Origin of the sequence: Undibacterium sp. TC4M20W (assembly GCF_049340245.1) — a bacterium.
In the GTDB taxonomy this organism is placed as follows: Bacteria; Pseudomonadota; Gammaproteobacteria; order Burkholderiales; family Burkholderiaceae_D; genus Undibacterium.
Genome location: NZ_JBMPPI010000022.1, coordinates 1 through 55,428 on the forward strand (window position 1 = coordinate 1; position 55,428 = coordinate 55,428).

62 protein-coding genes (1 of these 62 only partly in view) are annotated in these 55,428 nt (G+C 50.9%); 30 read left to right on the forward strand and 32 right to left on the reverse strand.

Annotation, left to right across the window (positions count from 1 at the left end; genetic code table 11):
• Positions 1–473 (forward strand): transposase (locus tag ACO0LL_RS21690; RefSeq protein WP_422952897.1); only part of this gene is annotated, 473 nt, incomplete at its 5' end.
• A gap of 67 nt (positions 474–540) precedes the next feature.
• Here the strand turns inward: ACO0LL_RS21690 and ACO0LL_RS21695 are convergent.
• The 3 genes from ACO0LL_RS21695 to ACO0LL_RS21705 all read right to left on the reverse strand — a co-directional run bounded on the left by ACO0LL_RS21695 (position 541) and on the right by ACO0LL_RS21705 (position 3,480).
• The gene (locus tag ACO0LL_RS21695) at positions 541–1,290 is read right to left on the reverse strand and encodes a hypothetical protein (RefSeq protein WP_422952898.1); all 750 of its coding nucleotides are present in this window, start codon (positions 1,288–1,290) and stop codon (positions 541–543) included.
• A 338-nt stretch (positions 1,291–1,628) separates the two neighbouring features.
• A complete protein-coding gene (locus ACO0LL_RS21700; RefSeq protein ID WP_422952899.1) occupies positions 1,629–2,267 on the reverse strand; it encodes a hypothetical protein in 639 nt (212 codons plus the stop codon).
• Between the two features lie 547 nt (positions 2,268–2,814).
• Complete coding sequence (locus tag ACO0LL_RS21705) at positions 2,815–3,480, reverse strand: TetR/AcrR family transcriptional regulator (protein WP_422952900.1); 666 nt, start codon at positions 3,478–3,480, stop codon at positions 2,815–2,817.
• Between the two features lie 60 nt (positions 3,481–3,540).
• Here ACO0LL_RS21705 and ACO0LL_RS21710 point away from each other — a divergent pair, with 60 nt between their 5' ends.
• The gene (locus tag ACO0LL_RS21710) at positions 3,541–4,344 is read left to right on the forward strand and encodes an inositol monophosphatase family protein (protein WP_422952901.1); all 804 of its coding nucleotides are present in this window, start codon (positions 3,541–3,543) and stop codon (positions 4,342–4,344) included.
• 33 nt (positions 4,345–4,377) lie between these two features.
• Positions 4,378–5,085 carry an NAD(P)H-binding protein gene (locus tag ACO0LL_RS21715; protein ID WP_422952903.1) on the forward strand — a complete coding sequence of 236 codons (708 nt, stop codon included), beginning with the start codon at positions 4,378–4,380 and terminating at the stop codon, positions 5,083–5,085.
• Here ACO0LL_RS21715 and ACO0LL_RS21720 read toward each other — a convergent pair.
• Entirely contained in the window at positions 5,077–6,009 is a 933-nt protein-coding gene (locus tag ACO0LL_RS21720; RefSeq protein WP_422952904.1) for a LysR substrate-binding domain-containing protein, read from the reverse strand. The genes ACO0LL_RS21715 and ACO0LL_RS21720 overlap by 9 nt on opposite strands.
• A 206-nt stretch (positions 6,010–6,215) precedes the next feature.
• On the opposite strand from ACO0LL_RS21720, the gene ACO0LL_RS21725 reads away from it, so the two are divergent.
• The 5 genes from ACO0LL_RS21725 to ACO0LL_RS21745 all read left to right on the forward strand — a co-directional run bounded on the left by ACO0LL_RS21725 (position 6,216) and on the right by ACO0LL_RS21745 (position 11,542).
• A complete protein-coding gene (locus ACO0LL_RS21725; protein WP_422952905.1) occupies positions 6,216–7,358 on the forward strand; it encodes an epoxide hydrolase family protein in 1,143 nt (380 codons plus the stop codon).
• Positions 7,359–7,479: 121 nt separating this feature from the next.
• Positions 7,480–9,417 (forward strand): peptidase M61, encoded by a 1,938-nt coding sequence (locus ACO0LL_RS21730; RefSeq protein WP_422952906.1) that lies wholly within the window; start codon positions 7,480–7,482, stop codon positions 9,415–9,417.
• A gap of 229 nt (positions 9,418–9,646) precedes the next feature.
• Positions 9,647–9,781, forward strand: coding sequence for a hypothetical protein (locus ACO0LL_RS21735; protein WP_422952907.1), 135 nt, complete (start codon positions 9,647–9,649; stop codon positions 9,779–9,781).
• 113 nt (positions 9,782–9,894) lie between these two features.
• A complete protein-coding gene (locus ACO0LL_RS21740) occupies positions 9,895–10,458 on the forward strand; it encodes a TetR/AcrR family transcriptional regulator (protein ID WP_422952908.1) in 564 nt (187 codons plus the stop codon).
• 55 nt (positions 10,459–10,513) lie between these two features.
• The gene (locus tag ACO0LL_RS21745) at positions 10,514–11,542 is read left to right on the forward strand and encodes an NAD-dependent epimerase/dehydratase family protein (RefSeq protein WP_422952909.1); all 1,029 of its coding nucleotides are present in this window, start codon (positions 10,514–10,516) and stop codon (positions 11,540–11,542) included.
• A gap of 43 nt (positions 11,543–11,585) precedes the next feature.
• Here the strand turns inward: ACO0LL_RS21745 and ACO0LL_RS21750 are convergent, their stop codons facing one another.
• Positions 11,586–12,452 carry a LysR family transcriptional regulator gene (locus tag ACO0LL_RS21750; RefSeq protein ID WP_422952910.1) on the reverse strand — a complete coding sequence of 289 codons (867 nt, stop codon included), beginning with the start codon at positions 12,450–12,452 and terminating at the stop codon, positions 11,586–11,588.
• A gap of 113 nt (positions 12,453–12,565) precedes the next feature.
• Between ACO0LL_RS21750 and ACO0LL_RS21755 the strand changes: the two genes are divergently transcribed.
• Positions 12,566–13,105: a hypothetical protein gene (locus tag ACO0LL_RS21755; protein ID WP_422952911.1), complete on the forward strand. Its 540-nt coding sequence runs from the start codon at positions 12,566–12,568 to the stop codon at positions 13,103–13,105.
• 231 nt (positions 13,106–13,336) lie between these two features.
• On the opposite strand, the gene ACO0LL_RS21760 is transcribed toward ACO0LL_RS21755, so the two are convergent.
• Positions 13,337–13,720 (reverse strand): winged helix-turn-helix transcriptional regulator, encoded by a 384-nt coding sequence (locus tag ACO0LL_RS21760; RefSeq protein WP_422952912.1) that lies wholly within the window; start codon positions 13,718–13,720, stop codon positions 13,337–13,339.
• Positions 13,721–14,204: 484 nt separating this feature from the next.
• Between ACO0LL_RS21760 and ACO0LL_RS21765 the strand changes: the two genes are divergently transcribed.
• The 5 genes from ACO0LL_RS21765 (at position 14,205) to ACO0LL_RS21785 (ending at position 20,001) form a co-directional block, all read left to right on the forward strand.
• Entirely contained in the window at positions 14,205–16,097 is a 1,893-nt protein-coding gene (locus ACO0LL_RS21765) for a DUF1800 family protein (protein WP_422952913.1), read from the forward strand.
• An 11-nt stretch (positions 16,098–16,108) separates the two neighbouring features.
• Positions 16,109–17,524 carry a DUF1501 domain-containing protein gene (locus tag ACO0LL_RS21770; protein WP_422952914.1) on the forward strand — a complete coding sequence of 472 codons (1,416 nt, stop codon included), beginning with the start codon at positions 16,109–16,111 and terminating at the stop codon, positions 17,522–17,524.
• Positions 17,525–17,691: 167 nt separating this feature from the next.
• Positions 17,692–17,979 (forward strand): hypothetical protein, encoded by a 288-nt coding sequence (locus tag ACO0LL_RS21775; RefSeq protein ID WP_422952915.1) that lies wholly within the window; start codon positions 17,692–17,694, stop codon positions 17,977–17,979.
• A 164-nt stretch (positions 17,980–18,143) separates the two neighbouring features.
• Positions 18,144–19,022: a hypothetical protein gene (locus tag ACO0LL_RS21780; protein ID WP_422952916.1), complete on the forward strand. Its 879-nt coding sequence runs from the start codon at positions 18,144–18,146 to the stop codon at positions 19,020–19,022.
• 73 nt (positions 19,023–19,095) lie between these two features.
• Positions 19,096–20,001: an N-acyl homoserine lactonase family protein gene (locus ACO0LL_RS21785; protein ID WP_422952917.1), complete on the forward strand. Its 906-nt coding sequence runs from the start codon at positions 19,096–19,098 to the stop codon at positions 19,999–20,001.
• A 38-nt stretch (positions 20,002–20,039) separates the two neighbouring features.
• On the opposite strand, the gene ACO0LL_RS21790 is transcribed toward ACO0LL_RS21785, so the two are convergent.
• On the reverse strand, positions 20,040–20,396 hold the full coding sequence (locus ACO0LL_RS21790) for a LysR substrate-binding domain-containing protein (protein ID WP_422952918.1): 357 nt from the start codon (positions 20,394–20,396) through the stop codon (positions 20,040–20,042).
• A gap of 35 nt (positions 20,397–20,431) precedes the next feature.
• On the opposite strand from ACO0LL_RS21790, the gene ACO0LL_RS21795 reads away from it, so the two are divergent.
• On the forward strand, positions 20,432–20,833 hold the full coding sequence (locus ACO0LL_RS21795; RefSeq protein ID WP_422952994.1) for a YceI family protein: 402 nt from the start codon (positions 20,432–20,434) through the stop codon (positions 20,831–20,833).
• 112 nt (positions 20,834–20,945) lie between these two features.
• Here ACO0LL_RS21795 and ACO0LL_RS21800 read toward each other — a convergent pair whose 3' ends face one another.
• Entirely contained in the window at positions 20,946–23,042 is a 2,097-nt protein-coding gene (locus ACO0LL_RS21800; RefSeq protein WP_422952919.1) for a hypothetical protein, read from the reverse strand.
• A 286-nt stretch (positions 23,043–23,328) separates the two neighbouring features.
• On the opposite strand from ACO0LL_RS21800, the gene ACO0LL_RS21805 reads away from it, so the two are divergent.
• Positions 23,329–24,375, forward strand: a complete 1,047-nt coding sequence (locus ACO0LL_RS21805; RefSeq protein WP_422952920.1) for a YiiG family protein — start codon at positions 23,329–23,331, stop codon at positions 24,373–24,375.
• Between the two features lie 216 nt (positions 24,376–24,591).
• Here the strand turns inward: ACO0LL_RS21805 and ACO0LL_RS21810 are convergent, their stop codons facing one another.
• Positions 24,592–25,680: a hypothetical protein gene (locus tag ACO0LL_RS21810; protein ID WP_422952921.1), complete on the reverse strand. Its 1,089-nt coding sequence runs from the start codon at positions 25,678–25,680 to the stop codon at positions 24,592–24,594.
• A 92-nt stretch (positions 25,681–25,772) separates the two neighbouring features.
• Here ACO0LL_RS21810 and ACO0LL_RS21815 point away from each other — a divergent pair, with 92 nt between their 5' ends.
• Positions 25,773–26,306 carry a hypothetical protein gene (locus tag ACO0LL_RS21815; protein ID WP_422952922.1) on the forward strand — a complete coding sequence of 178 codons (534 nt, stop codon included), beginning with the start codon at positions 25,773–25,775 and terminating at the stop codon, positions 26,304–26,306.
• On the opposite strand, the gene ACO0LL_RS21820 is transcribed toward ACO0LL_RS21815, so the two are convergent.
• Positions 26,298–26,570 (reverse strand): hypothetical protein, encoded by a 273-nt coding sequence (locus tag ACO0LL_RS21820; protein WP_422952923.1) that lies wholly within the window; start codon positions 26,568–26,570, stop codon positions 26,298–26,300. The genes ACO0LL_RS21815 and ACO0LL_RS21820 overlap by 9 nt on opposite strands.
• Positions 26,571–26,794: 224 nt before the next feature.
• Here ACO0LL_RS21820 and ACO0LL_RS21825 point away from each other — a divergent pair, with 224 nt between their 5' ends.
• Positions 26,795–27,622 (forward strand): AraC family transcriptional regulator, encoded by an 828-nt coding sequence (locus ACO0LL_RS21825; protein ID WP_422952924.1) that lies wholly within the window; start codon positions 26,795–26,797, stop codon positions 27,620–27,622.
• A gap of 83 nt (positions 27,623–27,705) precedes the next feature.
• Positions 27,706–28,098, forward strand: coding sequence for a cupin domain-containing protein (locus ACO0LL_RS21830; RefSeq protein WP_422952925.1), 393 nt, complete (start codon positions 27,706–27,708; stop codon positions 28,096–28,098).
• A 406-nt stretch (positions 28,099–28,504) separates the two neighbouring features.
• Here the strand turns inward: ACO0LL_RS21830 and ACO0LL_RS21835 are convergent, their stop codons facing one another.
• Both ACO0LL_RS21835 and ACO0LL_RS21840 read right to left on the reverse strand, forming a co-directional pair.
• Entirely contained in the window at positions 28,505–28,816 is a 312-nt protein-coding gene (locus ACO0LL_RS21835) for a hypothetical protein (protein ID WP_422952926.1), read from the reverse strand.
• A gap of 15 nt (positions 28,817–28,831) precedes the next feature.
• Complete coding sequence (locus tag ACO0LL_RS21840) at positions 28,832–29,392, reverse strand: DUF6210 family protein (RefSeq protein ID WP_422952927.1); 561 nt, start codon at positions 29,390–29,392, stop codon at positions 28,832–28,834.
• A 229-nt stretch (positions 29,393–29,621) separates the two neighbouring features.
• On the opposite strand from ACO0LL_RS21840, the gene ACO0LL_RS21845 reads away from it, so the two are divergent.
• From ACO0LL_RS21845 to ACO0LL_RS21860, 4 genes are all read left to right on the forward strand, one after another.
• The gene (locus ACO0LL_RS21845; RefSeq protein WP_422952928.1) at positions 29,622–30,299 is read left to right on the forward strand and encodes a GntR family transcriptional regulator; all 678 of its coding nucleotides are present in this window, start codon (positions 29,622–29,624) and stop codon (positions 30,297–30,299) included.
• A 47-nt stretch (positions 30,300–30,346) separates the two neighbouring features.
• A complete protein-coding gene (locus tag ACO0LL_RS21850; RefSeq protein WP_422952929.1) occupies positions 30,347–30,865 on the forward strand; it encodes an isochorismatase family protein in 519 nt (172 codons plus the stop codon).
• Between the two features lie 22 nt (positions 30,866–30,887).
• Complete coding sequence (locus ACO0LL_RS21855; protein ID WP_422952930.1) at positions 30,888–32,030, forward strand: trans-sulfuration enzyme family protein; 1,143 nt, start codon at positions 30,888–30,890, stop codon at positions 32,028–32,030.
• A 90-nt stretch (positions 32,031–32,120) separates the two neighbouring features.
• Complete coding sequence (locus tag ACO0LL_RS21860) at positions 32,121–32,609, forward strand: hypothetical protein (protein ID WP_422952931.1); 489 nt, start codon at positions 32,121–32,123, stop codon at positions 32,607–32,609.
• Here ACO0LL_RS21860 and ACO0LL_RS21865 read toward each other — a convergent pair.
• Positions 32,583–32,864, reverse strand: a complete 282-nt coding sequence (locus ACO0LL_RS21865) for a hypothetical protein (protein WP_422952932.1) — start codon at positions 32,862–32,864, stop codon at positions 32,583–32,585. The genes ACO0LL_RS21860 and ACO0LL_RS21865 overlap by 27 nt on opposite strands.
• Before the next feature lie 195 nt (positions 32,865–33,059).
• Between ACO0LL_RS21865 and ACO0LL_RS21870 the strand changes: the two genes are divergently transcribed.
• A complete protein-coding gene (locus ACO0LL_RS21870; RefSeq protein WP_422952933.1) occupies positions 33,060–33,281 on the forward strand; it encodes a hypothetical protein in 222 nt (73 codons plus the stop codon).
• Positions 33,282–33,406: 125 nt separating this feature from the next.
• Here ACO0LL_RS21870 and ACO0LL_RS21875 read toward each other — a convergent pair whose 3' ends face one another.
• The 5 genes from ACO0LL_RS21875 to ACO0LL_RS21895 form a co-directional block, all read right to left on the reverse strand.
• Entirely contained in the window at positions 33,407–33,907 is a 501-nt protein-coding gene (locus tag ACO0LL_RS21875; protein ID WP_422952934.1) for a tetratricopeptide repeat protein, read from the reverse strand.
• A 98-nt stretch (positions 33,908–34,005) separates the two neighbouring features.
• Positions 34,006–34,182: a hypothetical protein gene (locus ACO0LL_RS21880; protein WP_422952935.1), complete on the reverse strand. Its 177-nt coding sequence runs from the start codon at positions 34,180–34,182 to the stop codon at positions 34,006–34,008.
• Between the two features lie 187 nt (positions 34,183–34,369).
• Entirely contained in the window at positions 34,370–34,987 is a 618-nt protein-coding gene (locus tag ACO0LL_RS21885; protein WP_422952936.1) for a hypothetical protein, read from the reverse strand.
• Positions 34,988–35,331: 344 nt separating this feature from the next.
• Entirely contained in the window at positions 35,332–35,625 is a 294-nt protein-coding gene (locus tag ACO0LL_RS21890; RefSeq protein WP_422952937.1) for a hypothetical protein, read from the reverse strand.
• Positions 35,626–35,689: 64 nt separating this feature from the next.
• On the reverse strand, positions 35,690–36,286 hold the full coding sequence (locus ACO0LL_RS21895) for a DJ-1/PfpI family protein (protein ID WP_422952938.1): 597 nt from the start codon (positions 36,284–36,286) through the stop codon (positions 35,690–35,692).
• 87 nt (positions 36,287–36,373) lie between these two features.
• Between ACO0LL_RS21895 and ACO0LL_RS21900 the strand changes: the two genes are divergently transcribed.
• Positions 36,374–37,708, forward strand: coding sequence for a PLP-dependent aminotransferase family protein (locus ACO0LL_RS21900; protein ID WP_422952939.1), 1,335 nt, complete (start codon positions 36,374–36,376; stop codon positions 37,706–37,708).
• 10 nt (positions 37,709–37,718) lie between these two features.
• On the opposite strand, the gene ACO0LL_RS21905 is transcribed toward ACO0LL_RS21900, so the two are convergent.
• The 5 genes from ACO0LL_RS21905 to ACO0LL_RS21925 all read right to left on the reverse strand — a co-directional run bounded on the left by ACO0LL_RS21905 (position 37,719) and on the right by ACO0LL_RS21925 (position 42,347).
• Entirely contained in the window at positions 37,719–38,285 is a 567-nt protein-coding gene (locus tag ACO0LL_RS21905) for a hypothetical protein (protein ID WP_422952940.1), read from the reverse strand.
• A 236-nt stretch (positions 38,286–38,521) separates the two neighbouring features.
• Positions 38,522–39,436, reverse strand: a complete 915-nt coding sequence (locus ACO0LL_RS21910) for a hypothetical protein (RefSeq protein WP_422952941.1) — start codon at positions 39,434–39,436, stop codon at positions 38,522–38,524.
• A 251-nt stretch (positions 39,437–39,687) separates the two neighbouring features.
• Entirely contained in the window at positions 39,688–40,896 is a 1,209-nt protein-coding gene (locus ACO0LL_RS21915; protein WP_422952942.1) for an aminotransferase class V-fold PLP-dependent enzyme, read from the reverse strand.
• Positions 40,893–41,357 carry a RidA family protein gene (locus tag ACO0LL_RS21920; RefSeq protein WP_422952943.1) on the reverse strand — a complete coding sequence of 155 codons (465 nt, stop codon included), beginning with the start codon at positions 41,355–41,357 and terminating at the stop codon, positions 40,893–40,895. The genes ACO0LL_RS21915 and ACO0LL_RS21920 overlap by 4 nt, the downstream gene beginning before the upstream one ends.
• A 9-nt stretch (positions 41,358–41,366) precedes the next feature.
• Entirely contained in the window at positions 41,367–42,347 is a 981-nt protein-coding gene (locus ACO0LL_RS21925) for a quinone oxidoreductase family protein (RefSeq protein ID WP_422952944.1), read from the reverse strand.
• 98 nt (positions 42,348–42,445) lie between these two features.
• On the opposite strand from ACO0LL_RS21925, the gene ACO0LL_RS21930 reads away from it, so the two are divergent.
• The 4 genes from ACO0LL_RS21930 to ACO0LL_RS21945 all read left to right on the forward strand — a co-directional run bounded on the left by ACO0LL_RS21930 (position 42,446) and on the right by ACO0LL_RS21945 (position 45,535).
• Positions 42,446–43,369 (forward strand): LysR family transcriptional regulator, encoded by a 924-nt coding sequence (locus ACO0LL_RS21930; RefSeq protein ID WP_422952945.1) that lies wholly within the window; start codon positions 42,446–42,448, stop codon positions 43,367–43,369.
• 254 nt (positions 43,370–43,623) lie between these two features.
• Positions 43,624–44,307 carry a DUF3106 domain-containing protein gene (locus tag ACO0LL_RS21935; RefSeq protein WP_422952946.1) on the forward strand — a complete coding sequence of 228 codons (684 nt, stop codon included), beginning with the start codon at positions 43,624–43,626 and terminating at the stop codon, positions 44,305–44,307.
• A 157-nt stretch (positions 44,308–44,464) separates the two neighbouring features.
• Positions 44,465–44,974 carry a hypothetical protein gene (locus ACO0LL_RS21940; RefSeq protein WP_422952947.1) on the forward strand — a complete coding sequence of 170 codons (510 nt, stop codon included), beginning with the start codon at positions 44,465–44,467 and terminating at the stop codon, positions 44,972–44,974.
• Between the two features lie 123 nt (positions 44,975–45,097).
• Positions 45,098–45,535 (forward strand): ExbD/TolR family protein, encoded by a 438-nt coding sequence (locus ACO0LL_RS21945; protein WP_422952948.1) that lies wholly within the window; start codon positions 45,098–45,100, stop codon positions 45,533–45,535.
• Positions 45,536–45,563: 28 nt separating this feature from the next.
• Here ACO0LL_RS21945 and ACO0LL_RS21950 read toward each other — a convergent pair whose 3' ends face one another.
• The 5 genes from ACO0LL_RS21950 to ACO0LL_RS21970 all read right to left on the reverse strand — a co-directional run bounded on the left by ACO0LL_RS21950 (position 45,564) and on the right by ACO0LL_RS21970 (position 51,574).
• Positions 45,564–46,004 carry a hypothetical protein gene (locus ACO0LL_RS21950; protein WP_422952949.1) on the reverse strand — a complete coding sequence of 147 codons (441 nt, stop codon included), beginning with the start codon at positions 46,002–46,004 and terminating at the stop codon, positions 45,564–45,566.
• Positions 46,005–46,268: 264 nt separating this feature from the next.
• On the reverse strand, positions 46,269–47,279 hold the full coding sequence (locus tag ACO0LL_RS21955) for a tetratricopeptide repeat protein (RefSeq protein ID WP_422952950.1): 1,011 nt from the start codon (positions 47,277–47,279) through the stop codon (positions 46,269–46,271).
• 208 nt (positions 47,280–47,487) lie between these two features.
• Entirely contained in the window at positions 47,488–49,629 is a 2,142-nt protein-coding gene (locus ACO0LL_RS21960; RefSeq protein WP_422952951.1) for a UvrD-helicase domain-containing protein, read from the reverse strand.
• Positions 49,630–50,072: 443 nt separating this feature from the next.
• The gene (locus ACO0LL_RS21965; protein WP_422952952.1) at positions 50,073–50,855 is read right to left on the reverse strand and encodes an ATP-grasp domain-containing protein; all 783 of its coding nucleotides are present in this window, start codon (positions 50,853–50,855) and stop codon (positions 50,073–50,075) included.
• A gap of 266 nt (positions 50,856–51,121) precedes the next feature.
• Positions 51,122–51,574, reverse strand: a complete 453-nt coding sequence (locus ACO0LL_RS21970; protein WP_422952953.1) for a cache domain-containing protein — start codon at positions 51,572–51,574, stop codon at positions 51,122–51,124.
• Positions 51,575–51,791: 217 nt separating this feature from the next.
• Between ACO0LL_RS21970 and ACO0LL_RS21975 the strand changes: the two genes are divergently transcribed.
• On the forward strand, positions 51,792–52,409 hold the full coding sequence (locus ACO0LL_RS21975) for a glutathione S-transferase family protein (RefSeq protein ID WP_422952954.1): 618 nt from the start codon (positions 51,792–51,794) through the stop codon (positions 52,407–52,409).
• A 7-nt stretch (positions 52,410–52,416) separates the two neighbouring features.
• On the opposite strand, the gene ACO0LL_RS21980 is transcribed toward ACO0LL_RS21975, so the two are convergent.
• From ACO0LL_RS21980 to ACO0LL_RS21995, 4 genes are all read right to left on the reverse strand, one after another.
• Positions 52,417–52,893, reverse strand: coding sequence for an Lrp/AsnC family transcriptional regulator (locus tag ACO0LL_RS21980; protein WP_422952955.1), 477 nt, complete (start codon positions 52,891–52,893; stop codon positions 52,417–52,419).
• 35 nt (positions 52,894–52,928) lie between these two features.
• Entirely contained in the window at positions 52,929–53,594 is a 666-nt protein-coding gene (locus ACO0LL_RS21985) for a hypothetical protein (protein ID WP_422952956.1), read from the reverse strand.
• A 198-nt stretch (positions 53,595–53,792) separates the two neighbouring features.
• Positions 53,793–54,731 (reverse strand): TIGR02285 family protein, encoded by a 939-nt coding sequence (locus ACO0LL_RS21990; RefSeq protein WP_422952957.1) that lies wholly within the window; start codon positions 54,729–54,731, stop codon positions 53,793–53,795.
• Positions 54,732–54,902: 171 nt separating this feature from the next.
• A protein-coding gene (locus ACO0LL_RS21995; protein WP_422952958.1) for an oxidoreductase crosses the window boundary here: on the reverse strand, positions 54,903–55,428 show its 3' portion. The gene runs 317 nt beyond the window's last position; 526 of the gene's 843 nt are visible here — the last part of the coding sequence; its start codon lies beyond the right edge, outside the window — the gene reads right to left on this strand; its stop codon occupies positions 54,903–54,905.

Genomic DNA, 55,428 nt, shown 5'->3' on the forward strand with positions numbered 1-55,428 from the left:
TTGAGTGGCTGGAGAAAGAAATCAAGTCACTGAACCGGTCGATCAACAATCATATGAATAATGATCCAGATTTAAAAGATAAGCAAAAATTATTAGACAGTGTTCCTGGGCTCGGCGAGCGCACGATCGCTGTACTGCTTTCGTATTATGCAGACGCTGAACGTTTTTCTTCTGTAAAGAAGGCTGTTGCCTTTGCAGGTCTTGACCCAGAGCAGCATGAGTCCGGCAGCAGTATTTGTCGCAAAGCAAAAATGTCAAAGGTTGGGCATACGTTTATTCGCAAAGCACTCTATATGCCCGCCATGGTAACTCTGCATCGAACCACCTGGGGTAAGGTCTTCCGACAACGATTAGCCGCAGCCGGGAAACCTGCCAAGCTCATTATTGGCGCTATGATGAGAAAGTTGATACATGTCGCTTTGGGGGTGTTGAAGTCCGGAAAGCCATTCGATGCTAGCTTGCATTTAGCTTGACTGGAATAACAGTATCTACGCGGCGTTACAAAATTTTCGGCCATGCTTTAAAAAAATGTGCAGTCCTTCAAAAATATTTTTGCAAATCCGCAATCTTCAATCTCGTTGCCATTTTTTTCCGGTCTGTCTTCAATTCTGCCAGCGCTGATTTCAGTTCGCTTTCTGTCGGCCGCAAGGGTTTCAAGTTGGGGCCGAGGACGGGGATGATGCGGCGTTTGACATAGCGGCCGCCTGCTGTGAGCACTTGCCAGCCGATCACCAGCAAGGCGATGATAGCGCAGGCAAGGAAGATGATAGCTTCATCAAAGGGCAGGATTTTTGTTAACAATACAGGGACGATGGTAACGAGAAAAAACGAACCCAGTAGTGCCAGGCTGATGCCCATGTCTAAGTGGGTCTGCCCCAAGCGCAATTCTACCAGAGGCGACAAGAGATGGAAGGGTGTCCTGATCATGATGGCGCGCTCTTGCGGCGTCAGCAGGGCTGGGGTTTTCATGACTTTTTCTTCGAGGTCCAGCCTGTCTTTATACACTTCCGGCAAGCTTGGGAAAGTCGTCTTCATCAGCTCAGCCAGCGACTGTTTTTTCTTGGACAGTGTCAGATACCCATCAGGATTGGCATTGAGCAGCGTTTTGCATTGCTGGCATTCGCGATCATGGCTGACCAGTTCCCCGTCGCCTGAGGTAATGTAATACACGTGGCTGGCCAGGCCAACGCGGATGAGCTTGAATACCTGCGGCCCGCGGCAAATAGGGCAAAAATCGGCAGCATAGCCAATATTTTTGCGTACATGTGTTTTCCCCCAGATGATGAGCACGGCTTCCCCTTCTTTGTTTTATTTTGTCTTGTTTGATATCAGCATCATGCTTGCATAATGTGTGCTGGCATTATATCCACGATTTATTATCCGCCAGTCAAAAATCATTGCAAAAACACAAAATAATAAGAGTCTTACATTCATATATTTCAGTGATGTGAAATATACGAATGTAAGACCCTATAACAACTTATTGATTGGACATAGAGATGCTATCGAATTATTTCGGCATTGAACTGCATGCTTGCGATCTTTTCATTTCTTGGGGACACGGTTTTGTACGATTACGCTTTGCTAATCGTACCTACGGGGGCTTCTGCACCTTGCGAATTTCCTCACTATTTCTGCTCAACAAAGTCGAGTGATATTTCGCTCAGATAAGGCTGTGCCTGGATTACTGCAGGCAGGCTAGATTTGATTTTTTGTTCGCCAAGTATGGCCTTGGGTGCATTTTTATCAGTACGTAGCTGAAAGCGGAAATGCGGGGTGCAGTCGCCAGACGGTTTTGAAAAAACGCCATCATTGAAGCTGGTGACGTGGCCGCCGTAATCCCAGCCAAAGCCGTACAGGGTGAACGGTTTGCCGTTCTGTTTTTCTACTGCCTGGATGGAATCGAGTATCTTCAAGCCTTGATAAGTCCACTGACTTTTTTCGACATTAATATTGACGGAAACAAGGCGGGTCATTGCGTCATCATCAAAGTACACTTCTACCCTGTAGGGCTTCATCAGGTTTTGGGGATAAAGCACCAGTACTTTTTGAGTTGCCCCTTCCGCGCCATCCACTTCCTGCACCGTGGTGTTTCCTGGATAGCGTTTCTTCAGGCTTTGTGCGGTATCGCCTTTCTTTACCGGATTCTGGCAGGAGAGCGCCAGGTCTGCGGGAGCAGCAGGTTTATCGGCTGCATAGGCACAGGGGGAACTGGCAAGCGCGATGGCTGTACATAAGAACACGGCTGGTTTCAATGATGGATTCATGGTGCTTATTTCTCGAAAGTTGATCACACGATGCGGTAGTCTTGCCCTTCATTACGGCTTATCAGGTATTTTCAGTTACGGCAATCTGGCAAGGTAGTAAAGTTCTGCTTAAGCGCCAGCTTGACCATGATTCTTGATACACGAAAGCCAGATGAATGATATGCCTGTTTTGTGTTTATGTGAACCAGACTAAAGTTCAGGTCGCTGGCTGTATATTGCAACGATACCCCAGAAAAGGATTCGACCTGCTGCAACACGTTCAGGCGGGTAAACGAAAAAGCATAAGACCTGAAAGCTCACCACAGAGGCACAGAGACACAGAGAAATACTTGAGGCTGCAAATTTATTTCTGCTTCCGCGATGAGCTTACCCAAGTAGGGTGCGCCGTGCGCACCGCTCGCATTATCAGCAATTTTTTAGAAACAATGACTTCGCGCGCAGTGATATCTGCATGCATCTAAGATGGTGCGCATGGCGCACTCTACCAGAGCAAATCGCCTCAATCTGCTATGGCTTCAGCTTAAGAGACCGCTGTCAGTACGAGCATTCATTCCCCCGCATCCAGATACCCAAACACCGCCCTTCTCACCCGCTTGCGCAAATTGGTGGCACTGGCAGGGGAGTCTGACCCAGCACGCGCGCCTGCTGCATCGACCAGACCCTTGATGATGCCCATTAAATCGGCCATGACTTCTGCATCGTTTGCACCTTCTGGCATATCAGCCTGAGAGAGTATGTCGTGCACGGTTTTGCGCAGGCGGGCGGATTGGCGTTTGAGGTCTGCGGCGACGGGCAGGCGAAGTTCTTCTGCATCGAGTATTTTTGCCAGCGCCGGTCTTTTTAGCTGATGGATGATGGCGACATCGATCAAGTCTTCCAGTGCCTTGCGGCCACCCTGCTGCAGATCTATTTTCTCGGCATCTTCAACCAGTGCGGTGGTTTGTTCCAGTATCAGCGCCCTGCTGATTGCGTCTTTTGAAGGGAAGTACTGATACAGCGAACCTATGCTGACGCCAGCCTTTCTTGCCACGGCATTGGTGGAACAGGCACTGAGGCCTTCAGTTTCGAGAATGTGAGCAGCAGCTTGCAATATGGCTTCTACGGTAGCGACAGAGCGGGCTTGTGTGGGGCTTTTACGAGGGGCCAGCGGGGTGGCGGCCTTCTTGATGGGCTTGGTCATGAATGCGAGTTTCCAATATGAGCGATAACTCATATTATATCTCTACTTTGTTGAACACAACGAACACAATGAACTCAAGGAAGGCAAATAATCATGCAAACACAATATGAAAACGATCAACAGTTATTAAACGCTACCGTCATCGCCGTGCGCCATGCGGCTGACTTGTTGCTCCAGCGTTTCAAGCCAGATGCACGTCCCGCTGACTTGCCGCAACTGCTGACGATGATAGAAGACAATGACACTGCCGTGACGGCGCAATTGCGTGAGTCTTTACTGGCTGTGCGCCCAGGTGCGCAATGGCTGGATGATGAAAAATCCAGCGGCCCCCTGCCTGAGGGTGAATGGTGGGTGGCTGACCCGGCAGAAGGCAATGTCAACCATATCCACGGTACGACTGAATGGGCAGTGACGGCAACACTGGTACGTGACAATGTACCTGTGCTGACAGTAGTCGCTGAGCCGCTGGCAGCAAAGCTGTATACGGCAGTGCGCGGTGGCGGTGCTTATCTGAACGGCCAGCCTCTGCATGTATCACAAAAACCCACCCTGGCAGCGGCCCTGGTCAGCACTGGCCAGGCAACACCGGGTGAAGGCAAGCTGGCTTACAGCAAGATAGGCCAGTCTGTTACGGCCATGCTGGAACATGCGCTGCTGGTGCGCATGGCTGTGCCTGCCACCATGCAACTGGTACAGGTCGCCAGCGGACAACTCGATGCATTCTGGCAGCACGGCAATGTCTTGTCCGGCCTCGTCAGCGGTGCCTTGCTGGTGACAGAAGCCGGTGGTCAGGTAACAGACTGGACAGGCCAGCCCTGGACTTTATCCAGCCCGAATTTTATTGCCAGCGCGCCTGTCATGAATGGCCAGTTGGTAGATATCTTGAAAAACATATAAACAAAATAAATCAATAAAAGAAAAGAGAATAATATGATGAAAGAATACGCAGTAGTCGGTGCCAGCAGCGGCACAGGTTTGGCCATCACCCGTTTGCTGGCCAGTCAGGGTCACACTGTGCGTGCCATTGCACGCAAGCCGCCCGCAGCAACAGAATTTATCAAGCCTGTCGTTGCCGATGTGGGCAAGCCGGAAGCCATTGCCGCAGCACTCGCGGGTGAGCTGGAAGCAGTATTTTTTACGGTAGATATCCACAAAGCATTTGCGTCAAAACAGCTGATACGCTCGGTGATGTTTGATGGCTTCGTGAATGTGCTGAATGGTGTACAGCGTCATGCAAAACCACCACGCATTGTCTTGCTCTCGGTTATGGGGCCAGATCAGTCATCCATGGTGTGGCATATGTTGAACCTGGTTAAACCCGGCATGCAAAAAAATGTGCAAGACAGGGAACAGGCATTGAAGGAGAGTAGCTTGCCGTATGTGATCGTGCGTGCACCTCGGCTCGTTGATGTAAAAACTGATCTTGCAACAAATGCAGAAGCGGCAAAAGCTGCAATCAGGCCAGCAACAGCAGCCATGCTGTCATCCCAGGCTAAACACCGCATAGACATGAAGCGCACAATAGCAAGGCCTGATCTGGCCGCAGCCATGGTCGCCGCCGCAAGCTCAGCACCAGAAAACAGTGTGTGGGATATGTATGCCAACGATGCAGGGCCTGTGCCGGCATGGTTAAGATAAAGACTCAGGCATGATGCCCATGGCGACCATTTGCTTGCGTGACTCCTGCAATTCTTCAAAGAGCCATGCACGCAAATGCAGCAAGGGTGCCCAGTTGCGCAGTGCGGGTGGATAGACGAGATAATAGCGTTGCCGCACATCGTGCCGGGCGATCACTTGCGAGACTTGCACCAGATTGCCATTTACCAGCGCATCCACCGTATATACGCCACGGGCCAGCGCCAGCCCCAGGTCATGCTCTGCGGCCTGCAACATGAGGCCAGTCTCGGCAAAGCTGGCAACCGGCACGACCTTGCCCTTGATGCCTGCTGCATCCAGCCAGCGCTGCCATACCAGCGGGTCGCCCAGCAGGGGTTCGCGGGCGATTTGTTCTGCTGTGTAATCCTTGAGCCTGTGCGCTGCATGAGGTGAGCCGACCACCAGCAGGGGCAAGTCCAGGTCTGACAACATCTCAGCCTCCAGCCCCTGCCAATGGCCGTTACCAAAGCGTATGCCGGCATGCAGGTCTTGCGACTGCAAGTCACGGCTTTGCTGGGTAGCTTCAATACTCAGGCGGATATTCGGGTGACGTTCGCGCCAGTGGCCTATGCGTGGCAACAACCAGCGCTGGGCAAACGAGGGCACAACAGTGAGGCGCAGCACGGTGTCGGCACCGGCGCTTTCTCCAGCCCTGGCGGCCCTGGCACCGGCTTCCAGCCCATCCAGTGCTGCATCTACGCTTTGCAGGAAAATCTTGCCAGCCGCATTCAACAAAACCCGCCTGCCCTGTCTTTCAAACAAGGCAAACCCTAGCTGCTGCTCCAGCGCGCTGATCTGCTGGCTGATGGCGCTGGGTGTCAGGTTCAACAGTGAAGCAGCAGCACGCAAACTCTGCAACTGGGCAGCGGCACGAAAAGCAGGGAGGAATTGCAAAGGAATACGCATTATTGATTAGCTATGCTTACCAATTCATTAAAAATGATTGCTTTTGAGATGCACTTAATTAAATTAATCTTACCAGACCAGAGGACTTTACAGAAAACAGTATGCATCGCCGCCAGTTTTTGCTCGCCACTGCGCTGGGGATAAGTGCTGAACAATCCACAGGCCAGCCAGCACCTCAGTCTGAATATAAACAGCAAGGACCCAAAATGAAAATCACACCATGGCATGCACCATTAGACGCCTCGCAAGCAAATGACCTCATGCAAAGATTAAGCAATGCACGCTGGGCAGATGCCATTGTCGATGACTGGTCATATGGCACGTCCACGCAGCCGCTACGCCATCTGATCGATTTTTGGCAAACGCGGTATGACATCAATGAGGCGATAAGCAGGCTCAATGCGCTGCCACACTACCAGGCTGAGATAGATGGTTTTCATATTCATTTTTTATATTTCAAGGGCAGGAGTAAAACTAAAAAGCCGCAACCGCTGCTGCTGAGCAATGGCTGGCCTTCTAGCTTTGTCGAATACACCCGGCTCGCGCCCATGCTGGCTGATCCTGGCAGCTATGGAGGTAATGATGAAGATGCCTTTGATGTGATCCTCCCTGCCCATCCCGGCTTTGGTTTGTCTGAGCGCCCGTCCATACCCAAGCAGGTGCAGACCATAGACCTGTTTCACCGCCTCATGCATGAGGGGCTGGGTTACAGCACCTATATGGTATCCGGTACAGACGTTGGTGCAGGTGTGGCAACCCGCATGGCACTGAAATATCCGCAGGCCATCAAGGGCATACATCTGTCGGCAGTGGTAGAGCCACCGGGCATAGCCAGTGCCACTGACCTTAGCAAGGCAGAGCTGGCTTATATGGACAGAGTAAAACAATGGAGCGACAAGGAAGGTGCCTACCTGCATTTGCAGGCAACCAGACCGCAAACCCTGGCCTATGCGCTGAATGACTCACCGCTGGGCCTGACGAGCTGGATACTGGAAAAATTCAGGAACTGGAGCGATGCCGGTGACAATCTGTTTGAAGTTTTCCCTGAGCAGATGCTGCTGGATAACCTGCTGCTGTACTGGGCTACGCAAACCATAGGCTCGTCCATGCGGTATTACTATGAGGCGCGTCACTTTCGTCCGGCCTTGCAGTTGAGCGACAGGGTCAGCGTGCCGACGGCGGTATGCATGTGGCCGAAGGAGCTAGTAGTCGCCCCCAGAGAATGGGCAGCGCGTTTTTATAATCTTGTCCAATACACCAGCCCAGCTCGAGGAGGGCATTTCCCGGCATGGGAGCAAACGCAGGCTTATGCTGAAGACTTGCGGCAATTCAGCCGTGCCTTGAGTTAAGCATGTTAGCAAGCGTGTTTGTGATGGAACTTTATGCCTTAAAAATGGCCTGACACTCTGAAGACTTAAGTGCACAACATTAGGTGCAAACTTATCGAGAATTTTTGTTAACAGATTGCCCATGACTAAAATACTGCCCGCCCTCATCCTGACTTTTTCGCAGATCGCTGTTACAGAACTGGTGCATGCTGACACAGGCCCTAAAGCAGCAATGCCTGCGCCACAGATAGAAGCGCCGCGTGACCGGATATTTCATGGTGTCATGAAACTGGATGTGGATGCCTCGGATACGGTGCACAAGATCATCCGTGTGCGGCAAAGCATACCCGTGCAAAAAAGTGGCCACATGGTCTTGCTGTATCCTGAATGGGAGACCACCAGCCATGCAGCTACGCAAACGGTCGCAGACCTGGCAGGTTTGAGCATCATGGCAGGTGATACAAAGCTGGAATGGCAACGTGATGCGGTGAACCCGTATGCTTTTCATATCACCGTGCCAAAAACTGCGCGTGAACTGAAGCTGGATTTCCAGATACTGCCAGCCAGCCGTGGTTTGTCGCCAGACATATTGAAATTGCAATGGTCAAAGCTGGCGCTGTATCCGGCGGGCTGGTATCTGCGCAATATTGCCAGCACCGCCTCCCTCACCCTGCCTGAGAATTTTCAATTCGCCACTTCGCTGGATAGCGATGCAGTCAAGGGCAAGCAGATCAGCTTCAAACAAAGCAGTGTTGACAAACTCATGGATGCGCCTGTCTATGCAGGGCGGTATTTCAAACGGGTAGAACTCACGCCTGCGGGTGCGGCTGTGCCGGTACGTTTGAATATGTTGGGCGACTCTGAGGCTGCGATTGCCATCACGCCAGAATTTTTGGCCAGGTATCAGGCCATGGTGGCGGTTGTTCCTAAACTGTTTAAGGGTCAGCCTTATCCGCATTTTGATTTTCTGGTGACGTTGTCGGATACGATATTTTCTGGCGGTGGTGCCGAGCATTCAGAATCGACAGAGATTAATCTGCCCGCTGATTTTTTCGCGAATGCCGATGCACAATTACGCATTGCCAGCCTGCATCCGCATGAATATGCCCATGCCTGGAATGGCCGCTACCGCCAGCCTGCCGATTTATGGACGCCCAACCTCAACCTGCCCATGCGCGGCAGCCTGCTGTGGATGTATGAGGGGCAGACAGAATTCTGGGGCCGCATACTGACTTCGCACCTGGGTTTCATGACGCGCCAGCAAAGTCTGGATGCACTGGCGATGGATGCCGCCTTTGTCAGCGCCCGCGTGGGCAGGCAATGGAAGTCACTGCAAGACAGCACGATAGACCCCATCTATATGGCAGGCGGCAAGGCCGCAGTGCGCTGGCGCGACTGGCAGCGCCGGGAAGATTATTACGTCGAAGGTGTGATGCTGTGGCTGGATGTAGAGATGCTGATGCGCGAACGTTCATCCGGCAAATTTGGCCTGGCTGATTTTGCTGGCAAGTTCTTTGGTGGCGGCAAGGCGAACAGTGCCATCAGCACCTATACCTTTGCGGATATCTGCAAGGGCCTGAACCAACTCGTGCCTTATGACTGGGCCACCTATTTCACCACCCGTCTGCAAGCCCATGATACCAGCCATGCACTGGATGGCCTGACACGCAGCGGCTATCGCCTGATTTACACCGATGAACCCACAGACTATTTCACGAAGATGGAAGTGGATGCAGGCGCGACGGATTTTTCTCATTCGCTGGGCCTGACCGTCAATAGCAAGGGCGTGGTCAACAGCGTGACATGGGAAGGCCCGGCCTTTCGCGCTGGCATCAGCCTGGGTGCGCGCTTGCTGAACGTGGGCAAGGAAGCGTATTCGGATACGGTATTGAAGCAGGCCATCAAGGCGGCAGCGGTATCGAAGGAGGCGATAGCGCTGACTTTCATGGCGGATGGTAAAACGCGTACTGTTGCGATCAACTATACCGGCTCGCTGCGCTACCCGCGTCTGGAGCGTATTCCTGGTACGGTAGACAAGCTCGAAGGCTTGTTGAGTTTGCCTGTTTATGTGGGTGGGTGATTGCGGGTGGGCCGGGCCTCATCAAACACGTAGGTTGGGCTACGGTTTACCAGCCCAACACTGGGCCTTTGATAAACGAATACGTAATTTATAAGCCGAGTGTTGGGCTGATGAGACGTAGCCCAACCTACGAAACTGAACGTGGTTAAGGAAGCGTTTTCGGATATTGTATTGAAACAGGCGACCAAGGCTGCTGCCGTATCAAAGGAGGCGGATAGAGCTGACTTTTATGGCGGATGGGAAAACGCGTACCGTTGCGATCAACTATACCGGCTCACTGCGCTACCCGCGTCTGGAGCGTATTCCTGGTACGGTGGACAAGCTCGAAGGTTTGTTGAGTTTGCCTGTGTATGTTGGTGTGTGATCAGCGCGCATACCGCTTTAGTTTTGAAATTGCATGTTCGAAAATGGAAAAACATATTATTGACTGACTAAGCACTCTTCTATATTATACAAAAAAATCTCAGGAAAACAGGAATGGCCAGACCAAGAAGTGAGGACAAGCGTAATGCCATCATGGTGGCAGCAACTGGTTTGATTGTCAGCCAGGGACTGAGTGCACCAACATCCATCATCGCCAAAACCGCTGGTGTATCCAATGGTTCCTTGTTCACTTATTTCGAGACCAAAGCAGATTTATTTAATGCACTCTATCTCGAATTGAAGAACGAGATGGCCACTGCTGCAATGAATGGGCTGCCTGCAACCGGGCTGCGCGATCAGGTATTTCATTTATGGACAAACTGGATGGAATGGGCAAGTGTCAACCCTGAAAAGCGACGGGCGCTGGCGCAACTGAGCGTTTCGGAAGAAATCACGCCTGCCAATCGCATCGCAGGGCATCAGGCCATGGCAGGTATCGCTGGCTTGATGGAGCAATGCCGTAGCAGAGGTTCTTTACGCTATGCGCCCATGGGCTTTTTTGTTGGAATCATGAACTCATTGGCAGATGCCACGATGGATTTCATGATCCAGGATCCTGCCAACGCAGCGACGCATAGCCAGACCGGGTTTGAAGCATTGTGGCGCGTGATCAGCTGATTTTTTTTGAATTTTTAATGACTGACTAGTCAAACATTTAAATAAAGGAACGATAATGAAAACTGTTTTAGTGACTGGTGGCAGCGGTTTTATTGCGGGCTGGACCGTTGTTGAATTATTGAAGCGCGGCTACCTTGTGCGCACAACTGTACGTAGCGCCGCCAAAGTAGCGCTTTTACGTACGCAAATATCAGATCAGCTACGGGCACAGCCTGATGGCGATACAAGGCTGACATTTTTCGTTGCGGATCTTAACAACGACGCCGGATGGGATGATGCCGTTGCTGGCTGCGACTATGTAATCCATGTTGCCGCGCCGGTGGGTGTTGATGCACCACGTGATCCAGAAGTGCTGATCGCGCCAACCCGTAATGGCGCTTTGCGCGTGCTCCGTGCCGCCTGCCAGGCAAAGGTTCGGCGCGTAGTGATGACCTCTGCCATTGAAGCTTGCAGGCCAGCGATGAACAGTGCTGATGGCATTTTCGATGAAAGCCTGTGGACTGATACAAGTGATGCCATGCTCGGACCTTACCGTCTCGCCAAAACCCTCGCAGAGCGCGCAGCATGGGATTTCATGTCTGGCCAATCCGGGCCAACAACGCTAACGACCATACTTCCGGCTGCCGTGCTTGGACCGGTTTTCAGTGCGCATTACTCACACTCACTGAATCTGATGCAACGCATGCTGAGCGGCAGCCTGCCCAGATTGCCGCAGCTGGGTTTCTGTGTCGTTGATGTCCGTGACGTAGTTGATCTGCACATCAGCGCCATGCTTGCCCCCGAGGCCGCAGGTGAGCGCTATATCGCCGCCAGCGAATGGATGTGGCTGGCCGAGATTGCCGGGGTCTTGCGGTCAAACCTCGGGAACAGCGCACAGAAAGTACCAACAAAGGCAATGGCAGATTTTTTGTTTCGCACTGTCGCGCTATTTAATCGCCCCATGCAATTTGTCACGCCATTGCTGGGTCGCAAACATGTTTTTACGTCCGACAAGGCAAAGCGCATGCTGGACTGGAATCCGCGCCCTGCGGCTACGACTATCGTCGATTCTGCCCAATGCGCGATTGCACTTGGGGTGGTATGACACATTAATTTCATACGCAAGCATTGCTGGCGCATTGAAAAACTCAGCTATCGTATTGGGTAAATGCGTAGGCGGTGCGTATCGCTTCCGCCAGCGCCATGCTCGCTGCACTGGCCCCATGCGCGGGCATGCGCAGGCTGATGGCAAACTCATCGAGCAATGGCAAGCCAGCCTCTTCGCCGAATATATCCAGCCCCGGCGGCACCGTTGATGGCAGCAAGGCTGTCACGGCCAGGTCTGCCTGCACGGTAGCGCTGATGGCTTCCATGCTGGGGTAATCGACGACATTGCGCCAGTCTATGCTGGCCCTGGCGAGTTCGCGCACTACCGTGGGTTTGAAGACGCAGGTTTCTGACACCAGGCAAATCGGCAATGGCCGTTTTTGCCAGGCACTGCCATCGCGCTTGCCTGCCCAGACTGGTCTTTCCAGTGCCAGCAGCTCTCCTTGAGCAGAGCCAGCAGGTGCTTCAATGATGGCCAGATCCAGCAGGCCGCTGTCAAAGTTTTTCATCAACTCAGTGGATGAACCTGCGAGCAGGGATATCTCTACCTGCGGATAGGCTTTGACAAAGGCAGGCAGGATATTCGGCAGGTGCATGACCATCAGGTCATGCGGCACACCGAGGCGCACTGTGCCTGCTACTTCGGCCAGCATCATTGATGCGAGGATGGCGTCATTCATTTCTACCAGGCTGCGCGCCTTTTGCAGCAAGACCTGTCCTTCCGCTGTCAGGCTGACACCAGACCTGGCCCTGTCCAGCACGCGCTTGCCGATCATGTCTTCCAGCCGCTTGATTTGCTGGCTGACAGCGCCCTGCGTCATGTGCAACCTTTGCGCGGCAAAGCTCATGCTGCGCGTCTCTGCGACGTGCAAAAAGGTCCTGAGCAAGCCTATGTCGAGGTTTTTCATGGGCGGCGATCAATCATTAGGCTTTGTAATACCTTGCATTATGAATATTCGATTTATTAATGGGTCTCAGCTCACTATAGTAGCCGAATGCAGTCTTTTGAAGGAAACCCACCATGAAATTGTTACCCCGCACTGCCCTCACTTTCATCCTGACCATCACTATAGCAAGCACTATGACCATGACCAATCCTGCTACCGCCGCTGTCCCCTCCCCTGTCGATTTTCAATCCCATTACCTCAACAGCGCTGAAGACAAACAGGCCATAGCGCGTTTGCTGAACAGCTATACGACGTCTGTCAGCACGGGTGATGGCAAGACCTTTGCCACGCTGCTACTGGATGAGCAAGTGCCTTTCATGGCGGTGCGTGGCGTCGCAGATATCGCCAATACTGGCGCTAGCATCGATACCCGCCGTTATGCGGATTTTCGCCAGAGTGTATTTTCCAGCGGGCGCAAGCTGGAGCAGGCTTTTTACAATGTCGATATCAAACAGGATGGCGCACTGGCGCAAGTGTCGCTGGATTTTGTGACCAAGGAAGCAGGCACCCAAAAAGGTGGCTTTGGCTGGAAGCTGCTGCACCTGCTGAAGATCAATGGCCACTGGAAAATCGCCAGCGAGTTTTATACCGTGCGGGCATTGCCGTCTGAATGAATAGTTCCTTAGTACTCACCATGTGCCCAATTTCCGAGATATGCATCGAAATCACACAGGCTGAGCCACTCACTCATCACAAGAACCTTGATTGGGTACCTAGGCAAGATGGGGGATTTGTAAGTATTGTGTAACAACAAAACCAATTTGTTTCCAAATATCCCGATTAAGACCCGTCATTTGCTGGACGATCCATTTTTTGTATGCGAGCACAAGCCGTTGGACGGCACTTCAATCTTCCAGTTGCTTGTGCTCTGCGTCAAATTTTTTTTGTGCTGCACGTATCTGCACGCAATGCTTCACAGACCAGATGCGCAGTTCATTGATGATGGCAGCAAGCGATATGCCTAGCGGGGTAATCTCATATTCCACCGTCACTGGCACAGTGGCATATGCGGTTCTCTCTATCAAACCGAAGCGCACGAGCTTCTTTAAAGTTTGTGCCAATACTTTTTGGCTGATGCCTCGCATGTCTCTTTTCAGCTCATTAAATCGTATGGGTGATTTGACTACACGTGCCATGACGAGCACTGACCACTTGTCAGACAACTGGTCCAGAACTTCGATGATGGGGCAATCGGCCAGGAAGGCGTCGCTCAATATTTGTTGCCGCATGGTTACCTCTTGGTGACTTGATTACAACTTGGTGGCTCCTTGAAACAAGGTTGGCAATTATGTACCGTTGCGCCTCAGCAAGTAAATAGCTGAAAGACGCATTGCTTGCATCAAGCTTCATTTGCTGTCTGCGCTCATTAAAGAACAGTGATGCCGTTTGAAAAATTGCCCTACTTAGAGTGAACCGGTCAATTTCAGTTCCGCAGTTTTTTACGCTCTTTTTTATATGTTCGCAAATCTGCTTTTGATCTATTGGTCCACTTACTTTCTGAATTCAAGAAATAGGTGAAATCATTTATCTGATTTTCTGATTGATATGCTTAGACATTAAAACATTAAGGAATGCAAAGATCGTAATGCGTTTTTATTGGCTTGTTCTTCATAGGTGCGTAGAACAAGAAATTATCTGCTGAAGTTTTACCTCATCCGTCTCAATGGCTTTAAAACGAGGAGTTCATAAGTGAAAAAAATATTATCAAGTCGAATGACGATTATCTTTCTGACTTCGCCGCTGCTGGCGTTCTATCTGGCTGGCTGTGGCTCCAGCAGCAGTTCAAACCAGGGAGACAAAGGGGGAAAAGCAGCACCTCCCCCCATCGCAGCGGGAGTGGCAAGCTCATTAGGTGGGGCCGATCTGCAATCTCTGGCAGATGCATCGCGCCTGATGCACCAGGCGACGTTCGGCCCCACGCTGAAAGGTCTGGCAGAAATCCAGCAATCAGGTGCAAGGCAATGGATTATCAATCAGTTTGGAAAGACCCCCACGCAATACACGGTCGGCAATGAATTCATCGATAAAGTATCCGGCGGTTGTGCAGGCGGTAGCAACTTCGATGAACACTTCACGGCAGATCACTGCGGACGCGACAATATGACCAGCGACCCGCTGGTGTGGGAATTCTATCGTCAGGCCATCAATGCAGATGATCAATTGCGTGGCCGGGTCGCGTTAGCACTGTCCGAAATTCTCGTTGGCATGGGTGAAGACTCTGATCACACCTATGGCATGCGCATTCATCAGCAGATTTTCCGCGACCAGGCTTTTGGCAATTACTTTGATATCTTGCGATCATTTTCGCTCAGCCCGGTCACTGGCGACTTCATCAACTCTGTCAATAATGATGGCGTGGACCCAAATCAGAATTATGGCCGTGAATTTTTACAATTGTTCTCCGTCGGCCCCTGCCTGCTGAATCATGATGGCAGCTTGCAGCAAAACAAGTGCAAGCCTACCTATACAGAAGAAATCGCATTGAACTACGCCTATGCGTTTTCTGGCCTGACCTACCCTGCGGGCGGTTACTCGCGCTACACCACCCGCAACCCCAATTCCTGGAACAATTCTTACTATGCAGGGCCTATGGTGCTCATCGATGCCAAGCACGATGATCCCGCGGCCATCTCCAGGGGTGACAAGCGTCTGCTGTTATCTGATGTAACGATACCCGCGTCGCGCAACGCGAAACAGGCCTTTGATGCGGCCCTGCAGGCAGTGCAGGCGCACCCTAACGTCAGCCCCTTCATCAGCAAGCTCCTGATACAGCGCCTGGTGACCAGCAACCCCAAGCCAGCCTATGTAAGCCGTGTGGCAGATGCATTTGATAGCGGCAAATTTGGAGATATAGGAGCAGGTAAGCGAGGTGATATGAAGGCTGTTATCGCCGCCATCTTGCTTGACCCGGAAGCACGCGACAGCGCCAGCGCCGCTGACCCTGCCTTTGGCAAGCTCAAGGAACCTATCGTCTACATGAGCTCCTTATTCCGTGCTCTGGAAGGCTCTGTCACTGATGGTCGCCAGATGGGGCGACATAGTGCAGGTGAAGATCTGGGGCAACTGGTTTTTGATTCGCCAACCGTATTCAATTTCTTTAAACCAGATGCGTCATTGCCAGGCGCCAACCTAAACAAGCTGGTCGGACCAGAGTTTGAAATCAACGGTGCCAACGAGCTTTTTGCACGCGCCAATTTTGATAATTATCTGGTCTTTGACCAGTACAACGAAGGTACAGGCATCTTGCCTGATTGCGATACCGGCCTTAAGCGCTCAAATGGCAAATGTCCTCTCGCTGCAGATGGCCAGCAGCGCTACAACTCTCCATGGGATTTGGGCACCAGGCTGGAATACAAAAGCCTGGTCGCGCAGGCAGCAGACGCAAACAGCCTGGTACGCTGGATGAACGCCGCCTTTGCTGCAGGTGGCTTGCCTGAGGCGGATATCAAAACCATCGTTGATGCCATCAGCAAATGGACGCCAGCCAGCGATACGGCCAATAACGGCAAACTCGTGAAGACCTATAAGAGCGATTATTTAACCGAGCGTGTGAAGCTGGCTCTGTATCTGATCCGCAAGTCTGGGTACTATCAAATTCAACGCTAAGGAGCATCCCTATGAATCGTAGAAATTTTTTAAAGACTGGCGTTGCTTCGACGATAGGCAGCATGGCTACCGGCGTTTCAGTATTTTCATATACCGATGCAAATGCACAGAGTAATGACTACAAGGCGCTTATTTATGTCTATATGGTGGGAGGCAATGATGGTTTCAATTGCTTTGTGCCCATGGATGAGGCAATTTATAAAATATACAACCAGTCCAGAGGAGGTGCCGACGGCGTGGCGTTGCGCCGCAATGCTGGCGATGCAGGTATTGGTGGCGATAATGGGTTGCTGATTCCACTGGATGGGCCAGAACATCTGGGCATGCATCCATCCATGAAACCATTGCAATCCTTCTGGAATGACAAGAGCATGGCCATCATCACGAATGTGGGCCCTTTGGTCAGGCCTGTTACCAAGGCTGAATATGCCGGTCTGGTCAGGGATGGTGACAGCAGCCAGATCCCGAATCAACTGTTTGACCATGGCGGACAACAGAACTGCTGGCACAATGCCATGGGTGACCCCAAGGTACAAAGTGGCTGGGGTGGCCGTGCCTTGCAAAATGCGGGCATAGGCAAATCATACTCATTTGCAGGTGACAAACGCTGGGGCCAGGCACCAAGGGTTGCGCAATTGCGTTTGTCTGGTACTGCGCTCAGTTATGACGACAATGCCATCAAACAATCTGGTGTAACGACGACATCGCGGCTGGACCTCATCAAGATGCTGGTTGGTTCAGCCACAGCTAGCACTTCAGAGTTCGTCAAGGCCTGGGGTGACCAGGAAAAATCTACCATCGATGTCAATGAAACCATCAGCCCATTATTTTCAGGTACGCCTGCAGCTGAAATTGCGGCAGGGTTTGCATCAGCCAGGGACGTAGGCTTTGTAAGGCATCTGCGACGTGCTGCCACCATAATCAGTGCCCGTTCAAAACTGGGCGGTGTACGCGACATTATCTGTGTGGGAACAGGGGATTTTGATACCCATTCCAACCAGTTGCAAAGACATCCCATTTTATTGCGCGATATGTCAGAAGCCCTGGCGGGTTTTACCAGCACCATGCGGCTGATGGGCTTGTCCGACAAGGTCACTGTCATGACGGCGTCTGACTTTGGGCGTTCGTTAAAACCAAACAGTAGCAATGGTACTGACCATGCGTGGGGTAATTGCCAGCTTGTGCTGGGAGGTGCCGTGCGTGGACAAAAATCCTACGGCACCTGGCCCGACTATGCACTCGGTGGCGCTGACGACAAAGGCAGTGGGCCAAATGCAAAAGGCCAGTTCATCCCTACAACATCGGTCAACCAATATGCGGCCACGGTACTGGACTGGTTTTTGCCCAACAGCCAGTTGGGTAGCACGCTGCCTGACCTTGCCAATTTTACGGTAAAAAATCTGGGCTTCATGAAACCGGGGGCCTAAGCTGCAGATGAGCTGCAGATACGTTGCAGATGTCTTGCACATTCAATGATCGTCAAACGGAGGAAAGGAGCGAGCAAGCAATCAGCGGTAAACATAATGACGGCAGTTGATGCTCTTAGCAAGCGGCTGATCCGTCATTGGCATTTAAAAATTTATCAGGAGTACCTATGAAAGTCATTATTAATTGCGCCGTTGTCATCGCGCTCGCCCATGGAATTTTGTTGTCACCGGCGAATGCTGGCCCGGTTCCGCCAGCACCACCAACACGTCCGGTGACAGCAACGCCACCACCGCCACCTGTACGCCCGGCATTGCCAACACCAGGCAATGCCAATGGTACGTCAAGCACCAATAATAACGTTGTTGCAGGAACTCCAGTGACGACGACCAGCAATGGCAATACCACAACGGTCAATTGCAGTTCTGGCAGTAATTGCAGCGTTTCAGGTAAATGAACGAAGCGCTGACTTCATAAAAACTGTGTATACAGTACCTCGCGGATGCACCCGGCATTTCTTTATTACGCAGGATGCATCTGTCTTTATAGACTATCGCATCCCTTGCACTGGATGTAGCAGTAGACACTAAAGCAAAAAAACTCCTTCGGATTTTTTACCACATGCTTGTAAATATAGATATTCACCCCGGCAGCAAAGAAGATGGTAGTCAGATCAATCTCAAGATACCGGTCACTACCCAGATATCAACGACCGATATAAATGTATCCAAACGAGGAAATCCAAAAAATAAGCACTCGTCCACCAGTGACGAAGTTCTAGCATGGCATGTATTGTTAAAGCAAGGTCGTGGCCAGGCTGCACTGGATGTCACGCGTATCTCTGCCATGGAAGAAATGCATGCAAATGGAGAATTTGCTGAGCTGGTACGCAGTCGTCCCTTGCTGATGTTATTGCGGCTGCAACGCTGGGATGAACTTTTTCAAGAACCTGTTGCCCAAGGCAGAAGAGGAATCGCCGCTATCTTGTATTTTTTTGCCAGAGGTGTAGCTTTTGCACGCATGGGTAATCTGGCCTGTGCAACAGATGCGATGAAAAGGCTGGAGCCCATTGCCAGCACCATCGCTGGCTCGCACGCAAAAGATGAACCACTGGACAAGACCATGTGCAACCTGGCATTGGTCACGCGTGAGCAATTGCGTGCAGAAGTGGCGCTGGCAGAGGGCAAGACGGAGGCAGCACTGCGGCACCAAAAGTCAGCAAGCATATTTGCTGAATATCTGGAGCACGCCCAGCCACCAATCTTGGCAGATAACAGCATGCTGGCACTCGCCAACATGCAGATGCGGGTACAACTATGGCCGGATGCTGAACAGACTTACCACAAATATCTCACTCAACATCCTGCATGCGGCTGGGCACTGCAAGGACTGATCCACGTCGCGACTGCGCAAGGCCGTGAGGCTGAAGTCAAGAAATTGAAACTGGATCTGAGTCGTAGTTGGTCTGAAGCCGATGCGTCGCTGTTAAACCAAGCATAATTTTTGAGAAGTCCATGGCTCTTCAAATTTTAAAAAATTAGGCACTTTCACAAGGTCAACAATGAAGAATCACATGGCAGGTAAATTACAGATATCACTACCTCATCAACTGCACAAGCTTGCAGCCAGTCTGGTCATTATTTGTGGCATGGTATTTGCCAACGCATCGCCTGCTTTGGCAACGACGACTGCAATTGATACTTCCCCAGGAATCGGTGTCAAGTTGTATGCACTGGACTGTGGCCGGGTAGAAATGACAGATATGGACTTTCTCGCTGACGATGGTTCATTGAAGGGCGTCCCCGGAAAATCAGTCGTCCCCTGCTTCGTGATCCGGCACCCGCGCGGTGACCTGATGTGGGACACAGGTTTGCCAGACAGCACCAGAGACAAGACACCGGCCCCGGGAGCAGCATTTCGCTTTACACTAAAGCAGACGCTGTCACAACAACTTGCCCTGATAGGCTTGAGCCCGGCAGGGTTCAAGTACGTATCCTTTTCACATCTGCACTTTGACCATGCGGGCAATGGCAATTTGTTTGCAGGTTCCACATGGATAGTCGACAAGAATGAATTAAAGAATGCTTTTTCCGCCACCGCAAAACAACGTGGTGAGAGCGTGCACTATGACAAACTCAAATCCACCAGGAAAATTATCATGCCTGCCCAGCGCCCCTTTGACGTATTTGGCGATGGCACGGTGACGATACATCACGCACCTGGACACACGGCAGGACATACCATCCTGCTAATAAAAACTGCGGCCAGTGGCGCCGTTCTGCTGACGGGTGACTTGTGGATCGTCAAGGAATCACAAGAACGCAGATTGATCCCCATCTATAACTTCAGCAAAACACAGACTTTGCAATCCATGGATTATGCAGAAGCCCTGGCCAGCAAGAACAAGGCGCGCATCATCAGACAGCATGTGATCGAAGATTTTGACAAACTGCCGGTGTTTCCTGCTGCGCTGGAATAACCCAAGATCAGGAATAGCGAAACATCTTGTAAAGCCAGTCAAAAGAAACCCGCTTTAGACGTCTTCAGGAAATCGTTAAAAATCTCTACCGTCCAATCTACAAAAGCACGGGTCTTTCGGGCCATATTTTTATTGGAGCTAAAGGCAATATGCACTGGCAATGCCTCACTGCTCCAATGCGGTAAGACAGGCACCAATGCACCGCTCAGCAAATGTTCACGTGCCAGGAATTCATACGTAGACAATATGCCCAAGCCTGTCAGGGCTGCAAGCAAGGCTGCATTCGAGTCGTTTACCCATAGCAGCTGCTTGCCGTCAAGGAGCAAGGTTTCATCAACCAGCGTTAACGGGTATTCTATCTCCTTATTACGAAATTGGTCATCTTGGCTATTCAATAGAACGCGGTACTTTCAATAAAGTCACAGGTGACATTACTATAGACCAGGAAAAGAAGACAGGATCTGTCGACATCACGATAGAGACCAGCAGTCTTAACTCAAACTGGGCGGAGCGCGATACCGAATTGAAAGGCAAGAACTTTTTCAACGTTGAACAATTCCCGAGCATGACTTTCAAATCCAGCAGCGTAAAATATATTGGAACAGCGATCACTACTGTCGAAGGCAAGTTGACACTATTGGGAGTGAGCAGGCCTGTCACTTTGACGGTAAGTCAGTTCAAATGCGCCCCTCATCCGCTGCTGAAGAAATTCTGGTGTGGTGCTGAAGCATCGGCTACCATCAAGCGCAGTGAATTTGGCATGACCGCTTACCTGCCGGTCTTACCTGATGAAGTGAATCTGGTGATCCCGATTGAAGCCGGGCAGATGTGATCTTGATCCGCATCCATTTTTGCCAAGTCCGCTCTGAGCAATCATGGAATGGAAAAGGTGGATGAGCAGACAGCTATCCACCTTTTAATTTCGGTCTGTAATAACAGCGATACTAGCGCGCCGCCAGTCCACTACGCGGCACGATCGCAAATTCTGGCAATGCAGTGTAATCAGGCAAGACACTGCGTTGCATGAATTTTTGCCAGGCTGCGGCACCGCCAGTAAAACCAGAATCTGCTGCATACGCCAGGGCGGGCTGCATGTTCGATGGATAGCCGGTAGCTATGCTTGAATAACCTGTCATCTCACCCACCTTCAATCCCAGCGCTTTTGCCATTTCCGGGCTATTGCAGGCCATGCCAGCCACGACAGGATTACGACTGGCCTCATACGCCTGCCCAAACGTGGTGTACAAGGGTGCAGTCGCGCTTGCCCTGAGGTTAAGGCTGTAGATGCCGCCAAAAATCCAGCAGTAATCAGGTGCCAGCATGCGGTTCACCGGGAACCTGGCTTTCCAGCTCAGTAGTGGCTGGGCCTTGCTGAAGCCCAGTTCAGCAGCACGCCCGGCTGCCGAGGTGAAGAAGTCATCCATCCACGGTGCTATACCGATATTGCTGTTGTAAACAATCGCACCCGGGCCGGTGATGGCACCAAAGATATTGGCTGTCGCATTATTGCTATAGGTGGTGTTGTAGTAATCCAGATTGTTCGACAATATCCTGGTGAACTCGGCCTTGAGTACATCGTTGTCAGGCGTAATATAGGCGGTCTCGGCCAGGTTGCGTATATCCCAGGCCTGCACACGCACGTTCGACTGGAAGATCAGGCCCTGGACATTGGCGCGATAACCGGGGTTGGTCTGGAACACATCCCACATGGCCCAGAACTGCATTTCCTCAAGGTGATAATAATCACCTGTGACCAGGTAAGGCAGGTAGCTGAAGGCTGGTGTATGCGCAGCATCTGCAATATTAGGGTTGCTGCAAGTACCGCCACAGACCGGGAAAGCCTCGCGCTGCCTGGTGGCAGGGTTGTAGGTGTCACCCGGATTACCAAGTATGGTCATGTAAGGATAATCATGCAGGCTGATGGGCTTGTCGGTCTTTTGATCGCGGTAATGGGCAGACCAGCTGCCAGCCAGGTCTGCCGTCGCCAGTGTGGCGTCTTTGGCGCGCTTGTCCATGCTTAGCAGGTACGCGGCAGACCAGCCAGGCATGAGGCCAATATCCGGCCTGCCACCAGTAGTGGGCATGCCAGGTTCCGCCAGGCCCGGCCCCATGGGCTGGAACTTGACGCCGCTCATGAGGTTTTTCATATTGTTCAACGCTGTCTCGGAAATGGCTATGCGCTGGTCATAATTGGGCACGGCCTTGCTGGCGATGAGGTAGGCCTTGTTATGGGCGATATGGGTTTGCGGTGCATTGCCCCACCAGAAAGTCTTGCGCCAGCGGGTGTGATGAAAATGCGTCAGATTGGCTTGTGAAAACACGCTCTGGCCACCGATGACAACCTCGGCATCATAAATAAAATTTTGCGGTGCAGGTTGATAGGCCCAGTCATTTTCTATCGTCATATCGACCCTGGCCTTGCTATAGCCGGTATAAGAGCGTATTGCAAAGCGCGCATGCAGATGCGGATGGGTCAAACCAGTGGAATCATACAGCGGCGCAGACACCAGCCATTCACCCGTTTGTGAACCACTGAGCCAGTCTTGCACCTTGCCACTCCTGAGCGCCTGGTCAATTGACGCGGTATACAACCTGCCCGCTATCGTGATATTCACGCTACCATTGAAACCGGCATTGAGCAAATCGGCAGGCTTGGCAACCTGGTTTGCAGGTGGTGCCAGAGGAGCCAGTTTCAATTGCAGGCTTTGCGGCGCACTCTTGCTCAGTTGCGGCAAGACCGTGCTGATAATGGCATGGCGCACCGAGCCATCGGCATGCCTGGCCTTGACATCGACCTGCAATGAAATGCCCACCCCGCTGCTGAGCTGACCTGCCAGACTGGCACCGGCTGGCACATCACCGACGGCAAAAGTCTGGCCGAAAGTGACGGGAACATTGCTCTGCACAGTATCAACCGTGCTGCTGATACTGACATCAGGAAGTGAGGTGTTTGTAACGCTACTGGTCTGGGCAAACGCAGAGGATAGCGCAAGGGCGAGCAAGCCCACGGCTGCGCATGCAACCGGAATTTTCTTTGACATGGTGAATTCACTTTCGATTGTGAAAGGGTGAGAAGAGCACAGCAACAGTGCCGCGTTGAGCCACTGAATAGTAGTCAAAAAATACAGCAGTCACATGACCGTTCATCGCCAGAAACCTACCAGTGGTGCATAAAAATGCAGAAACAAAATACAGTGCAACCAAACACACAAATGGATACAAATTGTTGCAACTTTAAAAACATCAAGCGGCTAAGATGGCCCACCCAATCTGAACTTGACTAGCATGACTTTGCCTCACACTGCTGTATCTGCAATCTCAACAAACATGCGTACGACAATATGTACGACAATGCGAACGCGCACGCTGGCGGGCCTGGGTCTGGTCTTGCTGGCTACCGCGTGCAGCAAAAATACCGACAATGCGCCCGCAACGACAGCAACCCAGCCGGTTGCCGCCAGTCAGGTACAAGTTGCGCCTGTTCCTGTTACTGCGCCCGCAGCGGCCTCTGCCCCCACAGCAAGCGGTTCAGACAAACTGCAAGATTACATCGCCTGCTATAACCAGCTCGACAGAAATGCCCATCGCAGCATTGCGCGTTACGCGAGCTGGGTCAAGAACATGGAAACTGGCCCCAGCGGAAAAGAAAACGTGGTGTATGGCCTGTATAAAATCGATGTCGATGAGATAGCCAAATGCCAGGCCAGCTTTGCCCAGGCAGGCAAGGCAGCACCGGGCAAACTTGATGTGGCGGCTACGGCTTACATCAACAGCCTGGCAGAGTTGGGCACACTGGTTGCCGATGCCGACCAGTATTACAGCCGCGACAACTACAAGGATGATGCCTTTGCCAAGGGCAAAAAAATGCATGCGCCGCTGGCAGCAGCGATGAAGCTGTTTGAAGAAAAGAGCAATGTCTTTTCTGATGAAATCGAAGCAGAGAACGACAAGGTACTCGATGCAGAAATGCAGCAACTTGAAAAAAACGAGGGCCGCCAGTTACCCTATCTGCAAATGGCCCTGATGAGCAAGGCCAAGCACCTGATACGCCTGATAGGTGAAGAGAAATTCGATGCAGCCACTGCGGCCAAGGCACTGGCCGAGTATGAAAGCCTGACTGACGAAGCGATAGCCTATGTCAAAAAGAATAGTGAAAGTGCCGCCAGCGGCTGGTCCAGCCTGGAGAGAGCCAGCGAAGAATATCGCAAAGCCGCCAAAGAACGCGTGCGCCGCATCCGTGACAAAGTGCCCTACAGTGAAGGCGACAAGATGATGCTCAAGCCAGGTTCAGCCTGGATGGTAGAAGGCAGCCAGGAAAAAGTCACCAAGGCCTACAATGAATTGATAGAAGCGAGTAACCGCATGCACCGCTAAGGTCGATTAATTATACAAAATTGAGCATAAAAATAAGCATACACAATTAAGCATTCACGATTTTTTTACTCATGCGGGATTTTTTCAAGCGCGCATCGTTACTCTGCAGACATGGAGTGCGTTTGAAGAAGCCCCACATGAACCCTACCCGGTAGTACTCCAGGTCCCCATCTGGAGTTGCTCTTTACAATGCCCTTGTAGTCTGAGGGCATTTTTTTATGGTTTTACAGGTTTGCATTGCGCGGCCTGTTTATCCACTGCGGCCTTGTCGCCAAACAGCAATTTCACCCCGCATTGCGAACCGAACATTCTTGTTTGGTCATGCCCTACGCCGTCCACATCGAGGTAATGATGGTTGCTGGCTGGCAGGGCTTTGGCGACTGGAGTTTGCTTGCCCAGGTATTGTTCATAGGCCCAGTAAGCATGGGCACGGTCATAGCGCGTTGGCCCTTCTGCCTCGGCACCGCAAGACTTGTCGAGTACGCGGTGGTTCGGATCAGTATCCAAGCTGCCAACCAGATAAGTGACCTGTCTTTGCAGGTGACGGCTGTATAAATCCAGGCCAGTCATGCCCTTGGCATAGGGCACCATGTTTTGCATGCCATAGCGGTAGTCATCATAGGCGGGGCACACTGATTTATCGTAAAGCGCAAAACCAGTGGATGCTGGTCGCTCAGGCGTGAAATACAGATACGATGAGGGATTCGCCACCACATATTGCACATCCAGCCCCCGCGCCCGCAAGGCTTCATCCACATGATTCAGGACAGCATAACGGTGTATCAATTGCCCGCCACCAGAATGCCCGGCGAAAGTGATTTTCTTTAGCTGAGGCAGACGCGACTTGTCGGCCAGTAGTTGGGCGATATCATCGATGACCTGCAATGAACTCAAACCCGCCTGCGTGCCTGTGCCCGGCAAGGCAGAGTCACCGCCAGTCCAGCCCTGCACAGACCAGACCGGCATGCCATCAAAGCCGGTATCAGGTTTGCCCGGAAAATTAGGCGCAATCACCAGCACTTCATCCCCGGAGCGGCCAGATGCCTGCAACAAGGCCATCGCCGCCGCATAATAATCATCGCCATTACGCTGTATGCCATGCTGGACGATGATGACTTCACGTATCGTATCCAGTTTTCCATCGAGCCTATGATTGGCATACACCGGAAAATCATACCCGGCCTGCTGACCAGGCACAGGAAGATGCAAACGCTGCCAGGCAGGTGCGGCACTGGCAGGCTGCACAAGACAGCAAACAACCAGCGTCGAAGATGCCAGCTTGCAAAAGAAATTAGATGCTTTCATGCCTGCCTCTGCGTTATTTGTATGGTGGGAATGATAGCATTGCCATGCGATTCAAATTTACCGCAGCCTGCCCATTTTGGAAATGAAATGTAATGAAAAGTAGCATCGTATGTATCGCCACAGCCTTGCTGCTGGTCTCAGGCAACAGCTTCGCGCAAGATACAGCCAGCAATACCCGCCGGCTTGTCTCGCTGGCCCTGGTCAATTTTCAATACACAACGGCGGATGAAATCGAGGCTTTTTGCACCCGCCTTGATCCCGCCTACAGCCCACGCTTCGCAGTAAAAAGACTGGAGTGGGACAAAAATATCAAGACCATGTACGCGATGATGTCTTTTGCAGTCGGGCGCGCAGGAACTACCGACAAGGCAACTGGTGACAAGGCCACATCAGGTTTGCGCTCACAGTTTGAAAAAGGTATGGAAATGTCTAAAGAGCGGGCCAACAGCGCCAAGCCTGAGTATGAAATCCCCGCACAGTGGAAAGAAATGAAATTGGGGAAAAATATAAAAGAAGACGTGCAACGCGCAATGTCTGGCCTGGATGAGAATGAGCAAAAGCGGCGCTGTGATTTTGTACTCACACAAAAAGGGATGCCAGCAATACCACCGAAAGAATTACCCTGATTTGGATTGATGCTCTGTAGGGTGCGCCGTGCGCACCATTGCTTCGACTAGCCTCATCACCCCGGTGCGCACGGCGCACCCTACCAAAGTCTGATCAAAGTCTGATGATTCGCTTTTCAGCATCTCAAAAAACTCATCCCGCATTACGGATGAAAACCATCCAACCGTCATGCCGGACTTGATCCGGCATCCAGCGGCTTTCGTCGAACACTTGTGCTCTTGTTCATGAATGAAAAGCTGCTCACTGTTTTCCATGAACCCCAAGGATTTTCCAGCCCGGGTTAAACGACACTGGATGCCGGATCGAGTCCGGCATGACGATTGTGGAGCCATGGGTAAAACCAGGTAAAGAGCTTTTTAGTGTCTGGATGAATGAAAATCTTGCAACCCGTACCAGACTTCATCTGATATCTGGTAGAAAATCCAGACGCTGTGTAAAAACCATCCATAAGTGCTAGCATATACCTCATGGAAGCGAGCACACCGCCATGAGCAAGAAAAACACCGACTGGATACGCCAGGCGCCAGGGTCTGCCCGGCTGGAACGTATCGAAGCTTATTTTTCAGGCAATGCCTATGCCATGCACAAACATGATACCTACGCCATAGGCAGCACGCTGGCGGGGGTGCAAAGCTTTGCCTATCGTGGCAGCAAGTGTAACAGCCTGCCTGGCGGCACCATTGTCCTGCATCCGGATGAGGCACATGATGGCCAGGCAGGCACTGGCGATGGCTTTCATTACCGCATGATCTATGTCGAGCCTGCGCTGATACAGCAAATCCTGGGCGGCCAGGCTTTACCATTTATCAAGAACGGCATTTCCACCGATCCACGCCTGTTTGCCGCCACCCTGCCACTGCTGCAAGCCATGGACAAACCCATGGATGCGCTGGAAGAACAAGACGCGCTGTTCGACCTGGCTCATGCCATGCACACCTGCTCAGACAAACTCGCTGGCGCAGCGACAAGTAAATTGCATTTTGATTACCAGGCCGCTGAACGGGCGCGTGAGTATATCCACAGCGCCATGGCCGACAACATCACCCTCGATGAACTGGCCGGGTACAGCGGCCGTGACCGCTGGAGCCTGTCACGCGATTTCCGCCTGCTGTTTGGCACCAGTCCCTATCGCTACCTGACCATGCGCCGCCTTGACCTCGTAAAAAGCCTGCTGATGCAAGGTTACACGCTGGTCAACGCCGCACTGGCTGCCGGGTTCAGCGACCAGAGTCATATGAGCAAACACTTCAGCAAGGCCTTTGGCCTGACACCTTTGCGCTGGTTGAACATGCATGGCAAAGCATCCCGGCCTTAAAACCTGACGCACAAACGTACAAGAATTGCTGTGGCAGCTTGCGTATGCTGGGGCTTTTCAAACAAAAGCCAGGGATGCCAGCCATGAATACCGTAGCAGTCAGCGACAGCAAAACCTATCACAGCATTAATTTTGCCAACAAGTTCAGCCTGTTTAGCGAACAGTGGTCACAAAAAGTCATCGCCGAGATGAATGACTATCAATTCAAAGTCGCCAGACTGCAAGGTGATTTCATCTGGCATGACCATACTGATACCGATGAAAGTTTCATCGTCCTCGAAGGCCAGTTACGCATCGATTTTCGCGATGGCCATGTACTGATATCCGCAGGTGAAATGTTTGTCGTACCCAAAGGTATGGAACATAAACCCAGTGCAGAACATGAAGTCAAACTCTTGCTGATAGAACCACGTGGCGTGGTCAATACCGGTGATGAGGGTGGTGAGCGTACCAGTGAACTGGATGTGTGGATTTGATTTTGGGGTTTTGTTCCGGGTTTTGTTCCGGTTTTTGGTGCTGGGTTTTATCGTACACCTTAAAAAAATATCCAGCTCATGCAAAACAGCAATCTAAAAGTCGTCATGCCAGACTTGATCTGGCATCAAGCGGCTTTCGTCGCATACTTGCGGTCCGGCTCATGAATAAAATGCAACACATTGATTTTGCATATGTTCCAAGAATTTTCAGGCCCGGGTTAAACGACACTGGATGCCGGATCAAGTCCGGCATGACGGGATCGGGGGTTATTTGTCTATCTTAAGCACTGCCGTCTTTGACCTTTTGAATTCACACGCACAACTTACGCAACACGATCATTCTTGGCCGAAGCTTGCAGAGTGCGCCGTACGCACACCACCTCGCAGGCAAGTCATTACTTAATTATCACGCCATTGGCGCAAGATATCGATCAAATACCTCATGCAACTTCTCCAAGTCTATATTCGCCGGAACAATTTGATCCTGCGATTTAGCTGAACCATGAAGCACTGTAAAAATCGCCCAATCCATTTTGAGCAAGTACTCATTGTCTTCTATAGCGTATATGGCAGCTTCCACCATATCATGCACTTTGCTCAATTCGGGTATCGTAACTCCGCCATTATCATGGAATTTTTTATTACTCACATTAATACTTGCAGGCCAAAGAGAAATTACCCTCTGGAACACCACATCAAAATTTTCTTCACTTGACATATAAATTCCAGTTCATCAATCACTGTTTTGCCAAATCAAAACCATTTCGGCCCGAGGATCTGAGCCTTCACAAAATGGTACCCACGTATACTCTGATTTAATACAAACGTGTATCCAGGCTTCATACGATTCCTTTAGACGGTTAGGAGCAATGCAAAGCCAGTCAAGTTTATGCCGCTTAAATATGGCATCAATATCTTCCGCGTCTCTCTCGCTAAGACCCGAACGACTATGAGCTGGCAAGAAGTAGCTGGCCAATTCATTTTCTGCTTCATATGAAGCTTCTATCGGTACAAGGTAGCCTTCTAAAGAAGGATGAAAACACGCAGTGCCAGCACATTGATGGGTGTATTCAACTCCGGTTGGGTGATGGACGATGAGATACAAACCTCTTATTTCCGGAATTTCCACATCAATCAACTTACGCTTTTCACTCTCAAGCACAATTTTACGGGCAGCAGACGTACGTGGCGAAAATGTATAAGGTGGGAAATTACTACTCTGCGACTTTGCTATAGGTTTGGTTGCAATTGGCACCTCGTCTTTGATACCCAGTAGTTTCTTTAACCAACTCATTCTGTATTCTCGTTTGAAATTGCATCTATCTTATTCTTAAGCTACTCAGAGAAGGCGATATTGCCAAGGTTGCTTAAAACAAATAATTAACATTAAAGCATGTGCTATTCCAGGTGGACAATAAATTTCTGTACGCGACATCTTCAAAATTCTGTAGTATATTACATACTACAAACTTAAAATTGCTTAAAAATAACTTTACTTATCATTTAATAACACCCAACCCAGCATGCCCATCCCCGCCAGCACAGCCCCATTAAGCCGCTCCCTCGCCCGTGAAGAGGTCTATCGCAGCCTCAAGCAATGGATCATAGAGTTGCAGCTCGCGCCTGGAGAAATCTTACGTGATCAGGAACTGGCCTTGCAGCTTGGGGTATCGCGCACGCCTGTGCGTGAGGCCTTGCGGCAACTGGAGGATGAGGGTCTGGTCATTACCAGCTTTCATAAATGGACCAAGGTCGCACCTTCAAGGCTGGAAGAAATTATCGAGCTGTACCCGGTCGTCGCCGCACTCGAAGCAACGGCGCTGGAGCTGGCAGCACCCCGGCTGGCTGAAGCTGATTTACAGGAACTTGAGACTGTCAATGCGGCGCTCGCGCAGGCTATTGCGGCACATGCGCATCAACGTGCGACTGAACTCGATGCGCAATTCCATGCCATCATCGTGCGAGCCAGCCAGAATGCGGAGATAGAAAAGCTGCTGGCGAATCTGCGTCCGCGCATTAAACGCATAGAGCTGGCGCATTTTGGTGACCAGCGCATGGCACCGCAATCGATACAAGAACATAAAACTATCATCGCTGCGCTGCGTGCTGGTGATACGCAGACAGCAGTGCAGGCCATCAAACAAAACTGGGCTCTGCCACCGGATTTATTGCAAGTGATAGCAACTACTGTCCCCACATAAATCTATAAGCCCCTTTCTAAGCCCGCTTGTCAATTTTGGAGTAAACCATGCCATCTGCCCTGCTCATCATCGATTTTCAGAATGCAGTTTTCATCGACCCGCCAGCCCATAGGGCAGACGAGGTACTGGCGCGTATCAGCGAATTGATTGCAAGGGCCCGCAAGGCCAACATACCGGTGGTGTATTTGCAGCATAATGAAGCGGGTACCGCGTGGGAAAAAGACAGCGACAGCTGGCAATTCCCTGCCGCCATCGCACCTCAGCCCGATGACTACGTTTGCGCCAAGCAGCACAGCAGCGCCTTTCAGCAAACCGGCTTTGAAGCCGGGCTTGCTGAACGTGGCATAACTGAAATTTTTGTCTGTGGTTATGCCAGCGAGTTTTGTTTAGACAGTGCAATACGGCAGGCAGCGGCGCTGGGTATCAAAACCAATGTCATTGCCGATGCCCATACCACGCGCAACCGCCCTCACCTGGATGCAGCTACCATCAGCAATCACCACAACTGGGTATGGAGCGAAATGGGGCAGATCAGCGTGATACCGGCTGCGCAACTGCCATTCTGATCAGCGTTTGGAGAGAATAACCATGACTGACATCAGTACCAGACTGGTCAAACCTGCCAGCGATATCCCGGATGGATTTGCGTCGTTGTCGCAGGGCGTATTCCATGCATCGACTATCGTCTTCCCGGATGTTGCCTCCTTCCTGCACCGACAGGCGCAGGCACATACGGGTTATAGCTACGGGCAAAATGGCACGCCCACCCACTATGCGCTGGCAAATAAATTGTCTGAGCTTGAAGGTGGTGGCCATACCGTGCTGGTGCCGACTGGCCTGGCAGCGGCAGTGCTGGTTAACAGCATGCTGCTGGGTGCGGGCGACCATATGCTGCTGCCAGACAGCATTTATGGCCCGACGCTGGAAACCACCAAAACCCTGTTTGCCAAATGGGGTGTGCGCCACAGCATTTACCCCAATGATATTGGCGCTGGCATCGTTGATTTTTTTGAAGACAATACCAAACTGGTGTGGACAGAAAGCCCTGCCACTAACAGCATGGAAATGCAGGACATACCCACCATCGTTGCGGCTGCCCATGCGCGCCAGATCAAGGTGGTGATGGACAATACCTGGGCCACGGCACTGGGCTTCAGGGCGCTGGATGCCGGTGTCGATTTCAGCATACAGGCGCTGACCAAATATGTGGGTGGGCATTCTGATTTATTGATGGGTGCAGTCAGCACACGCGATGAAGCAAGCTACCATGCCCTGCGTGATACGGCAGAACTGCTCGGTTATTACGTCGCCCCCGATGAATGCTTTCTGGCGCTACGCGGCTTGCCGACGCTGGCCTTGCGGCTAGAAAAGCAATATGCGTCTGCCCTGCGCATCGCAGAATTTTTACAGAAGCATGCAGCGATAGCCCAGCTCAATTATCCACCACTGCCGGGTGATACTTATCACCATTTATGGAAACGCGATTTCAAACTGGGCAATGGCTTGCTCTCTTTCAGCTTGAAGCAAGACAATCTGCCAGCGATAGAAAAGTTTGTCGCCGCACTACAGCTATTCACGCTGGGCAATAGCTGGGGTGGCGTACACAGCCTGATTGCTGTTGCGCCACAGCGCGCCCCAAAAACCGGCTGGCTGCTGCGCCTGCATGTGGGGGTGGAATATGTCGATGACTTGCTGGCTGATCTTGAACGGGCATTGTCTGCTTTTGCCTGAAGTGATGTCGCAGGTGAAACCCCATCATAAACTGACATCTGCAAAATAAGACTCAAACCAAACAAGACTAAAACCAGGCATGCTACAACCATGAATGAAAGCATTGACCAGTTCCCTCAAACACCTGAGCCTGTGAAAGAAGGCGCGCAACGCCTGCATTTGCAACTGCAGGTAACAGCGGATTTTTGCGCTGCCCTGGAAACAGAATTGGCAGCAATGATGCATGAACGTCTCACGGCATTTCGCCAGCGCTTCAGACGCAGTAAATTCCAGCTACGCATGCAGAGCTCATTAAAATATGTGGTCGCTTTGGGGCTATGTCTGTCAGTAGCCATGATTTACCTCGACAGTATCAGCAGACAGAGTATCAAGCTGGATATCGCTTTTTTCACCTTGTTTTCAGTCGCTTTTTTCCTGACAAGGGATATGAACAAGTTCATCGCCAAACGCGACAATATGGTTAAACCCTACTGGCGATGGCTGGCAAGAAGCAGGGCTTCCAGCATGCTCAGAATCGCAAAAAAAACCAAACCCTTCATGGCCGAATATGAATTACGCGATGATGTCGTCGTGTACTAGCGCATCACCAACACCGGCAGCAAGCTTGCCTGGACCAGAAGCCTGAAGCACTGCTACCTCAGCGGGCAACATGCGACTTTGCTCTACAAAAAAGAAACCTCGCTGTATCCTTATATACTCATCATGCACGAAGCACCGCAGGAATTGGCATTGTATCTGGATATGCTGGGACTGCAGTGTATTAACAGCACCGAAAGTATATAGATTTGTAGGGTGCGCCGCGCGCACCGGCTCACTATCAACAATGGTGCGCATGGCGCACCCTACCCAAATTACAAGTGTCGTCGCCAGCGTAATAAATTTAAGGCACCTTCCAATGCGACGTATGCAGGTAATGTACACGACGAAGATATTTCAAATATAGAAAGTCCATCATGAACCAGCACAGCAAAAAGTTCTTCATGCTCCACGAGGCGGCAATCGGGCCGCCCGGGGCAATGAGGAACTGCCATGAAAGATCTCTCTCGTGCTTTGCGCAGGCATCATGCTGCGCGCCTGAAAAAGAAACGTCAGTATTATTTTTATAGCTGGAAAGAAAAACTCAGCGCCTTGCGCCTGGGTATGGTCTTGCATACACCAACAACCTGCAGTTGCTATATGTGCGGCAATCCGCGCAAGTATTTCAAGGAACGCACCATGCAAGAAAGACGCTGGATGCAGGTAGTTGAATAAGCGAATGTTAGCGGTGTAAGTTCAGTATAACTGCTGGCAGTCATCGGACAGAAACTCAGAATGTAATCTGGGTTTCTGTCATTTCCTTGCGCTACGCGCGTACGATTACGCGATGCCATTCGCACCTACGAATTGATTTGCTTCAAAATTCTGCGTGCCTCATCATGCGTATCAGATATGACATTGTCTGATACAAGGGATATATTCAAATATTTAACTGCTTGGGCTCTACTTTGCTTTGTTCCTCTATCGATGCAAATTTTTGCCAAAGCAATTGCAGCGTCACCGTCGCCGCTATGTAAAGCTTTTAAAAACCAATAAGAAGCACGCTTAAAATTGCCCAGATTACGATACCAGGCACCGATATTCATAAAAGCGCAAATGTCCTTATTTTTTGCAGCCTTTTTATACCAGAGCAATGCCATATCCTTATTTTGAGGCACGCCGACACCTTCGTCCAGGAAATAGCCGATAGTGTTATAGGCATAAATTTCGCCCTGATTGGCCGCTAAATTTAGTAATTCAAAAGCTTTTTCGTTTTCTCCGCGGTCCCATGCATCGTTGGCCTGGTCAAATAAACTTTGAGATGCATTCTCGTGCATTTTAATCATCGCATTTTCTTTCAATTCAATTTAGATGACACGTCGAGACATAAAAATATCAATCGTCATCATAAAATTATGCGTACGATTACGCATTGCTAATCGTACCTACAAACAATGCCTCAGGACGCCGACAAAATCTCCAGCAGCCGCGCAAAACCTGCCGGAATTTCATGCGTCTGATCAGGTGAATAGAGCACATTCAAGACCTGATTCTCCGTATCAAGATCAACGACGTCGATTGCCAACCAGTCTTTGAACCAGAAATCGATCGTGCCGATTTTAGAGGATGATGACAATTCCAGTCTTTTCAAATCACCAAAATCCCTTTCAAGATATCAAGCCCACATCAGAATCGTCAAGTTGCTCGCCCCTGGCGTAATATCCAAACAAGATAGTAAAGAGATTTCCTTTGTAAGATTTTTCGATCAGCGATTGAATATCCTGATAGATTTGCAAGGGTATATTTGGAGCCATATTGGTATATTATTGAGGGGTGATGATTCCAAGACTCATGGCGCTGATGGCATCATTTTTTTCGCAGTCTATGGGACGACGGGCTTCGTCTCCTCTGCATATGAATGTGCTACTGCCGTATTTCGATACCTGTTCATCGGAAGCTGGAAAAAACGCCAGTCCACCACCAGGTGATTTTAAATTCAGTATTGATTGCTTGAAAAAAACATTGATGGGTAGTTGTTTGGTACGGTACTCCACCCACCTGAACATGATCGCAGTGGATTCATCAAGAGTATCTACCATTTTTTGGTCAGATAAAGAACCCAGATGGAAGTACAAAAATGAATAAGGTGTTGTAGTCGAAAATTCGCGCCTATCGCCACCCAAAAACGCAAGTGCGCAAGTCGATGCACAATAACCATTGACGACCGTCGTGATATTTTTGCCAGTCATCCAACGCCCAATGCGTAAACCTGCTTTAAGTGTACCGCCGGGAGAGTTCTTGAAAATGACTTTACTCGGGATTTTTTCTAATCCTAAACGTACAAATTCCTCGCTTTCCCTATCGGTAATCTCTCCTTCCACAGTAATGACACCATCCACTACACTAATGCCTGCACTGGCATGCGAAGACATAAAAAACATGGCGCTAACCAAGAGAAAACACTTCAACTTCTTTATCAAGACTGACCTCTTTGGTAAGATAGCTTCACCATGCAATGACTACATGATGAAAAAAAACATGACGTTATCTAGCGCATGCAAGTGCGCTGATAAACTAGTCCCATGGTATGTAGATAGCCGTAACATAATATCTAACGTCAGCTTTCATGACAGCAAATTGAATTTAGGCATCTTATTTTTAAATTTTTTGGTTTGTTTGTACTCGGCGAGACAACTTACACCACATGTGGCGGCAGGATCAGAACGATGAGTCTGTTTGCCTCACCGCTTGATGACAGTGCCTTGAACGATACGCACAAATAGCATTACTGCGCCGACAAAATCTCCAGCAGTCGCGCAAAGCCGGCCGGAATTTCATGCATCTGATCGGGTGAATAAAGCACATTCAAGACCTGATTTCCTGCATCAAGATCAACGACATCCATCGCCAGCCAGTCTTTGGACCAGAAATCGATCGCGCCGATTTTGGAGGAAGATGAAAATTCCAGTCTTTTCAAATCACCAAAATCCCCTTCCAGATATTCAGTCCAGGTCAGGACATAGGAAGCGGGGATCAGGGGTTCTACAAGTTCCTTGAAATAGGCAAGGTGTTCGTTCATATACTAGTGGACTGTAACAGTGGAAACCGGGAACACGCATCTTATCCTGAACCCATCGCCGGTGTCACAAATACGGAGTGATATTGCGCATGGTGCGCTCCACATAGTCTTCTTTCTCACCGACCGGCGCAACATAGTGGATGGCGCTTTCTGCGGCTTCTGCTCCCGCCAGGCGGGCAATGACCCAGGCTGCCAGGTATTGCGACGCCAGGCAGCCACCTGCTGTGGCGACATTGTCTTTGGCGAAGAAGGGCTGGTTCAGGACTTCAACACCTGCTGCCTGCACCCAGGGTTTGGTAGTGAGATCAGTACAGGCTGGCACGCTGCCCAGCAAACCCAGTTTGGCCAGCACCAACGTGCCGGAACATTGTGCGCCCAGGATTTGCCGCGCTGGATCAAGTTGCAGTTGCGCCATCAGGGCGGCGTCTTCCACCACTTCTCGCGTGCGTATGCCGCTGCCGATGATGACGGCGTCTGCTGCATTTGCTTCCTGCAGGGATATCTGCGACTCCAGCAAGACGCCATTCATGGAGCGCACCTGTGCTGCAGGACTGGCGATGGATACGCGCCAGCCTGGCGTCTTGATGCGGTTCAAAATACCCAGGGCGATCAGGGAATCAAGTTCATTAAAACCTTCAAATGTCAGGATGGCGATGTGCATAATCTCTCTTTGGGTTTGCAATGGTGATGAGGCATAATAAGCTGGCAAAACAATACAATCAAATAATTGTCATGGATACGCTTTAGTATGCCGCTGAGCCGCTATAAACAACTCGTCGATACACTCGCCAGCGAGATACGTTCTGGCCGCCTGGCACCAGGCACACGCCTGCCAGCGCACCGCAAACTTGCTGCAACACATGGCCTGGCGCTGGTCACGGCCAGCCGCGTGTATGCAGAGCTCGAAACCATGGGTCTGGTCAGTGGTGAAACCGGGCGCGGTACCTTTGTGCGGGAAACGACGCTGTCACCCGGCATGGGTATAGACCAGCATGCGACAGCGACAGGGATGACTGACCTGAATTTTAATTATCCATCCCTGCCGGGCCAGGCAGAATTATTGCGCGCCGCCTTGCGCCAGCTGGCATCTTCAGGTGATATAGATGCACTGCTGCGTTACCAGCCGCATGGCGGCAGACAGCATGAGCGTGCCGCCATGGCCCGCCATCTTGCGAGTCGTGGTCTTGATGTCAGTGCTGAGCAAATAGCCATTGTCAGCGGTGCGCAACATGGGCTGGCCGTAACCGCCATGGCCTTGTTGCAACCGGGCGATGTAGTCGCTGTGGATGCGCTGACTTATCCCGGCTTCAAAGTTATTGCACAAGCACAGCATCTGGAATTGCTGCCGATTGCAATGGGCAAAGATGGCCCCGACCTGAACGCGCTGGAAAAACTATGCAGGCAACGCAAGGTGCGAGCGGTATATACCATGCCTACCATGCACAATCCCCTGGGCCTGGTCATGGGCCTGGCATGGCGGCAAGAGCTGGTGCGCATCGCCCGCAAACATGGCTTGCTGATCATGGAAGACGCTGCTTATGCATTTCTGGCGACCAGGCCACCTGCACCACTGGCGGCAATGGCACCTGAGTTGACGGTGTATATCTCAGGATTTTCCAAGAATATTTCTACCGGGCTCAGGGTGGGTTATGTTGCCGCCCCCACGCAACACCTGCCCGCGATTGAACGTGCGATAAGGGCCACGACCTGGAACACACCTGCCTTAATGACCAGCCTGGTGTACAACTGGCTGGGCGATGGCACGGTAGCCCGCCTTGAAAAAGAAAAGCGTGCTGATGCCAAAGCCAGACAGGCCCTGGCTGGTAAAGTACTGGCTGGATTTGATTACATCAGCCACCCGGCATCGTATTTTATCTGGCTGCCGCTGCCAGCAGAGCTGCGCGCAGACCAGATAGCCATGGCACTGGAACGCGAGCAGATTGCAGTCTCAACGGCAGAACCCTTTGCCACCACAGAACAGGTGCCGCATGCCTTGCGCCTGGCACTGGGCTCGGTGGAGATGGATGTGCTCAAAGTGGCGCTGGAGAAGTTCAGGCAGGTGTTGGCGCGGTATGTGTATTGATCATGAATGATCAGGGAATGCTGGCCTGCTGACCAAGCCGCTGCTGCATGAGATCAACGAAGGCATCCAGCGTCGGTTGTGGCCCGGCACCCAGATTGGCATTCGTCCCCATGTCATCAATCTCGCGCAAAACCGTGCCGCCACCCATGGAGGTCTGGCCCAATACATAGTAACGGATATGCTGGCTGGACTTGTTACGCACGATGCCCGAGAAATGCGGCGCCAGCACCCAGGTGCCTGCGCTTTGCTTGACTTCTTCCAGCGACTTGCCCGTCAGATCAACCGGCGTGGCCTGGGGATAAGCCAGCACCAGCAAAGTATGGCTGGCATCAAGCTCACACTGATGCCAGCAGTATTGCGTGGCTTCTTCCTGCAAGCTGGGTATTTCCTGTGCTTTGCAGCTTAGGTGATAAAACAGGTAGTGGGAATTCTCGTCCGCTTTTTCGACAATATCAAACAATTGCGCTGCCTGGCGAAAGACATAATGCGGCAATATCTGGTAGGCGATGTTATAAGACAATTGCTCCAGCGAAGTGCGTGCGGCTGGCTTGCTTTTGAAAAAATCGAATAGTCCCATGGTGTCGCCCCGGATTTTTTGTATGTTTTCTCTTTGCCTCGCAAGAGACAGGATTGCAGATGAAACCATACGGGCGGGAGTTTTGTCAATTAAGCAGATTGGGCATGTGTGCAACAGAGACAAATTCTTTGTAGGGTGCGCCGTGCGCACCGGGTTTATTGATGCACCCAAAGACTGGTGCGCATGGCGCACCCTACAAGATCGTATTTCCTATTGTAAGGCTAACTATCACGCTATCACGCGTCCAACCACATCAACTTGCTCAAATCCGTACTCTCTACAAGGGCTTCATCCAGCCCTTCGTTCCAGTCGCCCAGGGTTTCTTCAGCAAGAAAACCAGCGACTTCCATCAATTGGTGTTCATCATATTCTTCAGCAAAACTGTCCTGCACTTCATCCATCACCGCCGCAAATTTTTTATCCTTGCGCAAGGCGTTCAGGAAAATTTCTGTGACCTGCGCATATTGCGCTTTATCCTCGCCTGCGTAGATACGGGCGAATTCGCGTAATTGCCAGGCAGATTCAGGATGAGGGAAAATCGCCAGTGCAACGCTGACAAAATCCTCAAGCACGATTTGTTGCTTGAAGTCATGGCGGTATATGGCACGCAAGACATTCTCACCACTATTCTGGCCATCGGCGCAAACACGCGCTGCCAATAAAAACAGTGTCTGTTCTGTATAGCCGTATTTTTCAAAGAGTTTATCGATGAGCCTGTAATGATAGGTCTCATGGCCCATGTCCCACTTGAACAGGAGTCTGGCGAATTGCGGTATATAGTTTTCATCGGCCAGTACCAGTTCTGCAATGGCATAACTGCCCCTGGGGTGATATTCATCCTGCCAGGTGTTGCTCTCATGATTGACATTGCTCACATATTGCGAAACCAATGGCCTGAGTTTCGCTATCTTCACAGCTTCATGGAAGAAAGCGCGCTCATGCACGTTCGCTTCACCATGCCTGAAGATGATCTTGTAATCACTGGACTGTTCTCCATTACCAAGATCAAGAAATTTTTCCATATCAGATGTAGCAGCAATCAATTGCTCGCAGGTCGCTTGCAGGCCCGCCTCATCCATCTGTATATCTATGGTGAGGACCAGCCAGTCACCAAAATTTTTCCTGTCACCTGCGTGTCGCCAGCGTTGCATCTGCTATCTCCATCATGAAATCGTGGATGGATTATGCCAGAACAACAGTATTTGTTAGAAGAAGGCACATGTGTGCGCAAAGAATGACGCAGAATTTCTGCCCGGAATATTGTGAAACCATGCGGCGCATTGCAATGCGCCCTACGTCACGGCTATAGTGAAGAGCATGCATATTCCCAGTAGGGTGCGCCGTGCGCACCATGAGGTGACGATCAAAGTTAGCAGGCGGTGCGCACGGCGCACCCTGCAAATCAAGTCATTGCCTCCAAAGCCCGCGCCAATATCTCCACATCATCCTCAGTGTTCAGATAAGAAAACGACGCCCGCGCTATGCTGTGCAAGCCACGCACCTGCATGTCCAGCGGTGTATAGGGCACGCCGTTTGCACCTATATAAATGCGTTGCCGGGCGAGTTTGTTTTTCAGGCTCATCGCATCATGCCCTTGCAAGTTGAACGAGACTATGCCGGACTGTGCGCCATCCCCCAGATCATGCAGGCTGATGGCCGGGATGTTTGCCAGACGTTGGCGGCAAACTGCTGCCAATGCGGCGCTGACAGCGCCCAGATTGGCGACGCCCGTGTTCAGTGCCAGCCTGACTGATTCTGCCAGCCCCAGTTGCAGGGCGACTGCGGCTTCGCTGGTTTCAAAGCGGCGGGCGTCATTGCGCAGATGGATTTCATTTGCCGCAATGGGGGCAGATGAGACATCGACCCAGGCGGGTTCCAGCTTGTCGAGAAATGATTTACGCACATACAGCAAGGCGGTGCCGCGTGGGCCGCGCAAGTGTTTGCGGCCTGCGCTTTTTAATACATCGCATTGCAGAGTTTTGACATCAACCGCTACTTGCCCCAGCGCTTGCCCGGCGTCGATGAGGTAGGGCACGCCAGCCGCGGCTGCGACACGGCCAACCGCAGCGGCGTCATTGATAAGGCCACCATTGGCAGGCAGCCAGGTCAGTGAAATCAGGCGTACATGTTTGTCGATCATTTGTGCCAGGGCATTTGCATCGACACTGCCATCTGCTTGGCTGGGGATAGTCTCTACCGTCGCACCCGCGCGCTGTGCGGCACGCTGGTAATTAGCGAGGTTGCCGCCCCACTCCTGTCGCCCGACCAGTATTCTGTCGCCCGGTTTTAATTGTGGCATGGCGGCAAATACACTGCCAAAGGCACTGGAGCCTGAGTTCATGAGGGCGATTTCATCGCTGCTGGCATTGATTAGTGCTGCTGCATCTTCACGCAGGCTTTGCAGCCTGTCAGCCACCAATAAAGCAGCCTCCATGGGGCCGACCTGCGCTTCGAGATCAAGGTGGGCGTGTATGGCTTGCAGGGCAGCCGGTGGCAATAGCGAGGCACCGGCATGATTCAGGTGCGTGCCTTGATCAAGGCCGGGTGTCTGCATACGCAATTGCGCGAGTTGTTCAGTAGTGAGCACGCTTTTGATCACGGGCTTGATCATGCGGCCACCAAAGTGACTATCGCATCGACTTCCACCGCTGCACCCGTTGGCAGGCTGGAGACGCCTATTGCCGTGCGGGCATGGCGGCCACGCTCACCGAGGACAACAACGAAGAGATCAGATGCGCCATTGGCTACGGCGCTATGGCCATCAAAATCATGGCTGGCGGCGACGAATACGCCGAGACGCTGCACCTGTGCAATGCGCTCTATGTCACCACCGGTGACTGCATCAATGACGGCCAGCAGGCGCAGCGCTGCCATTTGCGCTTCTTTGTGTGCTGCCTCGACTGAACCACCCGCACCCAGCACGCCGTCTTTGGCTGTGCCTGGATTGCCTATCTGCCCGGCGATGATGAGCTGGTTGCCTTGCAGAGTGTAGCTGAGATAATTTGCTGCCGGGGCCTTGACGGGTGGCAGGGTGAGACCAAGTTCTTGCAGTTTTGTTGCGATGCTGGACATGCTATTTCCTTAAACAAGTTGAGAATTGATGGACAATAAAAGCTTGCCTTGCGTAACGCGTTCTGCCAGTGCCGCATGCGCCTGCGCCACATCTGCCATTGCATATTCGGCATGGATGCGCAGCCTGACCGTGCCATTGGACAGGTAATCAAACACCTTGCCGGCATGTTCCTGCAAGATGGTGGATGTGTTCAGATAATGCGGCAAGACAGGCCGTGTCAGGGAGATGCTCTTACGCATGAGTTGCAGGACATCGACAGGATCAGGCTGGCCGCTGGCGGCACCAAATAAAATGACATGGCCGCAAGGGGCGACGACATCCAGGCTTTGGGTGAAAGTACTTTTACCGACGGAATCAAACACCACATTAACGCCACGCCCCTGGGTTTTATCGCGGATGTGGGCAACCCAGTCTATGCCATCTTCATACGCCACTGGTTGCGCACCAACGCTGCGCAGCCAGTCTGCCTTGCTGGCGGACGATGCCGTGCCAAATACCGTCAGGCCGCGTGCCACCAGCAATTGCACGAGCCAGCCGCCAACACCGCCAGCGGCAGCGTGCACCAGTATCGATCCACATGCTGGCAGGCGAGCGACATCGTCAGTCAGCATGATGGCAGTCAGGCCGTGCTCTATGGCGGCGCAGGCATCACGCAGGCTGACAGCATCGGGTATGCGTATCAGATGCGCGGCAGGCACGGCCACCTGGCTGGCATAGGTGCCCTGTACACCTGTGGTATAGGCTACCCTGTCGCCCGCGTGCCAGCCGCTGCCCGCCGGTGCGCTGGCGACGATGCCTGTGCCCTCTATGCCCATGGGCCATGGCTGTTTAACACCTGGGTAACGGCCTTCACGCTGGTAGATATCAACAAAATTGATACCCGCCCAGGCGGCATTGACGATGACCTCATTTGTGGGCGTGGGTGCAGGCACATCCTGCAAAAGCAATTGCTCAGGCCCGCCAAACTGGTTCACGATGATCGCCTGCATGCTCTTTCCTCTGTCAAGTTTCGATGGGCTAATTATTGTCGTAATATAGGCAGGTAAAAAACGATACTTTCGCAATATGAAAGTGAGGAAAATTCAATATGCAAGGAAAACTGCCACCCCTGTTCACGCTGCAGGCCTTTGAGGCAGCTTCGCGCCTGGGCAGTTTTAGCAAGGCAGCCGATGAACTGAGCCTGACACCAGGTGCCATCAGCCGCCAGATACGCCAGCTTGAAGACTGGAGCAGCCTGACCCTGTTCAAGCGCAACGGCCCCAAAGTCAGCCTGACCGATGACGGCGCAGCGCTGCTGACTCGCCTTGCCGGCCCCCTATCTGCCCTGCACCAGGCAATTTACCCACCGGCTGATGCCGCAACAAAGACCCTGCACATCTCCACCCTGGCATCCATCGCCAAAGAATGGCTGTTGCCACGCCTGGCCAGCTTCAGTGCGACCCACCCGCATATACGCCTGATCATTGATACCGACTATGCGCTAGTGCGCCCTGCCCCGCGCGTGGCCATGGTGGCGATACGCCACGGTGCCAGGCAAAGTACAGACCAGATTTGCGAGACCTTGTTCACCGACCGCTTATTGGCAGTGACATCGCCAGAACTCAGGAGCAGGCTGGGTACAGACGCGCGCCTGTGGCCAGCATCAATGATGCTGCAACACCTGTCACTGGACCCGGCCCAATGGCTGGCTGCCGCTGGCCTGCCTGAGGACTTCAGCTTGCAAGGCCAAGCCTATAATGATGCCGATGTCTTGCTGGAAGCTGCCCGGCACAGCCAGGGCATTGCCCTGGGCCGCCTGTCAATAGCCTGGAGGCGCCTGCAGGTTGGCAGCCTGATACTGGCTAACAATACTATCTGCCCTAGCTCTCGCGACAACCTGCTGGTCTTGCGGGAAGATAGTGCGGCACTGCCCGAAGTGCTGGCCTTTACCACCTGGCTACGTGAGCAGGCCAGGCTGTGGCAGATGGAAATGGACAAATTCGACAGCATGCATCAGGTCGGGCAGGGATGATAAGTATCTCAGTGTGCCCACAAAGCTATCACTGTGATGGAACTGATTGCTTTAATTGACAGATTAATGCGTGAAACAAGCAGCCAGCGCTCAACGCGATGCCCTGTGACGCTGACGAAAATCCAAATGAAGTTTACAATGGAGGAAACTTCATCTCTGCAATATGGTCTCATGTTCATACAAGCGAGATTTTACAAACGCAATTTCAGGGCCTGTTGCAGTAATCCTGATTCGATCAATTCGAGAGTGGCGTCATGAAACCAGTGAACAACACCATAGATATAGCCAGCCTGAGCGCTATTGTGGGCATTACGGCCTTAGCCGGCTTGCTGTTTTTTAATATCCATGAAACCGGGCAGGCTGCTGTCGCCGGCCTGCAGGCCAGCAATGCCGCCAAACTGGCCGCAGGCAATGCCAGACCAGCCTCGCGCCTGGTCGGCAAAGCAGAATGGTCACAATTAAGCGCAGCCCAGCAAAAGACCCTGTCCCCGCTGCTAAGCCAATGGGGCAAGCTTGACGACAAGAACAAGGCAAAGTGGATCACCATCGCCGACCGCTACCCGGGCCTGAAACCTGAAGAACAAAAACGCATACAAAAGCGCATGGAACTGTGGGCGCAACTGAGCCCAGAGCAAAAACAGATTGCCCGCCTGAACTACGCACAGGCCAAGAAAATCGAGACTGCCCAAAAAACCAGGCAATGGGAGCTATACCAGCAATTGCCAGCAGAAAAAAAACAACTGCTGGCCAGCGGGCTACCTCTCCAGCTCGCCCCCGTGCCAGCTCCCAAAACCCTGGCCGATACGATTACGGCAGCCAGTACAGAAAACGTCGCTGCATCTGCCACCGAGCAAAGCTCAGCCTCAGCCAGCCAGTCTGCTGACCTGGAGGTAACGGCGTCTCCCGCCAGCCATGGTGATTTGCCGGTTGCGAAGTAAGCTCAAAAGCCAGCACGCTGAAAATACCCCGGCCTGAGTTAATCTCATTCCGGGGTATTTTTATGAGTGCCTGCTCCATAAGGCACTTAATGGTGCCCATCTCATCCTTACCGTGCCGACTTCGCATAAGCATCAAAGATATCTATCAGCAGGCAACATGAAATTTTCAAGCAAACTATACACAGCCTTGCTCTTGTACGCATGTGCAAGCATTAACGCCAACGCCGACAACAAGACGGCCCCGGCTTTTTGCGAACAGCTAAAAGCATTTTCAAGCGACTTGAAAATCGATCAGAGCCGCAGCATTACTTTCTTTGTCCGCCATGTCGATATCCTCTCGTATCAAAGAGTATGCAAGCAGTATAAAGCAGACGACAGAGCAGACGACAAAAGCAGAGCATTTTGTAACTGGTTGAGCAAAAACAGTTCGGGCGAATTCATGGCTGCCAATGTCACCAGAGCATTGTCATGCGTAACGGGGAGCACTAATTTTTTTGGCAGACCAATGGAAATTAAAGAACTCAAAGGAAAATTGACTGCCTTTGAGCCTTTTCAAGACATGCCGGACATCATCATCGACTTCAAGTACTCTTTTGATGTACTTGCAAAAGACGAAGAAAATTATTTCACGATTACGGCACGCAGAGTGAAGCTGGAAGAAGATTGAGGGTATTTTTCCCGCATCATGGCAACTGGTGTTTTGCCATGCCTGTAAATCAGGAACATGCTACTTGCATCCTCAACAGATTAATGTAATGCTAAAGCATCACACTTCCACCAGGATGCCATCATGTTTTTTTCAACTTCAGCCAGACCAGACGAAGACAGTGATCGTTTATTGGGCATGAATATGACACCCTTGATCGGCGTTATTCTGGTGCTGATAATGGTAATGCTCATTGGGGTACCAAGGCAGCGGGATATGTTGCTATGGAAACTGTCAAGCCTGGCAAATGTTAGCTGCGACGGCATGATGGAAATATCCGTGACACAAATTGCTATAGATTTTGATGACAGCATATTGTGGGACGGGCATGTGATATCTCTTGAGGAAATGCAAACCCGCTTGTCGCAGATAAATAAGACCGAAGCGTTGCCGCCAGCGGTATATTTGAAACCAAGCTTCATGACCAGCCACGCGAGCCTGGTATCGGTTACCAATGGCATACGGCGCAACGGAATAGACAAGATACGTCTGGAGATAAGTGAGTTCAGGACGGTGTCATAAAGGCGCAGGGCTTATGCCATATCTTTATTCAATAAGCATGTACCCGCATAGGCCCCAGTTTGACTATGCTTACTTTGTTCTTTTCTATGAATGCGATCATCTGCGCCTTTTTTTCTGCGCTTGCTTTTCCGAATTTAAAGCTGTAGTAGGCAACGGTGAAAGACAGGGCTATCACACCCGTGCAAGCGGCGACAAACCACCATGCGTCGCGGTCGATTGGGCTGCCGGACAATATGATCAACATAGATAAAATCGACACAATAATCACAGCACCTATCAGCAACCTCAAATATGCAAAGGCGATAGATTTGAAATTGATGGGAATACGCAGGGCATGCGTATTGTCGATCACAATATAGCTGCCCTGATAAACCAGAGGTATCAAAGAAAAATGATGGAATCGTGTCGCTATATGCAAGTGACGATCAACGGACTCAACCTGCCCAAAGAATTTGGTACCATAAAACATCCTCTACACTCCAGTGAAATTTGCGCACAGTATCAACCCGACGTTGCCGTGCCAGCCATAATTGCGATGCCGATCTTACTAGCTTTAACAAGTGCAGGCAAATGAAGTAACGGTCTGTCGCATTAATGCCGTAACCGTAGGGCGCATTGTAATGCGCCGCATGAGCGCGTTCAAATGAGGGAGTGATATCGGTGTGCACCGCATGCATGTGATGAAATATATTCTTACTTTTATTCGTCAGCCCTACGCAGCTCCTAAACAAGATTATTGTGAGCTTGACTTACGTAGTGAAGTCATCCTTTTCTTTACGCCAACTTTCGGATTCAAATTCAATGCGTGTTCATATGACACTAATGCCTGTGCGGGTTGCCCAAGCAATTCAAAGCATTCACCACGCACACGGTACGCAATAGCTCGCCAGTGCGGGTGGTCACAAGTTTGATCCACTAAAGCTTCATCTGCAGCGCATAAGGCTTTTTGCGCACCTTCCTCTGTGGAATCCAATTGCAACAGTTCCTGAGCAGCGAACAATTTCGATGTAAAGTCCCCTTTGGTTAATCTTGCGTTCAGATAGTCTTTTTTATCAAGGAATTCACCTGCCGATGAATATGCAAAACGTCCCATTTGCAAATCAACATAAAGCTTTTTTATGACCCCAGACGCATCAATTTCAAAGGCATATGTGTTCGCCCAACCAGAGATTGGATTTTCCGAAAACAATACAGCTTTGTGTTCCAAATCCACTAATTCCAGTAAGTTTCCATCAATGCTATTTGGCGCATTTGCGGTTTGTGTTACGGCATATCTTCCATTTTGTGATAGTCCAATGGAAATAATGTTAGCTTCAAAATGTCGGCGATACGTTTCCTTGCCTGCAATATTGCATGCAATTAGATCGCCTTTCAGCCCGACGCCGAACCCGGAGTCGTGCAAAATATAATTACCTGTGTCTGAAACTAAGGCAGCAACTGGACGAGCAAAATGACCTTGTGCATGTAATACTTGTTCTTTCTGGATATCCACAAGAACAACTGCGCCGTTCCCATTCTCTCTCATTCCCCCTGTGCTGACTCCATCTGAGTCGCGGAATCCAACGATCCAGCGTTGATTTGGTGAGTAATTTCCGTGTCCATGAAAATATGGCTCATGGATAGTCAACCAAGGGTCCTGATATGTTATATTTTTCCGGGACCCTTTTGCGAGTTGGTCTGAAGTAGTCTCTTTCATTGGTTTGACCCCAACAAGCGCGTCAAGTAGTTTAGAAAAAAAAGCCATTCAATACTCCAAATTAGATCGACCAGAAAGATATGTCCTTTCGTTCGCTAACATCAAAAAAATAAGTCGCACGACTTTTCGGTATGTTAAGTGAGGGTTGACTTGTCTGTTACGTGTTCAATGTTGCTATGACTTGACGATAAAAACCTTGATCAACAAAGCACGTTACGCAAGGTCAGATAACAAAAGATATGCCATAGAGGGTATATCAAAGCCATTGCTCAAATGGTTTGGGGTCACTGTCATTCTCAATATACCAGGCCTTGCGTGCCCAATCAAACTTTGCACCCATCGATTTCACTAATTTCCCTTCTTCAAATTTTGTCTTGAGATAACGCCGGTTTGTTCGTGGGGTTCTCTGTATATTTTCATTCCGCTGAACTGCGAGATTCGCACGCGAAACGGTTTCGGGAATCTTCATTTTCTTAATGAACTGGCTTCTGCGGCCTGGGTCATTTGGAGTAATAAGTGTAAGCCGAGATATAGTTCTTGTTGCCCCGACATAGAACAGATTCCTTTCCTCCTCAAGATCAAACATCACATTGGGAAATTCGTCAGTTTCTAGGAATGGCAAAATAACGTGAGGGAATTCTTTTCCTTTAGCATTGCTTACACAGTCGAGAACTACAAATCCCTTTTCTCTTTTTTTTGTAGCAAAAGCTTCAGAAAAATTAACCGTTAGCCAAAATTCCTGCAACGTTTGGTCTGCCTTGACTGCGACTGACAAAAAACCTGAAATCGACTTCGTTACAACGCTTGCTTCGTAAGGTCTGACATATATTTTTGCCGCCATGGCTTCCAGATTCAAGTGCTTCGAAATATTCCTAATTATTACATCAACTTTAGTGCCGGGCGATACGCTTTGCATGTATTTGACGGCTTGATTAAGTAGACCTGTAGGGTCATTAGAATTGCTCGGCGCGACATATCGATCAAAAAAGAATATGAGGACATCTGGATTTTTCGCAATTTGATATTTCACACTTTCAATTTCTTTTGCATCGATTTGAATTTCACCAAAAAGTATCAGTGCATCAATGATGCCGCATCTTACCGGGTAAGACTTTACGGAACCCAAATCCTTCAATGCGATAGCCATTATGCCGCGAAGAAATAAAATCTCTTCGCGCTGCAGATAGCTTGCCATTTCAGGAGTTTTGTAGGGAATTTCTGCTTCCTTGAGCGCGTTTTCTATTGCGATAGATTGGTGCCACCCTCGCATTAAAATGGCGCAACCATCAATGGGATTTCGATCACGCTTCCACTTAGTGATGGCATCCACTACACATGCAGCACAACCTTCGGCAGTGCCATCATAATGCGCTACCTTGATTTCTGTTTCGTTCGCTACGTAGGATTCAAAATCCTTCCCGGTAAAATTCTGCATCGGGTAAGCTAAGTGCGGGCCGTGGCGATAGGTAATGGTGAGGGGATACTGTTGAAGGAAAGGGAATTCTTGTTTAAAGCGCGTAGTCAGAAATTCGCGGTTTGCCCCGAGCGTACTGTGTATCACTTGATCTTTGTCACCTGCGCCAACAAAAAAGCATCGGGGTTTTTTGATTAAGGCACAGAGAATTGAGAATGCAGCTTCATTTAAATCATGCAACTCATCACAGACAACCGTACGATAATCACGAAAATTCTGCGCAGTTTGCGGATCGGCAGTTAGTCGTCGCGCCAGGTCGTAGGTCGCATCGAATGGGCCACGAAATACCGGGTGATCGTTGTAGCCCAGTCGGATTCTTTCGTATTCGCGGGCTACCAGGTACTCAGTTGGATTTACGTTGAGGCGCTCGTACACTGTATCAAGCTCGTCTATTTCAAAGTCTGCGTCCAGATCCAGATTCTTCTTGGCTTTCAACTTTAATTGAATGTCGAGAAATTGATTGATCGCTCTACTGGTTTGGGCTAATCCCTGAAACTCCATGAGGTGACCGTAACGCTCATACACTTGCTCCATTGCAGCCAAGACATGTTTCTTTTGCTGCCGTGGAAGCATGCAAGATTCTATCTTTTCGCTATCTTCAACTTTGGCAAGTTCACTTACAGAAAATTCCTCAAATGTGGCAATCTCAATTCGTTTTACGACGGAGAAATGGATCCCAATATCTATTAGACGTTGTTGCATAACGTCACGGGCGGTTGAGGTAAAAACGAGAGCCAAAATACTTTCTGGTGTAATATTATTTGTTATAGCTTGACCAACTCGGAACGCTAACGTAGTCGTTTTCGCAGCACCTGCATTGGCTTCAGCTATGATTACTTTGTGCTTTGCAAGCTGGATATCGATTTGCTCTTCATTAGGAATTAAGAGTTTCGGTATAAACTGAGTTGGCTCGTATTCGTTCATTAGGACTAATTTCCTTGTCGGGAGGTTAGTATGCTATTACCAATGTAGCATGATAAGCCTGTTGTCGTGAAGTGCAGAATGATTGTAAGCTTTAGAAATTGCTGATCTGGTTAAGACGGACACCTTGGTGTATAGACCAAACGCTTCCCCTTAAAAAGCACCGTGAATAATTGAGTGATTCTCAGCGATCATGATTACGGAATTTTTCGGCGAAATTGCATTTACAATGGAAAAGCTCGAACGTAAGGACAAAAGGTGATTCGTAGAATCCCGTCACTCAAAACCAAGCGCATGTTGGAAGCCGGGATACAGACCATCAATATTTCTCTGCCTTTATCTTGACCAGGACAAGGGAATATTGCCTGTGATTAGCTAATCACAGGCAATTTGAACATCTTGTGTATGCGAAGACCATATATCAGTCCTTCACGACAGATATTCAATCATGAATGATCCATGAACATCTTCAAAAACTTCGCCGCATCCCATTTCTTGCGATCAGAAACCTGACCGTCGCCGAGCTCCATCAACCGCGCTACGCCTTGACTATTCAAAACGATGTCGATGGAAAAGAACGGGCTGTCTATGCGTCGTGCGATATCCAACACGATATCGGGTATCACATCATCACGCGCATGGACACGGCCACCCAATACAAAGTAGCGCTCTTCTGTTTCAGGCAATAGCTCTTCAAACTCACGCACGCAGATGCCGCCTTCAATCTGGCCGCGGTAGCGTTCTATCAGACTGACGATTTCGCGCACCTCGTCTGCATTGCGTGCTACCGATCCTCGGCTCGTGGTCAGGGACTTCACATAGTCCTTGACGAAATACGCTTGCCAGCCTGTGTTTGCCAGTGCCGCGTCAAAATCGTCATCGCGCATCAGGAAGATGGTGTCTGGTGTCACGTTGCGGCAAGCCTCATACCATGCAGGCAAATAATGACATTGCCTGTATTGATGGGCAGTAGTGAGCAGAGTGGCATTTTTTGCTGCAATTGCCTGCTCCAGTTGGGCGTAGCGCTCTGGTGTCAGCATCCAGCCTCTGTAAATAATGTTCCCGCTGAACTGGTTTGCCGGTCTGGGCCTGAAGTCACCCGACTCAAAGTCTTCTGCCGAAAACAGGAAACAGGTCAGGCCTTTCGCTTTGGCCGCATGGAATTCTTCTGCATAGGCTTCATCAGGCTGGTTCTTGTCAAAGGGATCGCAGGGATAGAGAAGTTGCATGTTTTATTTTTCTGGTTTTTGTATAGATGCTTGCTTGCGCAATTTCAGTCTGTCACTTCAGATGATTAAATCAAAGATGACCGTGACAGTAGGGCGCATTGTAATGCGCCGCATGAGATCATTGCAAACGTGGGAGAAATATCGATGCCGTACACGCTGCGTGCATACGAACATTGCAATACGCCTTACGTACCAGCGTAATTAAGCGATTGAAGACGTGCGATTACGCTGCGCTAATCGCACCTACGCGATGCATCTCGACTGCATCAATTGCCTTTATAAATCCCTGCTTCGAGCGTGTAGTCACCGCTGCGTACATAGTAGGTGGATTTATTTTCCAGTTGTTTGGTGACGGGGTTGTTGTAGCGGTAATCGACCCAGCCCTTGCCCTTGGATTTTGCGCCTTCGACGATTTCCTTGCGGAAGAGTTTACCGTCTGCATCTGGCAAGACAATCATGTTTTTGCCTACCAGCTTGGGATTGACGGGATGGGCGAGAGTGGTGCCATCCAGACTGCGCACGACGAGATAAAGGTCGCCTTTGAGGAATTCAGGGTTTTTATTATTAACTTCTTTGATGAGCGCTTCAATACTGTTTTTCTTGACATAGGCCAGACCTTTTTCAACCATATCGATAGCATCAGACGGGTTGTCCGCATAGGCATTCGGAAAAATCATGGAACTTAACAAAGCCAGAAAAATCAGCGCGAAACGTTTCATGGTGTCTCCCTTTATGGTATTGATATTGGTATTGGTCTTGGCTCAGTATAGGCAAGTCGCATGAGTGAGACAAGCTATATTGCAGAAAAGCCGCATGGACAATGCGACAAATGCGGGGAAAATTCAGACACTCTGATTTAGCATGTCTTTTCAGCACAGCCAGTGGAATATCCCTCAGGCTTGTTATATTTTCATGCAAACTCAGGACGCTTTCATTATGCAACTACTCTACCAAACCCATTCTCCCTATGCCCGCAAGGCATTGGTATTCGCCCATGAAGCTGGCCTGGCCGGGCAGATAGAAGTCATCCATCATGAAACCAGCCCGACCAATCGTAATGAAGCTGTGTATGCGCAAAACCCTCTGGGCAAGGTGCCAGTGTTGCTACGCCCCGGCTTGCCGCCGCTGTTTGATTCTGATGTGATTTGTGAATATCTTGATACCCTGCACACTGGCAGGCCCTTGATCCCGCGCGAGGGTGAGGCGCACTGGCATGCCTTGCGGGTGCAGGCAGTGGCCAAGGGCATGGCAGACTCTGGCATCGCAGTGCGCTGGGAAACCTCGCGCCGCCCGGAAGCCCTGCGCTACCCGCCGCTACGTGATGGTCATACGCAAAAGCTGCTGGCCAGCTATGACTGGCTGGAGCAAGAACTGGATATCGATGGCCAAGTCCATATCGGCCACATCGCCGTGGCAACATCCTTGAGCTGGCTGGAATTTCGCGGCTTGCCCGGTTTCAGGGATGGTCGCCCCAGGCTGGTGGCATGGTATGAAACATTCATCAACCGCCCGTCCATGCTGGCGACGCCTCTGTCAGGTGAAACCCAGGACTGAGCTGTATTTATTCAGCCTCGTCGAGTGGCACAGGGATAGTCAAACCGCGCTTGACCAGACCCAGGCTGACATTGGTGGTGAAGCGCCTGACGTTGACATTCTCTTGCATGAGGCGCGACATCAGGGCATCAAAGGCTTCCATATGGGGTGCGGTGACGATGAGGACAAAATCAACTTCGCCGGTGACGTAAAAGGCTTGCTGTATATGTTCATGCTCATTGAGCCAGGTGCGCAGTTGCGCCAGCAGTTCTGGCCGTTCGCGCTCAACTTCGAGTGAGACGATGAAAAAATTCGGACGGCCAATTTTAAGCGGATCAACGATTGCAGCATCCCGCAGGATGACACCCTGCTCACGCATGCGGCGCAGGCGTCTTTGTATGGCAGATGGTGACAGCGGCACCTGTTCAGCCAGGCGCTCAGCCGCCAGGCTGGAATCTTGCTGCACGAGATTGAGTAACTGGCGGTCGAATCTGTCAAGTTGCATGGTGAACAGGGGCTGAGGCAAAAGTCATCATGACCTCAGCCTGGCGGGAAATTGAAATCACGCCTGACAGCGGCATAGCCAGGGTAAGCAGCACTCCTGGCGAAACTCATCTCTTCTGATTGCCACAAGTGGATCATGTCATTGCCTTGCGCAAAGAACAGGTAGCCCGTTTTTGTAAAACCCAATACATCGAACTTGCGGGACCATGGCCCAGTCATATACACACTGGTCTGGCCAGTTTTGCTTATCTTGTGGATCAAGGGCCGATGTTTATCGTCCCAGTTACCACCGAAATAAATATTACCCTCGGCATCAATAGCCAAGCCGGTGGAGGGTGTCGCCAGCTTGTGGAACACTGCACCTTTGCCGCTCTGATCATACCTGCTGATCTGCCCGTCATTGCATTCAACCACAAGATCATTGCCATGCGCACTGATGTAAACGGGGCGGTTGATGGCAGCCAGATCACGCACCTTGCCCTGCTGGTCTATCACTTTCAGCATATTGGCCCCGGTATCGGCGACATATAAAAGATTGTCGCTGCCAAATGCGATGCCATTGGGCCTGCCCAGGCCGGTTGCAAAGACACGCGTCCCTGTATCACTGGCAATGCGGATGGATCCTGTACCGCTGTCGGCAAAATACAGTTGATTATCGGCATCAAACGCCAGCCCGGCAGGCGCATTGGCATCGGTCGCCATCACGCGCGTGCTTGACGTCTGAAAATCGGTTTTGACTATGCAGTTAAGTGTGCTTGAAGTACTGAATATTGTCGTCGTGTCGTTTGCCATAATGAATAAGCCAGTAAGTAGGATAGCTAAGGTTAAGGAGTGAGGGTAATTATTCTACAATCAATTACGTGGCAGGTCTGCGCCTGCAAAGATTATTTATCGGCCGCTTTATTTACGTGCTCTTGCCTTGACAGGAAAAGCCAGGTTAAACACCTGGCGCGCCAGTGGGTGCGCATCTTCTGGCAACCAGCCTTCGTAATAGGCGGCGATGGCTTCGAGTATGTCGCGGCGGGCGAGTATGGTATTGATCTGCTCGATGACTTGCTCGCCAAACGGACCTTTGGAACAGGCAGCATAGCCGGACAGGAAAGCCGGTTGCTCTTGCAGCGGATAGAATTTCAGATCGACAAAATCAGCACTGTCGCGGTTGTTGAGGAAATTGGCTTCATACGGGTAGCCGAGGATGAGGTTGACACGGCCCAGGGCATTCATCTGGAACAGGCTTTTTGCTGCATTGGGGGCGCTGTTCAAAAAGATATTTTTCTTGCCCTTGTAGATTGCCAGCAGATCGTCTATCGCTGCACCGTAGCTGCGGCCACTTTGCACACCGACAGTCAGTACTTCGTCTTCCAGCAGCTTGCTGAAATTGAGTTTATCACCGGCAAGTAAATAAGGGCGCAGTTGGGCAATTTGCGCACGCGGTATCATGGCACCGGGTGGTATCTGGGCAAAGAATGGCGTGGAGAACACCATGGTTTTTTCACGCTCGGCATTTTTGAACAGGCCAAGCGCGCAGGCATTGCCTTCATCCCTGAGCATGAGCTCGAGACGCTTGAGTGGCACGTTGATGAACTTGTGCTGATAGCCCGGCAGGTTCGGAATGAGATGACGTTGCAGCGCCAGATCAACAATGCCCTCACCTTTGCCCGGCCCCTCAGGTATATACAAAGGAGGCAGCGGGAAAACATACCAGTTGATCTCGCTGGCGGCCTGATTTGCAGCCTGACTTGTACTCTGTATCAGGCCACTGGCAAGCAAGCTGGCGATCAGGGCAGTGCCTTTGATCCACTTTCCTGCACGCGCTGATAGATATGAAACAAGCTGCATCCACCCTCTCCCTGATCACCATTACACAACAACATCGTGCCAGTATGTCACATTTTGTCAGTTTGACAAAGATAGTGGAGAGGTGCTTTTGTAGGGTGCGCCATGCGTACCGTTTTTGTTCAACATGATTCAAAGACGGTGCGCACGGCGCACCCTACTGCGATACCTGCGTTACGCAAAATCCCCATCTGTCGATACCGATAAGACCCGCCATTGCTGCAACTCTTGCCGGTGTTTTTCGAGGCTGGCACCAACAACCTCTATCGCGTCTGAACCTGCGGCATAACGCAATGGTGGTTCTGCCATATTGCTGATGGTTACCACAGCAGCCCCCAGTTTGACCGGGTCACCGGCTTGCTGGTGGTTGTAGCTGGCAAAAGTCTCGCGGCTGTTGATGCCGCTGCTGGCGTAGTCGGCAATGGTTTTGTCACCATAGCGTACCGACGTCTGATCCAGGAAATCAGTACGAAAGAAGCCAGGTTCAACGATAGTGATATGTATGCCAAAGCGTGCTACTTCCAGCGCCAGTGATTCTGAAAAACCTTCTATCGCGAACTTGCTGGCGCAATAGACAGATGCGCTTTCAAAACCGGCGACGCCGCCTATTGAAGACAGGTTAAAGATATGCCCGCGTCTTTGCTCACGCATGACCGGCAAGGCAGCGCGTGCCATGTTCATGCTGCCATACACATTGGTG

Coding starts and splice junctions, on each gene's coding strand:
- ACO0LL_RS21860 (WP_422952931.1), top strand. CDS start 32,121: ATGAATGAAAGCATTGACCAGTTCCCTCAAACACCTGAGCCTGTGAAA.
- ACO0LL_RS21920 (WP_422952943.1), bottom strand. CDS start 41,357: ATGTCCAGCATCGCAACAAAACTGCAAGAACTTGGTCTCACCCTGCCA.
- ACO0LL_RS21705 (WP_422952900.1), bottom strand. CDS start 3,480: ATGAGTTATCGCTCATATTGGAAACTCGCATTCATGACCAAGCCCATC.
- ACO0LL_RS21730 (WP_422952906.1), top strand. CDS start 7,480: ATGACTAAAATACTGCCCGCCCTCATCCTGACTTTTTCGCAGATCGCT.
- ACO0LL_RS21905 (WP_422952940.1), bottom strand. CDS start 38,285: ATGGGACTATTCGATTTTTTCAAAAGCAAGCCAGCCGCACGCACTTCG.
- ACO0LL_RS21955 (WP_422952950.1), bottom strand. CDS start 47,279: ATGGCTTTTTTTTCTAAACTACTTGACGCGCTTGTTGGGGTCAAACCA.
- ACO0LL_RS21980 (WP_422952955.1), bottom strand. CDS start 52,893: ATGCAACTTGACAGATTCGACCGCCAGTTACTCAATCTCGTGCAGCAA.
- ACO0LL_RS21865 (WP_422952932.1), bottom strand. CDS start 32,864: ATGCGCACCATTGTTGATAGTGAGCCGGTGCGCGCGGCGCACCCTACA.
- ACO0LL_RS21745 (WP_422952909.1), top strand. CDS start 10,514: ATGAAAACTGTTTTAGTGACTGGTGGCAGCGGTTTTATTGCGGGCTGG.
- ACO0LL_RS21970 (WP_422952953.1), bottom strand. CDS start 51,574: ATGAAACGTTTCGCGCTGATTTTTCTGGCTTTGTTAAGTTCCATGATT.
- ACO0LL_RS21775 (WP_422952915.1), top strand. CDS start 17,692: ATGAAAGTCATTATTAATTGCGCCGTTGTCATCGCGCTCGCCCATGGA.
- ACO0LL_RS21895 (WP_422952938.1), bottom strand. CDS start 36,286: ATGCACATCGCCATCCTGACATTTGAAGGTTTTAATGAACTTGATTCC.
- ACO0LL_RS21770 (WP_422952914.1), top strand. CDS start 16,109: ATGAATCGTAGAAATTTTTTAAAGACTGGCGTTGCTTCGACGATAGGC.
- ACO0LL_RS21735 (WP_422952907.1), top strand. CDS start 9,647: ATGGCGGATGGGAAAACGCGTACCGTTGCGATCAACTATACCGGCTCA.
- ACO0LL_RS21935 (WP_422952946.1), top strand. CDS start 43,624: ATGAAACCAGTGAACAACACCATAGATATAGCCAGCCTGAGCGCTATT.
- ACO0LL_RS21985 (WP_422952956.1), bottom strand. CDS start 53,594: ATGGCGACCGATGCCAATGCGCCTGCCGGGCTGGCGTTTGATGCCGAT.
- ACO0LL_RS21840 (WP_422952927.1), bottom strand. CDS start 29,392: ATGAGTTGGTTAAAGAAACTACTGGGTATCAAAGACGAGGTGCCAATT.
- ACO0LL_RS21765 (WP_422952913.1), top strand. CDS start 14,205: ATGACGATTATCTTTCTGACTTCGCCGCTGCTGGCGTTCTATCTGGCT.
- ACO0LL_RS21815 (WP_422952922.1), top strand. CDS start 25,773: ATGAAAAGTAGCATCGTATGTATCGCCACAGCCTTGCTGCTGGTCTCA.
- ACO0LL_RS21915 (WP_422952942.1), bottom strand. CDS start 40,896: ATGATCAAGCCCGTGATCAAAAGCGTGCTCACTACTGAACAACTCGCG.
- ACO0LL_RS21740 (WP_422952908.1), top strand. CDS start 9,895: ATGGCCAGACCAAGAAGTGAGGACAAGCGTAATGCCATCATGGTGGCA.
- ACO0LL_RS21760 (WP_422952912.1), bottom strand. CDS start 13,720: ATGCGGCAACAAATATTGAGCGACGCCTTCCTGGCCGATTGCCCCATC.
- ACO0LL_RS21715 (WP_422952903.1), top strand. CDS start 4,378: ATGATGAAAGAATACGCAGTAGTCGGTGCCAGCAGCGGCACAGGTTTG.
- ACO0LL_RS21700 (WP_422952899.1), bottom strand. CDS start 2,267: ATGAATCCATCATTGAAACCAGCCGTGTTCTTATGTACAGCCATCGCG.
- ACO0LL_RS21720 (WP_422952904.1), bottom strand. CDS start 6,009: ATGCGTATTCCTTTGCAATTCCTCCCTGCTTTTCGTGCCGCTGCCCAG.
- ACO0LL_RS21805 (WP_422952920.1), top strand. CDS start 23,329: ATGCGTACGACAATATGTACGACAATGCGAACGCGCACGCTGGCGGGC.
- ACO0LL_RS21965 (WP_422952952.1), bottom strand. CDS start 50,855: ATGCAACTTCTCTATCCCTGCGATCCCTTTGACAAGAACCAGCCTGAT.
- ACO0LL_RS21830 (WP_422952925.1), top strand. CDS start 27,706: ATGAATACCGTAGCAGTCAGCGACAGCAAAACCTATCACAGCATTAAT.
- ACO0LL_RS21960 (WP_422952951.1), bottom strand. CDS start 49,629: ATGAACGAATACGAGCCAACTCAGTTTATACCGAAACTCTTAATTCCT.
- ACO0LL_RS21850 (WP_422952929.1), top strand. CDS start 30,347: ATGCCATCTGCCCTGCTCATCATCGATTTTCAGAATGCAGTTTTCATC.
- ACO0LL_RS21725 (WP_422952905.1), top strand. CDS start 6,216: ATGAAAATCACACCATGGCATGCACCATTAGACGCCTCGCAAGCAAAT.
- ACO0LL_RS21950 (WP_422952949.1), bottom strand. CDS start 46,004: ATGTTTTATGGTACCAAATTCTTTGGGCAGGTTGAGTCCGTTGATCGT.
- ACO0LL_RS21785 (WP_422952917.1), top strand. CDS start 19,096: ATGGCAGGTAAATTACAGATATCACTACCTCATCAACTGCACAAGCTT.
- ACO0LL_RS21870 (WP_422952933.1), top strand. CDS start 33,060: ATGAAAGATCTCTCTCGTGCTTTGCGCAGGCATCATGCTGCGCGCCTG.
- ACO0LL_RS21750 (WP_422952910.1), bottom strand. CDS start 12,452: ATGAAAAACCTCGACATAGGCTTGCTCAGGACCTTTTTGCACGTCGCA.
- ACO0LL_RS21940 (WP_422952947.1), top strand. CDS start 44,465: ATGAAATTTTCAAGCAAACTATACACAGCCTTGCTCTTGTACGCATGT.
- ACO0LL_RS21810 (WP_422952921.1), bottom strand. CDS start 25,680: ATGAAAGCATCTAATTTCTTTTGCAAGCTGGCATCTTCGACGCTGGTT.
- ACO0LL_RS21710 (WP_422952901.1), top strand. CDS start 3,541: ATGCAAACACAATATGAAAACGATCAACAGTTATTAAACGCTACCGTC.
- ACO0LL_RS21885 (WP_422952936.1), bottom strand. CDS start 34,987: ATGTTTTTTATGTCTTCGCATGCCAGTGCAGGCATTAGTGTAGTGGAT.
- ACO0LL_RS21825 (WP_422952924.1), top strand. CDS start 26,795: ATGAGCAAGAAAAACACCGACTGGATACGCCAGGCGCCAGGGTCTGCC.
- ACO0LL_RS21845 (WP_422952928.1), top strand. CDS start 29,622: ATGCCCATCCCCGCCAGCACAGCCCCATTAAGCCGCTCCCTCGCCCGT.
- ACO0LL_RS21780 (WP_422952916.1), top strand. CDS start 18,144: ATGCTTGTAAATATAGATATTCACCCCGGCAGCAAAGAAGATGGTAGT.
- ACO0LL_RS21900 (WP_422952939.1), top strand. CDS start 36,374: ATGCCGCTGAGCCGCTATAAACAACTCGTCGATACACTCGCCAGCGAG.
- ACO0LL_RS21855 (WP_422952930.1), top strand. CDS start 30,888: ATGACTGACATCAGTACCAGACTGGTCAAACCTGCCAGCGATATCCCG.
- ACO0LL_RS21800 (WP_422952919.1), bottom strand. CDS start 23,042: ATGTCAAAGAAAATTCCGGTTGCATGCGCAGCCGTGGGCTTGCTCGCC.
- ACO0LL_RS21910 (WP_422952941.1), bottom strand. CDS start 39,436: ATGCAACGCTGGCGACACGCAGGTGACAGGAAAAATTTTGGTGACTGG.
- ACO0LL_RS21930 (WP_422952945.1), top strand. CDS start 42,446: ATGCAAGGAAAACTGCCACCCCTGTTCACGCTGCAGGCCTTTGAGGCA.
- ACO0LL_RS21975 (WP_422952954.1), top strand. CDS start 51,792: ATGCAACTACTCTACCAAACCCATTCTCCCTATGCCCGCAAGGCATTG.
- ACO0LL_RS21835 (WP_422952926.1), bottom strand. CDS start 28,816: ATGTCAAGTGAAGAAAATTTTGATGTGGTGTTCCAGAGGGTAATTTCT.
- ACO0LL_RS21945 (WP_422952948.1), top strand. CDS start 45,098: ATGTTTTTTTCAACTTCAGCCAGACCAGACGAAGACAGTGATCGTTTA.
- ACO0LL_RS21890 (WP_422952937.1), bottom strand. CDS start 35,625: ATGAACGAACACCTTGCCTATTTCAAGGAACTTGTAGAACCCCTGATC.
- ACO0LL_RS21990 (WP_422952957.1), bottom strand. CDS start 54,731: ATGCAGCTTGTTTCATATCTATCAGCGCGTGCAGGAAAGTGGATCAAA.
- ACO0LL_RS21925 (WP_422952944.1), bottom strand. CDS start 42,347: ATGCAGGCGATCATCGTGAACCAGTTTGGCGGGCCTGAGCAATTGCTT.
- ACO0LL_RS21755 (WP_422952911.1), top strand. CDS start 12,566: ATGAAATTGTTACCCCGCACTGCCCTCACTTTCATCCTGACCATCACT.